This is a genomic window from Marinobacter zhanjiangensis (assembly GCF_014651935.1).
Classification (GTDB): Bacteria; Pseudomonadota; Gammaproteobacteria; order Pseudomonadales; family Oleiphilaceae; genus Marinobacter; species Marinobacter zhanjiangensis.
Map to the genome: position 1 here is coordinate 167,750 of NZ_BMXV01000006.1, position 57,671 is coordinate 225,420.

The 57,671-nt window shown below is 59.1% G+C and carries 50 protein-coding genes (2 of these 50 running past the window's edge); 29 read left to right on the forward strand and 21 right to left on the reverse strand.

The window, feature by feature from the left end; translation table 11 throughout:
* Both IE079_RS13825 and IE079_RS13830 read right to left on the reverse strand, forming a co-directional pair.
* Positions 1 to 76, reverse strand: the beginning of a protein-coding gene (locus IE079_RS13825; RefSeq protein WP_189577370.1) for a TonB-dependent siderophore receptor. It extends 2,039 nt beyond the left edge of the window; the window shows 76 of its 2,115 coding nt (coding positions 1–76); the start codon lies at positions 74 to 76; its stop codon lies beyond the left edge, outside the window.
* Positions 77 to 163: 87 nt separating this feature from the next.
* Complete coding sequence (locus IE079_RS13830) at positions 164 to 1,090, reverse strand: AraC family transcriptional regulator (protein ID WP_189577371.1); 927 nt, start codon at positions 1,088 to 1,090, stop codon at positions 164 to 166.
* Positions 1,091 to 1,167: 77 nt separating this feature from the next.
* Here IE079_RS13830 and IE079_RS13835 point away from each other — a divergent pair, with 77 nt between their 5' ends.
* The 4 genes from IE079_RS13835 (at position 1,168) to IE079_RS13850 (ending at position 5,924) form a co-directional block, all read left to right on the forward strand.
* Positions 1,168 to 1,548, forward strand: coding sequence for a CidA/LrgA family protein (locus IE079_RS13835; RefSeq protein WP_189577372.1), 381 nt, complete (start codon positions 1,168 to 1,170; stop codon positions 1,546 to 1,548).
* Positions 1,541 to 2,266 carry an LrgB family protein gene (locus IE079_RS13840; protein ID WP_189577373.1) on the forward strand — a complete coding sequence of 242 codons (726 nt, stop codon included), beginning with the start codon at positions 1,541 to 1,543 and terminating at the stop codon, positions 2,264 to 2,266. Before IE079_RS13835 ends, IE079_RS13840 begins: the two co-directional genes overlap by 8 nt.
* 272 nt (positions 2,267 to 2,538) lie before the next feature.
* Complete coding sequence (locus tag IE079_RS13845) at positions 2,539 to 4,029, forward strand: sensor domain-containing protein (RefSeq protein ID WP_189577374.1); 1,491 nt, start codon at positions 2,539 to 2,541, stop codon at positions 4,027 to 4,029.
* A gap of 14 nt (positions 4,030 to 4,043) precedes the next feature.
* A complete protein-coding gene (locus tag IE079_RS13850; protein ID WP_189577375.1) occupies positions 4,044 to 5,924 on the forward strand; it encodes a sensor domain-containing protein in 1,881 nt (626 codons plus the stop codon).
* A 44-nt stretch (positions 5,925 to 5,968) separates the two neighbouring features.
* Here the strand turns inward: IE079_RS13850 and IE079_RS13855 are convergent, their stop codons facing one another.
* The 5 genes from IE079_RS13855 to tmpT form a co-directional block, all read right to left on the reverse strand.
* Positions 5,969 to 7,528, reverse strand: coding sequence for a SpoVR family protein (locus IE079_RS13855; protein WP_189577376.1), 1,560 nt, complete (start codon positions 7,526 to 7,528; stop codon positions 5,969 to 5,971).
* Entirely contained in the window at positions 7,525 to 8,820 is a 1,296-nt protein-coding gene (locus IE079_RS13860; RefSeq protein ID WP_189577377.1) for a YeaH/YhbH family protein, read from the reverse strand. Before IE079_RS13860 ends, IE079_RS13855 begins: the two co-directional genes overlap by 4 nt.
* Before the next feature lie 30 nt (positions 8,821 to 8,850).
* Positions 8,851 to 10,773, reverse strand: a complete 1,923-nt coding sequence (locus IE079_RS13865) for a PrkA family serine protein kinase (RefSeq protein ID WP_189577378.1) — start codon at positions 10,771 to 10,773, stop codon at positions 8,851 to 8,853.
* A 686-nt stretch (positions 10,774 to 11,459) separates the two neighbouring features.
* Positions 11,460 to 13,838: a DUF6351 family protein gene (locus IE079_RS13870; RefSeq protein ID WP_189577379.1), complete on the reverse strand. Its 2,379-nt coding sequence runs from the start codon at positions 13,836 to 13,838 to the stop codon at positions 11,460 to 11,462.
* A 173-nt stretch (positions 13,839 to 14,011) separates the two neighbouring features.
* A complete protein-coding gene (gene tmpT, locus IE079_RS13875) occupies positions 14,012 to 14,671 on the reverse strand; it encodes a thiopurine S-methyltransferase (protein WP_189577380.1) in 660 nt (219 codons plus the stop codon).
* A 58-nt stretch (positions 14,672 to 14,729) separates the two neighbouring features.
* Between tmpT and IE079_RS13880 the strand changes: the two genes are divergently transcribed.
* The 8 genes from IE079_RS13880 to IE079_RS13915 all read left to right on the forward strand — a co-directional run bounded on the left by IE079_RS13880 (position 14,730) and on the right by IE079_RS13915 (position 23,057).
* Positions 14,730 to 15,653: a D-2-hydroxyacid dehydrogenase gene (locus IE079_RS13880; protein WP_189577381.1), complete on the forward strand. Its 924-nt coding sequence runs from the start codon at positions 14,730 to 14,732 to the stop codon at positions 15,651 to 15,653.
* Positions 15,654 to 15,955: 302 nt separating this feature from the next.
* Positions 15,956 to 17,530 carry a COG3014 family protein gene (locus IE079_RS13885; RefSeq protein WP_189577382.1) on the forward strand — a complete coding sequence of 525 codons (1,575 nt, stop codon included), beginning with the start codon at positions 15,956 to 15,958 and terminating at the stop codon, positions 17,528 to 17,530.
* Between the two features lie 17 nt (positions 17,531 to 17,547).
* The gene (locus IE079_RS13890) at positions 17,548 to 17,937 is read left to right on the forward strand and encodes a DUF1425 domain-containing protein (RefSeq protein ID WP_189577383.1); all 390 of its coding nucleotides are present in this window, start codon (positions 17,548 to 17,550) and stop codon (positions 17,935 to 17,937) included.
* Between the two features lie 15 nt (positions 17,938 to 17,952).
* Complete coding sequence (gene lpoB, locus IE079_RS13895; protein ID WP_189577384.1) at positions 17,953 to 18,555, forward strand: penicillin-binding protein activator LpoB; 603 nt, start codon at positions 17,953 to 17,955, stop codon at positions 18,553 to 18,555.
* 14 nt (positions 18,556 to 18,569) lie between these two features.
* Positions 18,570 to 19,970 carry a DUF6844 domain-containing protein gene (locus IE079_RS13900; protein ID WP_189577385.1) on the forward strand — a complete coding sequence of 467 codons (1,401 nt, stop codon included), beginning with the start codon at positions 18,570 to 18,572 and terminating at the stop codon, positions 19,968 to 19,970.
* Entirely contained in the window at positions 19,964 to 21,226 is a 1,263-nt protein-coding gene (locus IE079_RS13905; protein ID WP_189577386.1) for a CsgG/HfaB family protein, read from the forward strand. Before IE079_RS13900 ends, IE079_RS13905 begins: the two co-directional genes overlap by 7 nt.
* A 58-nt stretch (positions 21,227 to 21,284) precedes the next feature.
* Complete coding sequence (locus IE079_RS13910) at positions 21,285 to 21,545, forward strand: DUF4282 domain-containing protein (protein WP_189577387.1); 261 nt, start codon at positions 21,285 to 21,287, stop codon at positions 21,543 to 21,545.
* Positions 21,546 to 21,716: 171 nt separating this feature from the next.
* The gene (locus tag IE079_RS13915; RefSeq protein WP_189577388.1) at positions 21,717 to 23,057 is read left to right on the forward strand and encodes a YihY/virulence factor BrkB family protein; all 1,341 of its coding nucleotides are present in this window, start codon (positions 21,717 to 21,719) and stop codon (positions 23,055 to 23,057) included.
* Here the strand turns inward: IE079_RS13915 and IE079_RS13920 are convergent.
* The 10 genes from IE079_RS13920 to IE079_RS13965 form a co-directional block, all read right to left on the reverse strand.
* Positions 23,022 to 24,074 (reverse strand): HDOD domain-containing protein, encoded by a 1,053-nt coding sequence (locus IE079_RS13920; protein ID WP_189577389.1) that lies wholly within the window; start codon positions 24,072 to 24,074, stop codon positions 23,022 to 23,024. The genes IE079_RS13915 and IE079_RS13920 overlap by 36 nt on opposite strands.
* A 123-nt stretch (positions 24,075 to 24,197) precedes the next feature.
* Positions 24,198 to 24,956 (reverse strand): 16S rRNA (uracil(1498)-N(3))-methyltransferase, encoded by a 759-nt coding sequence (locus IE079_RS13925; RefSeq protein ID WP_189577390.1) that lies wholly within the window; start codon positions 24,954 to 24,956, stop codon positions 24,198 to 24,200.
* Between the two features lie 70 nt (positions 24,957 to 25,026).
* Entirely contained in the window at positions 25,027 to 26,376 is a 1,350-nt protein-coding gene (locus IE079_RS13930) for an adenosylmethionine--8-amino-7-oxononanoate transaminase (protein WP_189577391.1), read from the reverse strand.
* Between the two features lie 280 nt (positions 26,377 to 26,656).
* Positions 26,657 to 27,403: an amino acid ABC transporter ATP-binding protein gene (locus tag IE079_RS13935; protein ID WP_189577392.1), complete on the reverse strand. Its 747-nt coding sequence runs from the start codon at positions 27,401 to 27,403 to the stop codon at positions 26,657 to 26,659.
* Between the two features lie 12 nt (positions 27,404 to 27,415).
* The gene (locus tag IE079_RS13940) at positions 27,416 to 28,087 is read right to left on the reverse strand and encodes an amino acid ABC transporter permease (protein WP_189577393.1); all 672 of its coding nucleotides are present in this window, start codon (positions 28,085 to 28,087) and stop codon (positions 27,416 to 27,418) included.
* Between the two features lie 78 nt (positions 28,088 to 28,165).
* Positions 28,166 to 28,924, reverse strand: a complete 759-nt coding sequence (locus IE079_RS13945; protein WP_189577394.1) for a transporter substrate-binding domain-containing protein — start codon at positions 28,922 to 28,924, stop codon at positions 28,166 to 28,168.
* A 146-nt stretch (positions 28,925 to 29,070) separates the two neighbouring features.
* Positions 29,071 to 29,940, reverse strand: coding sequence for a methylenetetrahydrofolate reductase [NAD(P)H] (gene metF / locus IE079_RS13950; protein WP_189577395.1), 870 nt, complete (start codon positions 29,938 to 29,940; stop codon positions 29,071 to 29,073).
* A 13-nt stretch (positions 29,941 to 29,953) separates the two neighbouring features.
* Entirely contained in the window at positions 29,954 to 31,348 is a 1,395-nt protein-coding gene (gene ahcY, locus IE079_RS13955) for an adenosylhomocysteinase (protein ID WP_189577396.1), read from the reverse strand.
* A gap of 246 nt (positions 31,349 to 31,594) precedes the next feature.
* Positions 31,595 to 32,785 (reverse strand): methionine adenosyltransferase, encoded by a 1,191-nt coding sequence (gene metK / locus IE079_RS13960; RefSeq protein ID WP_189577397.1) that lies wholly within the window; start codon positions 32,783 to 32,785, stop codon positions 31,595 to 31,597.
* A 126-nt stretch (positions 32,786 to 32,911) separates the two neighbouring features.
* Entirely contained in the window at positions 32,912 to 33,925 is a 1,014-nt protein-coding gene (locus IE079_RS13965; RefSeq protein WP_189577398.1) for a metalloregulator ArsR/SmtB family transcription factor, read from the reverse strand.
* A 194-nt stretch (positions 33,926 to 34,119) separates the two neighbouring features.
* Between IE079_RS13965 and tkt the strand changes: the two genes are divergently transcribed.
* The 4 genes from tkt to fba all read left to right on the forward strand — a co-directional run bounded on the left by tkt (position 34,120) and on the right by fba (position 39,646).
* Positions 34,120 to 36,120 (forward strand): transketolase, encoded by a 2,001-nt coding sequence (tkt, locus tag IE079_RS13970; protein WP_189577399.1) that lies wholly within the window; start codon positions 34,120 to 34,122, stop codon positions 36,118 to 36,120.
* Positions 36,120 to 37,151 carry a type I glyceraldehyde-3-phosphate dehydrogenase gene (gene gap / locus IE079_RS13975; protein WP_189577400.1) on the forward strand — a complete coding sequence of 344 codons (1,032 nt, stop codon included), beginning with the start codon at positions 36,120 to 36,122 and terminating at the stop codon, positions 37,149 to 37,151. Before tkt ends, gap begins: the two co-directional genes overlap by 1 nt.
* Positions 37,152 to 37,245: 94 nt before the next feature.
* Positions 37,246 to 38,406 carry a phosphoglycerate kinase gene (locus tag IE079_RS13980; protein WP_189577401.1) on the forward strand — a complete coding sequence of 387 codons (1,161 nt, stop codon included), beginning with the start codon at positions 37,246 to 37,248 and terminating at the stop codon, positions 38,404 to 38,406.
* 175 nt (positions 38,407 to 38,581) lie between these two features.
* Positions 38,582 to 39,646, forward strand: a complete 1,065-nt coding sequence (gene fba, locus IE079_RS13985) for a class II fructose-bisphosphate aldolase (protein WP_189577402.1) — start codon at positions 38,582 to 38,584, stop codon at positions 39,644 to 39,646.
* Positions 39,647 to 39,679: 33 nt separating this feature from the next.
* Here fba and IE079_RS13990 read toward each other — a convergent pair whose 3' ends face one another.
* Entirely contained in the window at positions 39,680 to 40,738 is a 1,059-nt protein-coding gene (locus IE079_RS13990) for a glycosyltransferase family 9 protein (RefSeq protein WP_189577502.1), read from the reverse strand.
* 142 nt (positions 40,739 to 40,880) lie between these two features.
* Here IE079_RS13990 and IE079_RS13995 point away from each other — a divergent pair, with 142 nt between their 5' ends.
* The 13 genes from IE079_RS13995 to IE079_RS14055 all read left to right on the forward strand — a co-directional run bounded on the left by IE079_RS13995 (position 40,881) and on the right by IE079_RS14055 (position 55,188).
* Positions 40,881 to 41,573 carry a 3-deoxy-D-manno-octulosonic acid kinase gene (locus IE079_RS13995; RefSeq protein ID WP_189577403.1) on the forward strand — a complete coding sequence of 231 codons (693 nt, stop codon included), beginning with the start codon at positions 40,881 to 40,883 and terminating at the stop codon, positions 41,571 to 41,573.
* A 25-nt stretch (positions 41,574 to 41,598) separates the two neighbouring features.
* Positions 41,599 to 42,903: an O-antigen ligase family protein gene (locus tag IE079_RS14000; RefSeq protein ID WP_189577404.1), complete on the forward strand. Its 1,305-nt coding sequence runs from the start codon at positions 41,599 to 41,601 to the stop codon at positions 42,901 to 42,903.
* A 54-nt stretch (positions 42,904 to 42,957) separates the two neighbouring features.
* On the forward strand, positions 42,958 to 44,574 hold the full coding sequence (locus IE079_RS14005) for an aldolase catalytic domain-containing protein (protein WP_189577405.1): 1,617 nt from the start codon (positions 42,958 to 42,960) through the stop codon (positions 44,572 to 44,574).
* Positions 44,575 to 44,588: 14 nt separating this feature from the next.
* Positions 44,589 to 45,347, forward strand: coding sequence for an HpcH/HpaI aldolase family protein (locus tag IE079_RS14010; RefSeq protein ID WP_227712509.1), 759 nt, complete (start codon positions 44,589 to 44,591; stop codon positions 45,345 to 45,347).
* Positions 45,340 to 46,032: an acylneuraminate cytidylyltransferase family protein gene (locus IE079_RS14015; protein WP_189577406.1), complete on the forward strand. Its 693-nt coding sequence runs from the start codon at positions 45,340 to 45,342 to the stop codon at positions 46,030 to 46,032. The genes IE079_RS14010 and IE079_RS14015 overlap by 8 nt, the downstream gene beginning before the upstream one ends.
* A gap of 414 nt (positions 46,033 to 46,446) precedes the next feature.
* Positions 46,447 to 47,340 carry a hypothetical protein gene (locus tag IE079_RS14020; RefSeq protein ID WP_189577407.1) on the forward strand — a complete coding sequence of 298 codons (894 nt, stop codon included), beginning with the start codon at positions 46,447 to 46,449 and terminating at the stop codon, positions 47,338 to 47,340.
* A gap of 78 nt (positions 47,341 to 47,418) precedes the next feature.
* A complete protein-coding gene (locus IE079_RS14025; RefSeq protein WP_189577408.1) occupies positions 47,419 to 48,144 on the forward strand; it encodes a BUD32 family EKC/KEOPS complex subunit in 726 nt (241 codons plus the stop codon).
* Between the two features lie 30 nt (positions 48,145 to 48,174).
* Complete coding sequence (locus IE079_RS14030; RefSeq protein ID WP_189577409.1) at positions 48,175 to 49,257, forward strand: glycosyltransferase; 1,083 nt, start codon at positions 48,175 to 48,177, stop codon at positions 49,255 to 49,257.
* A gap of 85 nt (positions 49,258 to 49,342) precedes the next feature.
* Complete coding sequence (locus IE079_RS14035) at positions 49,343 to 49,981, forward strand: hypothetical protein (protein WP_189577410.1); 639 nt, start codon at positions 49,343 to 49,345, stop codon at positions 49,979 to 49,981.
* Positions 49,982 to 50,026: 45 nt separating this feature from the next.
* The gene (locus IE079_RS14040; protein WP_189577411.1) at positions 50,027 to 50,683 is read left to right on the forward strand and encodes an HAD family hydrolase; all 657 of its coding nucleotides are present in this window, start codon (positions 50,027 to 50,029) and stop codon (positions 50,681 to 50,683) included.
* A 16-nt stretch (positions 50,684 to 50,699) separates the two neighbouring features.
* Positions 50,700 to 53,771 carry a PEP/pyruvate-binding domain-containing protein gene (locus IE079_RS14045; RefSeq protein ID WP_189577412.1) on the forward strand — a complete coding sequence of 1,024 codons (3,072 nt, stop codon included), beginning with the start codon at positions 50,700 to 50,702 and terminating at the stop codon, positions 53,769 to 53,771.
* Entirely contained in the window at positions 53,771 to 54,415 is a 645-nt protein-coding gene (locus IE079_RS14050; protein WP_189577413.1) for a gamma-glutamyl-gamma-aminobutyrate hydrolase family protein, read from the forward strand. Before IE079_RS14045 ends, IE079_RS14050 begins: the two co-directional genes overlap by 1 nt.
* Positions 54,403 to 55,188: a phosphocholine cytidylyltransferase family protein gene (locus IE079_RS14055; RefSeq protein WP_189577414.1), complete on the forward strand. Its 786-nt coding sequence runs from the start codon at positions 54,403 to 54,405 to the stop codon at positions 55,186 to 55,188. Before IE079_RS14050 ends, IE079_RS14055 begins: the two co-directional genes overlap by 13 nt.
* A 5-nt stretch (positions 55,189 to 55,193) precedes the next feature.
* Here IE079_RS14055 and IE079_RS14060 read toward each other — a convergent pair whose 3' ends face one another.
* The 3 genes in view from IE079_RS14060 to IE079_RS14070 are tightly spaced (each overlapping or abutting the next) and all read right to left on the reverse strand, a layout consistent with a single transcriptional unit that may run on beyond the window.
* Positions 55,194 to 56,123: a sulfotransferase gene (locus IE079_RS14060; RefSeq protein WP_189577415.1), complete on the reverse strand. Its 930-nt coding sequence runs from the start codon at positions 56,121 to 56,123 to the stop codon at positions 55,194 to 55,196.
* On the reverse strand, positions 56,120 to 57,307 hold the full coding sequence (locus IE079_RS14065) for a glycosyltransferase (protein WP_227712510.1): 1,188 nt from the start codon (positions 57,305 to 57,307) through the stop codon (positions 56,120 to 56,122). Before IE079_RS14065 ends, IE079_RS14060 begins: the two co-directional genes overlap by 4 nt.
* Positions 57,300 to 57,671: the end of a glycosyltransferase family 2 protein gene (locus IE079_RS14070; protein WP_189577416.1), read on the reverse strand. 477 nt of this gene lie beyond the right edge of the window; the window shows 372 of its 849 coding nt (coding positions 478–849); its start codon lies off the right edge, out of view — the gene reads right to left on this strand; its stop codon occupies positions 57,300 to 57,302. Before IE079_RS14070 ends, IE079_RS14065 begins: the two co-directional genes overlap by 8 nt.

A 57,671-nucleotide genomic window follows, 5' to 3' on the forward strand; every position in this document is an offset into this window, starting at 1 on the left:
CGGGCGTCGACGCAGCGACACCGCTGGCAATGGCCAGCGAGATGAGGGAGCGATGGAAAAATAGTCTGGATGGCATGAACATGTCCTGCATTGCGATGAAATAGGAGCGCCATTGATGCGCTTTCCTGAGAATCATTCGCATTATAAAGTGATTAACAGGTATTCACTTAACCATTTGGTGCATGGGTACCGTTCGATTTCCGGCGGGGCGAATGGGCACCCAGTACTCCACCGTGATGTGGCCGTCCGGTATATTGCGATGTGGACCGGCCGGGTATATTTCCAGGTCGAAGCCAAAGCAGCCCTGGTAGCCGGATGCTGGTAACCACTCGTCAAGGAACCAGGAAAGGGTTTGTTCGAGGTTCGTTACGGGTCCCTGGAAAGGGACCACAGCGTATTCCTGGGCCGGCACTGTCAGTCGGGGCAGTTGCGGGTGGTTCTGCCAGGCAGAGGCTTCCAGGCAGGCCCAGTATGGAAAGCTGTGATCGCCGGCGTCGCCGGATACGGGCATTACTCCCAGCCTGGCAGCCTTTTCCGGCAGGATATGGCGGGTGCGGAGTTGGCGCCACAGGTCCGGAACCCGCCGGGCAAAATCTGGCGTAGGCGAATAAATACCGTGGATCTGACAGGACAGCCCAATGACATCGAACGCCGGTCGGGATTCCACGCGGATCCGGGTCTGGCAGGGATTGCTGCCCGGTGGCGGTGCTGGCAGTGGCGCTACCGGAATGGGAGCCCGCAGGTGACAGCGGACACCCCGCTTGCGGTACTGGCCGGGGGAGCATCCAAAGTACTGGCGGAAGCTGCGGCTGAAACTGATATCGGACTCGAAACCGCAGCTCAGGGCGATCTCCAGCTGGCGGTCGCGGGTACAGAGCAGCAATTCCGCCGCCTGGCTGAGCCGCAGCTCGCGTATATAATGTGCTACCGAGGAGCCGGTATGGGCGGCGAAAACCCGCTGGAACTGCCATCGGGACCAGCCGCCCAGCGTCGCCAATGAGGCAACGGTCAGTGGCTGGTCAAGATGACTGTGGATAAACCGCAATACCTGTCCGATTCTTGATTGCGCCGTCTGTTGGTCCGGTACCATAGCTTTGCCTGGGAAAAGGGGCTTCGTTTGCGACGGATAATAAAGCAAATACTTCTCATTTGTAACGGGTCGGACCTATGATGTTTCTCAATGGTATAACCTGGCTGCTGGTGTTCCAGCTTATCGGTGAGGTCACGGTCCGCCTGCTGGGCTGGCCGGTACCCGGCCCGGTACTGGGCATGCTTTTGCTGTTCGTGTCGCTGGTGCTTATGAGACGGGTCCCCGCGACCCTGGACACTGCCTCGACCGGGCTTCTTGGCCACCTTTCCCTGCTGTTCGTACCCGCCGGCGTCGGCGTTATGGTCCATGCGGACAGACTACTGGCGGAGTGGCTTCCTGTTGTTGCCGTGCTGCTGGTGACCACCCTGCTGACCATGCTGGTGACCGCCGGCATTATGGTGCTGGCAACCCGCTGGCTGGCGCCGGATTACCACGGAGGGGGCGAGTCCCATGACTGAGCCGGATCTTGCCGATATCTGGGTGTACCTGTCCGCCTCGCCTCTGCTGGGGCTGACCATGACCCTGGTGGCCTACCTGCTGGCTTTTCAACTCTATCAGCGTGGAGGCGGGTCGCCGTTACTGAACCCGGTGCTGACAGCGGTGGTCATGATCATCCTGGTGCTGCTGGCCAGCGGTATTCCTTATCCGGACTACTTTGATGGCGCCCAGTTTGTGCATTTCCTGTTGGGCCCTGCCACCGTGGCACTGGCGGTTCCGCTTTATCAGCAACTGTCACGGCTAAGGCAGCTCTGGTTGCCGGTGTCCATTGCCATTGTGTCCGGGGTGATCTTCGCGGCGGGTAGCTCTGTTGCCCTGGCCTGGGCGCTGGGTGCGACCACCCAGACCCAGTTGTCACTGGCGCCCAAGTCAGCTACCGCGCCGGTGGCCATGGGCATCTCCGAAACCATTGGCGGGTTGCCGTCACTGACGGCGGTGCTGGTGGTGGTGACCGGTATCGTCGGGGCGGTGCTGGGTACCCGTCTGTTCGATCTGTTCCGGATTCGGGATGACAGTGTCCGAGGCATTGCCATGGGGGTGGCCGCTCATGGTATTGGTACCGCCCGTGCGTTTCAGGTCAGCAAGACCATGGGGGCCTTTTCGGGTCTCGCCATGGCGCTGTCAGCGTTCGCTACTGCCCTGATCGTACCCTGGCTGGTGGACCTTATCGGTTTGTGACGGCAGGGAAATGATATCCCCGGGGCGAAATTGCAATCCTGCCCCCGGGTATCCCGGAGAACTGTAAAAGGCTGTGAAAATAGCATCCCAGGATGTCGCTCAGTGTACAAACAGGCTAATCTCGATAACCAAACGGACACTAGTCGTTTCCGAATACAGTCAATAAAGCAGTCGGGGTTCACACTCACAGCTCCCGGGGTAGCTACCCGCCAGAGATCGGGCTAATCTGACTGCACAAAAAAAAGACAGATAGGCGCTGTAGGGAGTCGCAAATGGCAGGGGATCACTTGAACGAGGACTTGCAGAAAAACCTCGCTGCATTCCTCAATTCCTCGCCGGACTGCATTCTGGTCTGCGATGCTCAGTCCCTGCGATATCTCTACGTCAATCAGGCCACCTGCGACATGACCGGGTACAGTCGCGACGAGCTGCTTGCGATGACCGCCCCGGACCTGACCGGTCAGTCGCCCGAGGTTATCCAGGAAAGCTACAGGCAGGCCCGGCTGGCAGGGGAGCGGGGTTACACCGACGAACCACGGCTGATTGTCAACAAGGGCAACTCCCGCCGCGGTTGGTGGGAAGGGCATTTTGGCTATCAGGTGATTGATGGCCGGGATGTGGTTGTTATCGTGTCCAGGGAGGTGACACGCCGTGTTCTTGCCGAACAATCTGCCACCCGTTCCAGGCAGATTTATGCGGCGTTGAGTGCCGCCAATGAAGCCATGATCCGCCTGTCTTCACCCGATGAAGTCTTTCAGGCAGTCTGCGACGCGGCAATAGACAGTGGCGGCATGACAACCGCGGTATTGCTGATGCCGAAACCGGGTTCGGACCTTATGGAGGTCAAGGCCATGGCCGGCTACGGCCGTGATGTCATGGGCAGTACCATTATTTCCATCAACCCGGATCGGGCGGAAGGGACTGGCCTGAACGGCACCGCCTTTCGGACCCAGCGGCCCTGTGTTACGGATGATTTCCTGAAGGATCAGCGGACCGCCCACTGGCATCGCATGGTACGTGACCGCACAAAACTCAGGTCGGCAGCGTCGGTACCCATCATCAGGGAAGGGCGATCCGTGGGTACCATGTATCTCTGCTCCCGTGAGCGCCGGGCGTTCGACGAGGAGATTATCGGGTTGCTGGTGCGCCTGACGGATAATATTGCTTTTGCCCTCAAGGCCTTCGAGCGCGAACAGGTGCGTCGGGAAGCGGAGGAGCGGGCCCATTATCTGGCCACCCACTGTAGCCTGACCGGCCTGCCCAACCGCAACCTGTTGTCGGATCTGCTGGAACAGGCCATCGCCTCGGTCAACCGGACCGGACACAAACCCGCCCTCATGTTCGTCGACCTGGATAACTTCAAGCAGATCAACGATACCTGGGGGCATGATACCGGGGACCGGGTGCTGGAACAGATGGCCGGCCGGCTTCGCTGCGTCCTGCGAGAGCATGATGTGCTGGCGCGGCTCGGAGGCGATGAGTTTGTGGTGCTGGTGCAGAATATCGACCGACACGAGTATGCGCAGCGGGTGGCGGAAAAGCTGCTGGCAGCTGCCCAGGATCCCGTCCAGGTGGACGGTCAGCCATTGGTGGTAACGCTGAGTATCGGCGTGAGCCTTTATCCACACCACGGGGAAAACCACCGTGCGCTGATGAAATCGGCGGACCTTGCCATGTATGAGGCCAAGGAGAAGGGCAAGAACACCTGGGCACTGTCTGGCGATGATAAACAGTGGGATTCAGCTTCTGAGATTATGAGATAACAACAGGAGATCCAATGGGGCTGGAAGAATCTATGGTCACTAACTGCAACGCTCCGGAATGGCAGGTGCTTCAGGCAATGCTGGAGCTCGGGGTTGACTGGATCTGGGAACAGGATGCAGCAAGTTGCCTGGTTCGGCTTGAGGGCCGCTCTCTTGAAGGTGACACCGACGCTACCGTTGAGTCGCTGGTCGGCCTAACTCGTGGCGAGCTGGGGTTTGAGTCGGTCTCCGGAGTTCCTGCAGATTCGTTCGAGCGTATTTCTGGCTCCTTCAGGGACCTGGTCTTCCGGCGCTACCTGGGCGGCGGTGAGCTTCGCTATGTCCAGCTCTCCGGTGCTCCAATCCATGATGCCCATGGTTGCTGTGTTGGATTTCGCGGCACTGGTAAGGACATCACCCGGGATGAGCGACGGCGAATCATGGCGGAGCGGTTTCAGTGCACCATGGATGCGTCGCCTGATCTGATCTTCATCTCCGATTGTGAGACTCACCAGTTTGTCTACGTGAACGATACGGCCTGTGAGGTTACAGGTTACTCCCGGGAAGAATTGTTGAACATGCTGGGTTACGAGTTTACCGGCACCACCCGAGAAGAGGGTGAGGCGATTATTGAAACGGTGCGCCAGGCAGGCCCGGAAGGCATTTCCGAAAAACCCCGCCTGGCCGGCAGCAAAGATGGCCGTCGTGTTGGCTGGTGGCAATCCCATCACAGGGTCGCCGATATTGATGGCCGCTCATTGCTGATTACGTCTTCCCGACAGGTGACGGACCGGGTCCTGGCGGAACAGGCGGCTCATCATGCACAGCGTATGTATGCGGCCCTGAGTGCAACCAATGAAGCGATTATGCATGCCGAAACCCCAGAGGCTCTGTTTAAAGAAGTCTGTCGGGTGGCGGTGGATTCCGGCAAGCTTGCCGCCGCATACATTATGCTGGCTGACGAGGAAACCGACAGCCTGAATGTGGTCGCTATGGCGGGGGCCGGTCAGGACACAACACCGCTGGCTGTTGTTTCCGTCAATCCCGATCGTCCCGAGGGCTTGGGGATTGCAGGAACAGCGTTTCGAAAGTGTCGCCCGGAAGTCACTGACGATTTCATGAACGACCCCCGCACCCGGCCCTGGCATGAACTGGCCAGAAAAAGCCGGCTGAAGGCCGCCGCAGCGGTGCCGCTTCTCAGAGATGGCCGTGCACTGGGCGTGATCTACCTCTGTGCCGGGGAACGTCGCGCCTTTGATGCCGAAGTTATTGCGTTGATTGAGCGAATGGCTGACAACCTGTCTCATGCCCTGCTGACCCTGGAGCATGAGGCGGACCGCAAACGTGCCGAGGAACGGGTGCGCTACCTGGCCACCCACGACAGTCTCACTGGCCTGCCCAACCGGGCCATGTTTGGCGAGCTGCTGGACCAGGCGGTGGTTACCGCCCGCCGTTACGGCAACAAACCGGTGGTCATGTTCATTGATCTGGACCGCTTCAAACTGGTGAACGACAGCCTGGGGCACGCGGCGGGTGACCAGTTGCTGCAGGAGATGGCCCGTCGCCTGAAAGCCGTGTTGCGGGAGTCGGATATTCTTGCCCGCCTGGGTGGGGATGAATTCGTGGTGCTGCTCCACGATGTGTCCGAAGCCAAAGATGCAACGATTGTGGCCCGCAAGCTGCTGGACGCTGCCGTGGAGTTGGTCAGTTTGATGGGGCAGGACTGCCGGGTGACCGCCAGTATCGGCATCAGTGTGTACCCCGACCACGGCGACAATCAGCAAACGCTGATGAAGAATGCCGACACCGCCATGTACCTTTCCAAGGAAAAGGGTAAAAATACCTACGAATTCTACGTGCCAGGCCTGCAGTTCCAGGCCAACGGGCATCTGTTGGTCAGTCCCGGGCAGGACTGATTCACAGCAGGCACCCGTCACCTGAGCGTTACTATGACCACGGATCAGCCGTCGTTCAGGTCCCGCGGCGGGCAGTGATGCTCTGCAACTACAGTGCCTTCATCCACGCTTTCCAGATGTACGTCAAACCCCCACAACCGGTGGACGTGTCTGAGCACCTCGTCGGCGTCCTCCCCGAGAGGCACCCGGTCCACCGGGATATGCCGCAGGGTCAGTGAGCGATCACCCCGCACATCCACGTTCCACACCTGGATATTGGGCTCCCGGTAACTGAGATTGTACTGGCGCGCCAGTTTTTCCCGCAGAGGCCGATAGCCCGGGTCGTCGTGGATGGCGGTTACCCGGAAGACATCTTCCTGGTCGTCATTCTCGATGGAGAAGAACTTCATGTCCCGCATCACCCGGGGCGACAGGAACTGTTGGATAAAGCTCTCATCCTTGAAGTTGCGCATGGCGAAATGAAGGGTCTCGACCCAGTCACTGCCGGCAATGTCCGGAAACCATTCCCGGTCCTCGTCCGTGGGGTTCTCGCACATTCGGCGCAGGTCGGAAAAGATGGAGAAGCCCAGGGTGTAGGGGTTGATGCCGCTGTACCAGGGGCTGTTGAAGGGCGGCTGGTAAATGACGGCGGTGTGGCTCTGCAGGAATTCCAGCATGAAGCCGTCGGTCACCAGGCCCTTCTCGTACATGCGGTGCAGCAGGGTGTAGTGCCAGAAGGAGGCCCAGCCTTCGTTCATGACCTGGGTCTGGCGCTGGGGATAGAAGTACTGCCCCAGTTTGCGCACGATGCGGATGATTTCCCGCTGCCAGGTTTCCAGTAGCGGGGCGTTCTTCTCGATGAAGTAGAGGATGTTCTCCTGGGGCTCCGAAGGGTACCGCTGACGCCGGCGCTCGGGGTCGTCATCCTCGTCGCCCATCTTCGGGATGGTGCGCCACAGGTCGTTGAGCTGGCGTTGGACGTATTCCTCCCGTTCCTTCTGCTGGCGACGCTCCTCGGCGGCGGAAATGGGGGGCGGGCGCTTGTAGCGGTCAACGCCATGATTCATCAGCGCATGGCAGGAATCGAGGATCTCCTCCACCGCTTCGACACCGTGGCGTTCCTCGCATTCCGCCACGTAATTCCGCGCAAACACCAGGTAATCGATGATGGCGCTGGCGTCTGTCCAGGTGCGGAACAGGTAGTTGCCCTTGAAGAAGGAGTTGTGGCCGTAGCAGGCATGGGCGATCACCAGCGCCTGCATGGGCAGGGTATTCTCCTCCATCAGATAGGCAATGCAGGGGTTGGAGTTGATCACGATCTCGTAGGCTAGCCCCATCTGGCCCCGCTGGTAGCCCTTGGAGGTGTTGAGGAACTGCTTGCCAAAGGACCAGTGATGGTAGCCCACGGGCATGCCTACGGAACTGTAGGCGTCCATCATCTGCTCGGCGCTGATCACCTCCACCTGGTTGGGGTAGGTGTCCAGACCGAATTCTTCCGCACATTTGGCGATTTCTTCGTCGTATTTCCGGATCAGGTCGAAGGTCCATTCGGAACCGGTGGAAATCGGGTCTGGCCGGACCTGTTCACGGTTGGGCAGCTTGGGATGCTCGATGGTATCTGTCATGCCGCTTTCCTCTCGAACAGCTGGCGGAATACCGGGTAGATTTCCGCCGGGTCGGCGATCTGTTGCATGGCGAAGCTCTGGGGGAAACTCTCCATGACCTTCTGGTACTCGTACCACAGCATCTGGTGATCCTGGGGCGTAATCTCCACATAGGAGTAGTACTGCACCAGCGGAATGATTCGTTCCGCCAGGATCTTGCCGCAGACCGGGGAGTCATCGTTCCAGTTATCACCGTCTGACGCCTGGGCGGCGTAGATGTTCCACTCGTCCGGGGAATAGCGGGACTCAATGATCTTGTGCATCAGCTTGAGGGCGCTGGAGACGATGGTGCCGCCGGTCTCCCGGCTGTAGAAGAACTCCTCCTCGTCCACTTCCTTGGCGCTGGTATGGTGGCGGATGAAGACCACGTCGATCTTCTTGTAGTTCTTCTTCAGGAACAGGTACAGCAGGATGAAGAAGCGCTTGGCGATGTCCTTGTGGGTCTGGGTCATGGAGCCGGACACATCCATCAGGCAGAACATCACCGCACTGGTGGCCGGCTTCGGTTTCTTGACGTGTTGCCGGTAGCGCAGGTCGATCTCGTCAATAAACGGAATACGCCTGACGTTGGCCTTGAGCCGGGCGATTTCCGACTCCAGCGCTTCGATCTGGTCGGCGTGGCTGAACGCGGGGTCCAGGTCGTCGGGGGCGCTTTTCAGGGCTGCAAGCTGTTCCTGCAACTCACGAATCTTCTTGCGGCGGGCACCGCTCAGGCCCAGCCGCCGGGCGTGGGCCCCCCGTAGTGAGCGCACCACATCCAGTTTGGCGGGCACGCCCTGGGAGGTGAAGCCGGAACGTTGCCAGGTGAAGGCTTCGGTGTCCTTGAGCTTCTTGCGGGCCAGGTTGGGCAGTTCCAGGTCATCGAACAGGAAGTCCAGGAACTCGTCCTGGGTAATCTGGAACGCGAATTCGTCCATGCCCTCGCCGTCGGGGCTGGCCTGGCCGGCACCCGAGCCGCCTCCGCCACCGCCTTCCGGCTTGGCAATTTCATCCCCGGCGACGAACTCCTGATTTCCGGGGTGAACCATCTCCCGTTTGCCCCCCTGGCCGTGGTGGAAGATGGGCTCATGGATATCCCGGGAGGGAATGCTGACGCTTTCACCCCGTTCAATATCGGTGATCGAGCGCTTCTGCACCGCATCCGCCACAGCTTTCTTGATGTGCTGGCGGTAGCGGCGCAGGAACCGTTCCCGGTTCACTGCGCTCTTGTTTTTGCCGTTCAGTCGGCGGTCTACAACGTGGGTCATACCCATAGTGCCACTCCAGTCAGGTCAGACAGTTGGTCAGTGCGACTTTCTGACTCTGAGGTACCACTCGGCCAGCAGCCGGACCTGCTTCTCGGTGTAACCACGGTCGACCATGCGATCCACAAACTGTTTGTGCTTCTTCTGGTCTTCCTGGCTGGCCTTGGGATTGAAGGAAATCACCGGCAGCAGGTCTTCGGTGTTGGAGAACATCTTCTTCTCGATCACGCTACGCAGCTTCTCGTAGCTGAGCCAGGAGGGGTTCTCCCCCTGGTTGTTGGCCCGGGCCCGCAGCACGAAGTTGACCACCTCGTTGCGGAAGTCCTTGGGGTTGCTGATACCCGCGGGTTTCTCGATCTTCTCCAGTTCGTCGTTGATGGCCGGCCGGTCGAGAATCTCGCCGGTGTCCGGGTCCCGGAACTCCTGGTCCTGGATCCACAGGTCGGCATAGGTCACATAGCGGTCGAACAGGTTCTGACCATACTCGCTGTAACTTTCCAGATAGGCGGTCTGGATTTCCTTGCCGATGAACTCCACGTAGTGGGGCGCCAGGTACTCCTTGATAAAGCGCAGGTAACGCTCATGCACCTCGGGCGGGAACTGCTCCTGCTCGATCTGCTTTTCGATAACATAGAGCAGGTGCACCGGGTTGGCGGCCACTTCAGTGCTGTCGAAGTTGAACACCTTGGACAGAATCTTGAAGGCGAAGCGGGTGGACAACCCGTCCATGCCTTCGTTGACGCCGGCGGCATCACGGTATTCCTGGATCGACTTGGCCTTGGGATCGGTGTCCTTGATGTTCTGGCCGTCATACACTTTCATTTTAGAGTAGATGCTGGAGTTTTCCGGCTCCTTGAGCCGTGACAGCACCGAGAACTGGGCCAGCATGTCCAGGGTGTCCGGGGCGCAGGGCGCTCCGGAAAGCGAGCTGTGCTTCAGCAGCTTCCGGTAGATCTCGATTTCTTCCGTGACCCGAAGGCAGTAGGGCACCTTGACGATGTAGACCCGGTCCAGGAAGGCCTCGTTGTGTTTGTTGTTGCGGAAAGTCTGCCACTCGGACTCGTTGGAGTGGGCCAGGATAATGCCATCAAAGGGCACCGAACCCATGCCCTCGGTGGTGTTGTAGTTGCCCTCCTGGGTAGCGGTGAGCAGCGGGTGGAGGACCTTGATGGGGGCCTTGAACATCTCCACGAATTCCATCAGCCCCTGGTTGGCCTTGCTCAGGCCACCGGAGAAGCTGTAGGCGTCCGGGTCGTCCTGGGAGAAGTCTTCCAGCATGCGGATGTTGACCTTGCCCACCAGGGCGGAGATGTCCTGGTTGTTGTCGTCGCCGGGCTCGGTCTTGGAGACGGCCACCTGGTCCAGTACCGACGGGTACTTCTTCACCACCCGGAACTGGCTGATATCACCGCCATATTCATGCAGGCGCTTCACCGCCCAGGGCGACATGATGGGCTTGAGGTAACGCTGGGGAATGCCGTATTCCTCTTCCAGAATCTGGCCATCTTCCAGCGGATCGAACAGTCCCAGGGGGGATTCATTAACCGGCGAGCCCTTGATGGCGTAGAAGGGCACCTTCTGTATCAGGGACTTCAGCTTTTCCGCCAGGGAGGATTTGCCGCCACCGACAGGCCCCAGCAGATACAGGATCTGTTTCTTTTCCTCCAGCCCCTGGGCGGCATGACGGAAGAAGGACACGATATTTTCCACCGCTTCTTCCATGCCATAGAACTCGGAAAACTCCGGGTATCGCTGGATCACCTTGTTGGAGAATATGCGCGACAGGCGCGGGTCCCTGGATGTGTCGATAAATTCCGGTTCGCCGATAGCGAGCAGCATGCGCTCGGCGGCGGTGGCGTAGGCGGATGGATCCTTCTTGCAGATCTCCAGATATTCCTCCAGGGAGTATTCTTCTTCCTGGGTCTGGTCATACCGGTCTTTGAAGTGCTGCAATATGCTCATGGGTAACCCTCGCTTGCTAATGAATCAGCTCGACTACACGCAATATTCCCCGTTGTTGGACGCCGCGGGCGGACGTTCTGGTTATGGTTGGATGGAAAACACGACTGTCTGCCGAAGGCGGTCCGGAGAGCTGATCCCGGTGGTCCGGCAGAACCTCCATTGAATGAGGCTTTAATTTCAGCTTAGTTCAACGCTACGAGCTTGGACAGGGGAACGGTGTACCAGTTCGGCAAAATTGAGTGGTTTTTTGGCAGGGTTTTGTAACCAGCGTCGTATTTCATGACCACTTTGAAGACAGGTTCGACGCAACTCTTGCAACTTGATTGCTCTATATCGGAATGATAATTGTTTGCATATTAGGGCAGTCCTGCTATTTTGAGTGTCGGGCTTTATCTCAAAGGGAGGCAGGCAATGAACCATTCAGCGGTACAACTGGCAGGATCTTCCGATCGGATCTTCAGAGCGTGGCGGGTGCTTCGTCAGGCCCAGATGGGTGACGGAGCCACCAGGAAGCGGGGCTCCAAACCGGAACCGGCGGAACGGTGAATCCTGGTGTGCAGCAAAGGGGCGGTGGTCCGACCGACCATTGAGTCACGGGCCACACCCCCGATCTTTCGTCCTGCGACCGATCCCGACCAAGTCAAGCATGCCAGGACTATGCCGGGATCGGCGCAGGGGTAAGGCGATCAGCCAGCAGGACGTCCCTGATCCGGTTCATTGAAGTTGCAGACGCCGCTGGGGAAAATTTCCTGCAGCCTGTCAACTTCCTCCCCGGTGAAGGTCGTGTTGCCATAGGTGCCGTCGCTCAGAGCAGCTTCCACTGGCTTCAGGGCGCATTTGAAGACACTTCCCTCGATCGGCCCACCGGCCTCCATGCGGGAAGTGGTGTAGGTTTCGAATTGCCGGGTGCAGGCACCTTCGGCATTGCTGTCCAGGATACCGTTCCAGACGTCTTCTCCCGCGTCGATCAGTGAGCCATCGGTGTTGTAACAGGCGTCCACCGCCTCGGCTGGCCGGTTTTCGGCGATGCTGAGGTCGGGGTTGTCCTGAATATTCATGATCCAGTCGTGAAGCACTTCCAGGGCCATCCAGGTCTGGTTGTATTCTTCCCGTGGCTCCGGTTCGTCCGGGTCGGAATAATCGGTTGGCCGGGCATCGGTAAACCAGATCACCTGGTTACCGGCGTCGCCCATGCGGTTGATGATGCGCTGGCGGGCGGAGAAGGACTGGTGGCTGTTGTGCATGTCCAGCACTTCTTCCAGGTAATGCCGCCAGTCGATCACCGGCATTTTGAGCTGGCCGTCGAACACCAGGCCCGAGGTATAGGCGGCGCGGATAGCCTGGAGATCACCCTCGGTCCGTGGCGCCGGGGTGGTGCCGTCGTCCGGACTGAGGTTCATGTTGGCGCTGCTCCAGGGATCGAATCGAATCTCCCCGGCCAGTACCTGCTCCTCAATGCCCAGGAACGGGAACCCTTCCTGAACCATCTCCGAAGGCTGTTTCCAGCCGCCCACCTGAGCGTTCAGCTTCAGGAACTCTGCCTTGGTAATGTTGCCCTCCACCAGGGCATCCAGGCCGTACTGCACGCCTACATTGTCGAACAGGGTGCGGGGTTCACCATTTTCATCCACGCCGTAGATGTTTTTGGCGTCCGAGTAGTGGGTCCAGCGTACCTCGTCCATGATGCCGGCGGGCTGCATCAACTCCTGGTTGTCGGCTCTGCCGTAGAGGGGGTTCATCACCAGCGGCGTCAGGCCGCGCCAGGCCGGAATGCACTCGGTCATGCCCGGGGCCGTGCTGTAACCGAGCATGGTCTTGGCTCTGGCGAACGGGTCGGGGTAATTGTCATTGGCGTTCAGGCCTACCAGCAGGCTGCGGTTGGCGGTGGTTTGCCACTTGGTATTGTCCCGGTCGGTGGCGTCCATGTAGTACTCCAGCAGTTCGCAGTCGCCGACATGGATGGTCTGGGTGACCATGTCCGGGTAGGAATACTGGGGTACGCCGCCGTCCAACAAGTTCGGGTGATTCTGGGAGTAAACGTACTGCTGGATACCCCCGCCAGAACCGCCAATGGCCACGGTATAGTCCGGTACCCCGAAACGCTTGACGAAATGTTCTTTCACCATGAGCGCGGTCTCGCCACCCACCTGAAGGTTGTAGTGGGGGCTGGTACGGGTACCGGTGGAATAGATCACCGCGTAGCCTTTCTTCAGGGTGTCAGGCTGCAGCGCCCGGCTATTGCTGATATCACCCTGGGAGTGGCCGATACCGACGCCACCCTGGAAGTGGAACAGCAGGCGGCCATTCCAGTTGTCGGTAGACGCTTCCCAGGGAGCGTCTACCGCTTCGGCCAGAGTAGCGAAGCTGTAGATAAACCGGTTGATGGTGCCTCTTTCCTGGCGGACGATGAAGTCCACAGTACGACCGTCAGTCAGAGTGGTGCGGACCATGTCATCGGGTCGCACGCCATCCTCGGGTAGCGATTTCCACTCGTCGTCGGTTGTACGGTAGATAAAGCTGACATAGCTTTCGATGGAGCAGTCGCGGCTCAGGCCTATCTGGGCACCACTTTCATCAAGCACCGGGAAACCGGCGTTGCCGTCGGTATCCACCAGTGGCTGTTTGCCAAGTTCTGTGGTGACGGTACACACGAACGGATATTGCTGTGGTCCCGAAAAGATGGGGCCGGTGGTCGGGTGAACTGTCAGTGAAACCGAAGCCAGAGGACCCTGACGGCGGTGATGCAATTCAAGCCGGTTTTCACCTTCCCGCAGGCCGGTTACCAGGACTTCATGACCCTTCCGCCCGGCCCGGATTTCGGGCTTGATGGGCTGGCCATTGAGCCAGAATTCCAGGTGTCTGAGCCGGGAGCGTGTCGCGGGTCGCGATTTTACAGGGCGGTCCTTGAACAGTATCTGTACCAGTACGTCATCCCCGGATACCTGATCCGGCGCACTGGACAGTACCCTGATGTCGTAGTGGGGGTTGGCCGCATGGCTGGCAGCAGCCAGCCCGATCACAGCCAGCAGAATGATTAGGGGGTGAAGCAGCAGTCTGGGCAGCATGGTGAAGTTCCCTCTATGTAAATTTTTGTTACAGGGTTGCATTCACCAGCATGGCCAAACATGTACAAAAAACAAACGAACAGAAATGAAAAAAGCGCCCCTGTAGCGGGGGCGCCCCTGGAATGCGTTACTAATGCTTTGAAAAAAAAGTTAAAACCGCGCTCGCATCCGCGTTAGTTCTTTTTGAGATAAAAAACACTCTCGGTAGCGCCGTTGCGCAGACCTTTGCGTTTCGCAAATGGGCTGTCCCGCCCCATGTCGTTGGTGAGCAGGTGATCAATCTCATAGTCGCCCTCAAAGAGGTCGAACACTTCCTGGTCGCTGACGTTGAACGGCGGGCCTTTCATCTCGCTGCTGTCGTAGTCCAGGGTAATCAGCAATATGCGGGTGCCGTCCGGGATTACGGCGGTCAGGTGTTCCACGTACTCCCGGCGCATTTCCGGAGGCATGGCGATGAGCGCGGCCCGGTCGTAGACCAGTCGTACATGTTGCAGGTCGTCCGGTACCAGTTGGAAGAAATCGCCACACCAGAGTTCGAGTTCATCGTGCCGGAAGATGGTGAACGGCTCACCAGGGTGGACCTTCGCCTTTTCTTCAGCCTCCTCGAAAAAGTCCTTGCAGGCCACCTCGCTCAGTTCCACCCCGATCACCGGGTGCCCCTGGTCGTGCAGCCACCACATGTCATGGGCCTTGCCGCACAGGGGCACGAAAACGGCATCAGTGCTGTCGGCAGCGAAATCAGGCCAGTGATCATGCAGGTACTTGTTCACCGTGCCCTCATGAAAGCCAATCTCGCCCTTGGCCCAGCGGGTGTGCCAGAATTCATGCTCCATAGTGTCATTCCCCATCATTACTGGAAGTTTCCCAGAGCATAAGACAGGAGGCACAACAGTGAAAGCCGTATTCCTTGATGCCCGCACCCTGGGCGAAGACGTTACCCTGGCGCCCATCGAACAGGTGACCGGTGCGCTGACCTGCCATGCCCGCACTGCCCCTGGGGAGGTCATCGACCGTTTGCAGGGCTTCGATACGGTTTTGGTCAACAAGGTGGTGCTGGGGCGTGAGCACTTCGAGGCCTGCCCGGAGCTGAAGACCATCGCCGTGGTGGCCACCGGCCTGAACAACATCGACCTGAAGGCAGCGGAAGACCACGGCATTCGCGTGCTCAATGTCACCCGCTACGGCCGCTCCACCGTGGCCCAGCACACCATGGCCCTGATTCTGGCTCTGGCCACGCGGCTGCTCGATTACAGCCGGGATGTACAGGAAGGGCGCTGGGCAAGGAGCGATATGTTCTGCCTGATGGACCATCCCATCATGGAGCTGGAAGGCAAGATCCTGGGCATTATCGGTTACGGCGACCTGGGGCAGGGCGTCGCCGAACGGGCCCGTGCCTTCGGCATGGACATTGTTCTGGGCTGCCGCCCCGGCCAGGAGCCGGGCGAAGTGGACGGCTATCCGAGAATTCCGCTGGCCGAATTGCTGCCCCAGGTGGATGTGCTTTCACTGCACTGCCTGCTGAGCGAAGACACCCGCCACCTGATAGGAGCCACTGAACTCGAACAGATGAAGGAGTCTGCCCTCCTCATTAACACCTCCCGCGGCGGTCTGGTAGACGAACAGGCCCTGGCCGACGCCCTGCGTGCAGGCACCATCGGCGGCGCCGGGTTCGATGTGCTCACCGAAGAACCACCCCGTAACGGCAACCCCCTGCTGGCGGACGATATCCCCAACCTGATCCTTACCCCGCACTCCGCCTGGGCCAGCCGCGAGGCGCGGCAGCGGATTGTGGAAATTACGGCTGAAAACCTGTAAACGATCTGAATGATATTACCCGACTGGTTCCGGGATTGATCACGGATTGATCAGTTACTCCTTTGAATTGCTTAAAAATACCCACTATGAAACTTTGTGTAACAACAATCTGTTTAGATGTTTCGCTAATGTAAAATAACGCAATAGTTTCCAACCTACTCTATTACTGTGACTCCCTTCTCGCTTAAGGTTACCAGAAGTTAAGGAATCCATTGGATTCCTGACCGTGGTGATAAAGGGAGTTATCGCAGCGCATGGCTCCCTACTGCCCTCCAGGGGAAAACAGATAATAAGGAGTCAGTGTGAGACCTCTCGTTCGTTTTGGCGTTGCCGTCCTGGCAGCGACTGCAATATCCGGTTGTGCATCCTACAAGCACCGTTCACAGATGACGGATTTCAATACCGCTTATGCCACTGGCGACTACACAGCCGCCCTGGAAAGCATGGCCTTCAAGATTGATTCCGAAAAGGAAGTGGACACCGAGGCGCATCTCCTGGAGTTCCTGCACCAGGCTGAACTCTACCGACTCAGCGGCAATTTCAGTAAAGCCGCGGAATACTACGATCTTGCCGAACAGGGCATGAAGTATCTGGATACGGAGAGCCTCGCGGAAGAGACCGGTGAGACCTTCATGGCCGTCATGATCAACGACTCCGCCCGTGATTACGAGGCCCTGATGTCGGAGGCCGTGCTGGTCAACACCTACAAGGCGCTGGCGTTCCTGGCTGAGGGCAACAACGACTACGCCCGTATCGAGTTCAACCGTGCCGACGATCGTACCCGGCGGGCAGTGAATTTTTTTGCTGACGAGATCGAAGCGCAGCAGGAAAAGTTGCAGGAAGAGGCGCGTGAAGCTGCCGAAAACGAGGCTGCCGCTGCCAACGCCGAAGATGACGAAAACCCCGGGGATGGCGAAGCCAACAGCGCGCTTTTTGCGAGCCAGAGTCTGGAGAGCGAGGGCCTGCAGCAGGCCGTGGCGGATAACTATGGTGCGCCATCCCAGTGGGCCGTTTACTCCGAGTTTATTGTGCCTGCCAGTACTTACCTGAACGGGCTCTATTTCCTGGCGAACGGTACCGTCTCTTCGGACTACGACAAGGCGGTGGACTCGCTCAAACGTGTTGCCCAGATGAATGAAGACAGCGCTCAGCTGGCCAGCGACCTGGCACTGGCCGAGGACCTGGCGACAGGTCGGCAGAGTGTGGGAGATCTGGAGCCGCAGGTCTGGGTAGTCTACGAGAATGGTCTCGGGCCGGTGCTCGAAGAAATGCGGTTCGATGTACCGCTGCTGCTGTTCCACGGCAATCAGCAGGCACCCGCCTACACCGGCATAGCCCTGCCGAGATACGCTGAACGGGCGGCGATCCCCGGTAATCTGCTTGCCCTGACCGGCGAGGGTGATACAGCGGAAACGGAAGTGCTGTCGGACATGGAAAAGGTATTCCGCACGGAGATGAAAGCCCGGTTTACCGGGGTGCTGACCCGGGCGGTGGCCTCCGCCGTTATCAAGGCGGTCATCCAGAACGAAGCCTCGGAGCGTTTCGGTCTTGCCGGACAGCTGGGCTCCGCCCTGCTGACAGCCGCCACTACCCAGGCCGACCTGCGCGGATGGCAGGCGCTGCCGCATCACTGGCAGGTCGCCCGGATCAGCCGGCCGCAGGATGGCGAGCTGACTCTCGCCCAGAGTGACGGCACCACCCTGGGCAGCATCACCGTTCCGGATCAGCCGTTCACCCTGGTTTACGTCAAGCGCCCCAGCCTGCAGGCACAGGCGACCGTAATGACTCTGGATCTCGAGGGCGCCGTGCCTGGCTCTCTCGCCCGTCTGCCGGAAATGCCGGCAAAGGCCGAAGTGTCATCGGCTTCCAACCAGTAATTCAGGGGTAACGAATAATGAAGCGTCTGATCACCATGGTCATGCTTGGCCTCTTGCTCGCCGGGTGCGCCATGCAGCCTCCCAGAAGTGAGCTCTACGATCGCGAAGAACTGAAGGTGGACCGCGAGGTGCAGTTCGGACTGGTTGTCACCGAACTGTTCCAGGAGCGCCTTCGCCAGCCTTCCGGTGACTCGCTGCTGCAGGTGGCCTTCGCCGTGGAAGGCCGGTCGGATACCCGCTTCGGCTGGAAGGTGACCTGGTTCAATGCCAGCGGCATGGAAGTGCCCGGTGTAGGCCGGGGCTACCGCGAAGCCCGTGTACTGCCCGAACAGAACCGCTTTTTCAAGGCCACGGCGCCTCACCCGTCTGTGGAATCTTTCCAGCTTCATCTGCGTGAAATGCGATAAACCCGAGGAAACACCATGTTCAAGAATACCTTTCTGATAATACTGGCCGCGGTACTGGTATCCGGCTGTGCCACCGAGACTCGTTACGTGGATCCTGCGGCAGATGACGGCCCCGTGTCCATGTCACTGGACTACCGGGATTTCGATCGGGCCGCCACCGAAGCTGTGGAAGACATGCTGGCCAGCGGTGTTGTCGACAACCCCAACGGGGGGCGCTACATCATGGTGGTGAGCCGCATCACCAATGACACCATGCAGCGGATTGATACGGACCGTCTTGTCAAGAAAATCCGGGTGGCACTGCTGCGCTCCGGCAAGGTGGTGACCACCACTGCTGTGGGACTGAACGGCGCCGAGGACGAAATGAGCATGCGTGCCCGTGAGCTGCGCGACTCCGAGGAATTTGACCAGTCCGGCGTACAGCGCAAGGGCACCCTGCAGGCGCCGGACCTGAGCTTGTCCGGCAAGCTGATGCAGAAGAACCATCAGCTGGGTGGTGAACAGAGAGTGGAATACTCCATCCAGCTCACCCTCACCGATCTGGCTACCGGCCTGGCGTTCTGGGAAGGCGAGACACCCATCATCAAACAGGGCTCCGGCAAGTCTGTCAGCTGGTAAGGAAGGGGTAGATCATGATAATTCGCAAGACAGCTCTTTCTGTGGTTATCGCAGGCCTTCTGGTTTTGGCGGCGCCTACCACACTCCTGGCCCAGGAAGCCGACCTGGCCGAGCAGGCACAGGCTGCTGAACAGGACGCCAGCGAGACACCGCCTTCACCGTTCATGGCGGTTTCGGAAGTGGATCCCGGTGACAAGAAAATCCAGGAATTCCTGGACGCCCGTGGCTGGGTCCGCGGGCAGTCGGAGAAGAACCCGGCTGGCGGCACCCTGGTAGTGACCAGTCAGGCCATTGCCGCGGATCCTTCCACCATCGAGTTCAGCCAGGCCCGTATCATTGCCACCGAAGAGGCTTTCCTCAAGGCCATGGGTGAGCTGGTGTCACAGGACTCCGTGGCCATCGGGGTCTCTTTGGCCGACCGTTTCATGAAGGACGATCTGCCCGAGGACGTCCGCGACACCACCAGTATGGACGCCCTGGGCAAGGCCGTTGCAGGCCGCGCCGCTGAGCTCACCGTGCAGAGCATGAACTCGTTGCTCGAAGAGCTTGGTGTGGATGCTTCAACTTTGCCGGAGATGACCGTTGCCGAGCGCAAGGACCTGATCTACGACGAATTTGTCAGTGAGACCACGTGGCGGGCCATGGGCCGCCTGAGTGGTGTTGGTATCTTCGGTGTGATCGAGGAAGTCGGAGGCGATGGCCCTGTCAATAACGGCCGCATGAGCGTGGTCGTGGTCCGTTCCGACCGGTTCAGTGAGTTTGGTCGCCAGCTTCGTACCAACAACTCCACTGCCGGCAAGGCCATCCCCATTGACGACATCCGCGATCGGCTGGACCCGCAGATCCGTGAGGGCGTCCCGATGCTGGGGTATTTTGGCGTACAACCGGTGGTGGATGACCAGGGTCGTTTCGGGCTGATGGCCTTCGGTACATCCGGGCCACAACTCACCCGGGGCAATATGGAGGAATTCGAGATTGCCGCAGAAATGGAAGCGGCGCGGGATGAAGCCATGCTGATGGCTGACGGCTGGCTGGCCCAGTTCGCATCAATGACGGTACAGGGGCAGAAAGAAGCCACCCGCCGCAAACTGAAGCAGAAGGTTCGTGAAACCCGGGGCGACGGCAGTACCGAAATCAAGACGTCGGAAGGCATCGGGCGAATGGTCAACAACATCCTTAGATCTGAAGCCAATGCCCGTCTGACCGGTATCCAGACCGTAGGGCAGTGGGACGCTGTGGACCCGACCACGGGACATCCCTATCTCGGTTACGTGAAGTACTGGTCGCCTGCCACGTCCGCTCAGGCACAGGGTAAGGACCCGTCAGCGGAGAAGCCCGAAGCGGGAACGTCTGGCAGCAGTCAGCCGGCAACCGAGAAATCCACCCGTAGTACAGGATCCTTCGGCTCATGGTAAGGCGCATTATCGTGGTGCTTGCGCTGTTGCTGGCACCAACGCTGACCCAGGCCGCCACGGAAATCCGTACCGTTCGGGCGGAGGCCACGGGGGTCGACCGGGAACAGGCGATCTTCAACGCTCTGGGCGCTGCCGTTCGCCAGGTTCGGGGTGCCCAGATCAGTGCCAGCAAACAGGTGCAGTCTGCCCTGAGCCGGCTGTCGGTGCGGACCGGGGATGGCCGCGAGGCCAGTGTCGAGATCCAGAAAAGCTCCAGCAGCCAGACCCGTGTGTCCGCGGAAGGACTGATCAGCGGCTATCGGGTGAGTTCGGTGACCAATGCGCCCGGCGGCGGTAAGCTGGCACGGCTTTCGGTGGATGTGCCGGTCTACCACACGCCCGGCAACCCGGACGATGGTCGCTGGCGCATGGCGGTCTACCCGGTGTGGCCGGCCAGGCCTTTCTATGAGGTGGCTGACCAGAGGCTGTCGCGGGTGGAGGTATCAGATCGCATGACCCAGTCCATTACCGAGGCTCTGGTTCAGTCTCGCCGCTTTGCCATGCTTGCCCGTGACAAGGAAAGCGCCATCCGGTCGGAGCGGGACCGCATGAGGGGTGAGGATGTGCCGGTGCAGGAAAAGGCCATGCTGGGCAATGAGCTGGGGGCGGAGTACCTGGTTACAGCCCAGGTAACGGACCTGACGTTCGGGGTTGAGGAGAAAGTGTCCGGGCTCACGGGGGAGCGCAGCCGCAAGCAGACCGGTGCCCTGGTGCTGGAGGTCCGGGTAGTGGTGCCCGCTACGGGCAAGATTGTCTGGACCCGGACGCTGAACCTGTCGCCGGAATACCTGGATCTGGAATTCGACGGCTCTCCTGGCTCGACTCAGGCCTTTTTCGAAAGGGCCGGGCAGGAAGTGGCGTTGTCCGTCATCAATGTAGTCTGGCCGCCGCTGGTGGAAGGCCACCAGGGTAATGAGCTGATCATCAATATGGGTGGCGGACTGATGAAAACCGGCCAGCGCTGGGAAGTCTTTGCCCTTGGCGATTCCGTGCGCAACAGCCATACCGGCAAGGGGCTGGGCCGCTCCGAGAGTCTCGTGGCCACTGTGGAGGTAACCCGCAGCACACCCAACATGGCCTATGCCCGTGTTGTGGACGGCGAAGTACAGGGCAAGGGTCAGGTGCTCCGGCGCCCGGCCTACGCTGAAGCTGAAGATCCCGCCGAAGCGATTCGGGGAACCCGTAAGCGAACGTGTCTGCCTATCGACCCCTGCTAGGGGGCTGCGTGGATGATCCGTCGTTTACCTAATGTGTGCAAATCAAGGAAAAAGTAGAATGTTAAAGTCGTTTCTGAATTTTGATTCCATGGTCACTCCGAAGATCATTACCGTGATCTACTGGCTGTCCATTGTCGCAGTGATCATTGGCGGTTTTATGAGCATGTTTTCAGGTTACCAGGGTTTTACCTTTGCCAACTTCCTCATGGGACTGGGGATCATTGTCGGTGGTGTCCTGATGACGCGGATCTATTGCGAGCTGTTTATCGTGATATTCAAGATCAACCAGAACCTCAGCAAGATTGCCAACCGGGAGTGATCCCCTCAGCGGGTGAGGCTCAGACCCCGCCCGCATTTCTCCCCCGCCGGATTTTCAGCCATACTCTCCCCTGATTGCTTCAGAATCGGTCCTCTGTCACCAGGGTTCCGGGTTTGTCCCGACCTGTAATGGCCGGTCAGTAGTGTCCCCCTAAGCAACAAAGGATGTCGTGTGGCCTCATTCCAGTTCAAAGAACGACTCAACCACGCAGAGCGCTGGATCCTCGCCAACCCCAATCCGCCGCAGCGCTGGCCCTGGACATGGCTTTATCAGGCCGGGCGCACAGCCTATGCGGTAATGCGTGATGTCGCCAGTGGCCAGTTGACCCTGCACGCCATGAGTCTTGTGTACACCACTTTGCTCAGTATTGTGCCGTTGCTGGCACTGAGCTTTTCTGTGCTGAAGGCCCTTGGAGTGCACCAGCGTATCGAGCCGTTCCTGTACCAGTTCATGCAGCCCCTCGGCCCTCAGGGGGCAGAGCTGGCGGACCAGGTGCTAAGTTTTGTCGACAATATGAAGGTGGGGGTGCTCGGCTCGGTGGGGCTGGCGTTGCTGGTCTATACGGTAATTGCCCTGGTGCAGAAGATCGAGCGCTCCTTCAATATGATCTGGCGGGTGCCGGATATGCGCTCGCTGGCCCAGCGCTTCTCCAATTACCTGAGTGTGATCATGATCGGGCCGCTGCTGATGGTGTCGGCCATCGGTATATCGGCCACCATTTTCTCGTCGGCGTTCGTGCAGCGGCTGATCGAGATCGAGCCCTTCGGAACGGCCGTACTGCTCCTCAGCCGGCTGACACCGTTCCTGCTGGTGGTGGGTGCGTTCACCTTCGTCTATGTCTTTATTCCCAATACCCGGGTCAAGGTACGCTACGCTGTCATCGGTGGCGTTATTGCCGGGGTGTCCTGGCAGGCCGGGGGGATGATCTTCGCCTCGTTCGTGGCGGGCTCGACCAAATACGCGGCCATTTATTCCAGTTTTGCCATCGGCATCATCGTGCTGATCTGGACCTACATCAACTGGATGATCCTGCTGATGGGCTCGAGTATCGCCTTCTACCTGCAGAATCCGGGCAACGTCTCCAAGCAGCGTGAGGTAGACGCTTCTCCCCAGTTGCAGGAGCAGATAGCGCTGGTACTGATGTGGAGTGTTGGCCAGCCCTTCGCCACGGGGAGGCCAGCGCCGCAACAGGAGAAGCTGGAGCAGGACATGCGGGTGCCGGGCGAGATTACCCGGCGGATCTCCGACAAGCTGATCCGCAAGGGTTTACTGACACTGGCCGGCCCGTCGGGTGATCACCTGGTGCCAGGGCGGGCTCTGGACCTGATCAGCGTGGGCGATGTGCTCCACGCGGTGCGAGACGACGAGGAAGGTATGCTCCGGCGCCTGCCGGCGGTGCTGCCACCGGGATTGACGCCGGAAGTTCCGGGCGAGGAGAGTCGTTCCATGGCGGACCTCATCGAGTCCGCAAGCACGTCAGCGGCTGGAGAACCCCTCGGCCAGAAGGCGTGACAGCACGTGCCGGACCTTGTCCAGCTGCTCCGGGGTAATGGATAGCAGGCCGAGTAATTCATCATCGCCCAGATTGCGCTGATGGGCGTCGCGCAATGCTTCCCGGGTGCCCAGCACAATGCCGTCGTTGAGGGGCGAGCGCTCCTGCCTGGGAGCCGGACGCTCCGCCGTGAGCAGCAGGGCATGGTACCGGGGGGGGAGGTTCCAGGCGTGGGCAATGTTCTGGGCGGTGGCCCACTGGAAGCGTCGCATGGCTTCGTGAAGGGTTTGCGCTGACGGCTGCTGGTCCGGGAACTTGCGCTTGAATATGGCCTGTACCTCCCGCCTGAGCGTCAGGTAGGAGAGCGCGGGCAGCAGCCCGACCATGAAGTAGCTGGTGCTTTCCTGCTTGTTGACCAAGGCGATGAGCTCGGCCGAGCGGGCGCAGGTGACTCCCCAGCGCCAGGCTCTCTGGGCAAAAGCGGATTCCGTGGAGTTGCGGGCGGCCAGCATGGGTCGCATGACCGACGCCGAAGCCACATTGCGGATACCATCAAGCCCCAGCCGGAATACCGCCTGGTCAACGGTGTTTACCGGCTGGTCGCCCACCTTGAAAAAGGGGCTATTGGCCACCTGCAGGACCTGGTTGGTGAGTGAGGCATCGCTGAGGATGATGCTGGTCACTTCCTGGCGGGTGGTGGCCTCACTGGCCAGCGTCCGCATCAGGGTAGGCAGGGTCAACGGCTGCCGGGGAAGTTCCTTCAGGGCGTTGTGATCAAGCCGGTTCTGGAGTTCGCGTAAAACCTTTCCGGTCAGCGGCGACGGTTCCGCAATCTGTCGCGGGGAGCTGTCCAGCAGCCAGCAGAACAGGTGATCTTCCAGTTTTGCAAGTGGTAGCCGGTGTTCGCCAACATCACCGACACCGGAGCTGAGCAGGGTGCGGCCGTGATTCCTGCTGTCGGAGGCTGCGGAGCGGCCATCATGGCTCTCGGGGGCAGGGAACAGCTTGTGTCTGATCCAGGAAAGGATACCCGGCATCCTGAGAGTCTCCTTGAGGTGTCATGGTGTTACGGGGATGCCGCTGCCCCGAGTTGCTGTCGCAGTATAGTACAGTCTGATCAAGGCGTTGTCAGTGGCACTGGGTGCCGTGAAGCATGGGGGCTATCGCCCGGGCGCCTGGTCGGCCCCGCTGAAGTCGCCCCAGAGCCATTGGCATAAAGTTATGGCGGCAACGGGGGCGGTTTCCGTACGTAACACCCTGGGCCCCATGGCTGCCGGGGAAAAGCCGCTTTCCCTTGCCGCAGCGATTTCCGCTTCCGAGAGGCCACCCTCGGGGCCAACCAGAAGCGCAACGCCTTTTTCGGGTGGTGTCATGGTCGACAACGGCTGATCCGTGCGGTGGTGAAGCACCAGCCGCAGGTCGCAGGCTGCACTGAGGCTGAACCAGTCCGCCAGGGAAGTCAGCGGCGCGATGGTGGGTACCGTGGCCCGTCCGCATTGTTCGGCGGCGCTGATGGCCACCTGTTGCCAGTGACGGATACGCTTGTCCTCGCGGTCGCCTTTCAGGCGCACATCACAGCGTTCGCTGGTCAGGGGGACGATGGTATCCACCCCCAGTTCCGTGCTTTTCTGCACGGCGTAATCCATACGGTCGCCCTTGGATATGACCTGGCCGAGCAGAATTTTCAGGCACGGCTCGCAGGTACTTTCTTCTCTTGACAGGATTCGTGCGCTGACCCGCTTCTTGCCCACCTCGTCCAGTTCCGCCGGGTAGTTGGCACCATCACCATTGAACAGTTCCAGCGGTTGCCCGGTCTGCATGCGCAGAACCTTGCCCACGTGGTGGGCGGAACTGTCATCCAGAAAGACGGTGTGACCTTCCTGGAGTGGAGCGTCGGTATAGATTCGCGGGTTGCGCACGGATGTTTCCTGCCGGGTGACTGCTCATGGGAAGCGACAGGTTACCGAAATCGGCTGCCTCCTTACACCTTTAGTCCCTGACAGCGATATCGATGCCTTCGGTAGCGACCTGGGCGAGGTGGCGGATCTGGTCCTCGGTGATCACGTAGGGCGGCATGAAGTAAACCACATTGCCCAGTGGGCGCAACAGGGCCTCCCGGGTCAGTGAGTGCTGATAAACCCGGATGCCGCGACGCTCCTGCCAGGGGAAGGGCTCTTTGGTTTTCCGGTCCTTGACCATTTCGATAGCCAGGGTCATGCCATGCTGACGGATGTCGCCGACATTGGGATGGTCCGCCAGGTGCGCGACCGAGTCAGCCATGGTGCGGGACAGGGCTTTGTTAGCCTGGATAATGCCGTCGTCCCGGAAAATGTCCAGGGTGGCCAGGGCCACGGCGCAGCCGATGGGGTTGCCGGTGTAGCTGTGGCTGTGCAGGAAGGCGCGCAGGGTTTCGTAGTCGTCGTAGAAGGCGTTATACACGTCGTCGGTGGTCAACACCACGGACAGCGGCAGGTAGCCGGCGGTCAGACCCTTGGACAGACACATGAAGTCGGGGGTAATGCCGGACTGCTCGCAGGCGAACATGGTGCCGGTGCGCCCGAAGCCCACGGCAATCTCGTCGGCGATCAGGTGCACACCGTAGCGGGTGCAGGCTTCCCGCAGTTTGGTGTGGTAAATGGGGTGGTGCATGCGCATGCCACCGGCGCACTGGATCATCGGCTCCACCACCACGGCGCAGATTTCGTCGTGCTTTTCGGCCAGGAGTTGCTCCATGGCTTCGAACTGGCGCAGGGCGTATTCCTCGTCGGTCTCCCCCGGTTCCTTGTTGTAGGCGTCCGGCGACGGGGCGGTGAGCACTTCCATCAGCAGTGGCTGGTAAGTGTTCTTGTACAGGGCGACGTCACCCAGAGCCAGGGCGCCCAGGGTTTCGCCGTGGTAGCTGTTGGACAGGTTAACGAAGTTTTTCTTGGTCGGCTTGCCGTGGTTTTTCCAGTAGTGGTAGCTCATCTTGAGGGCGGCCTCGATGGCCGATGAGCCGTTGTCGGCGTAGAAACACTTGTTCAGGCCTTCCGGGGTGACTTCGATCAGTCGCTCCGACAGCTCCACCACGGGTTCATGGCTGAAGCCGGCGAGAATGACGTGCTCCAGCTTCTCGATCTGGTCGCGAATAGCGCCGTTGATGCGCGGATTGGCATGGCCGAACAGGTTGACCCACCAGGAGCTGACGGCATCGATATAGCGGTTGCCTTCAAAGTCTTCCAGCCACACGCCTTTCCCTTTCTTGATGGGAATCAGTGGCAGGGATTCGTGGTCCTTCATCTGGGTACAGGGGTGCCAGACGGATTTAAGGTCACGGGCGACCAGGTCGGCATTGCGCATGGTTGGCTCCGGTTCGGTTGTTGGATGATTCGCTGTTAACCAAATCGGATAATACAGTTAACCGGAGATTGGGGGAAGGCGCCTTTTTTGCCACGGAATCCATGGAAAACACAAAAAAAAATAAAGACAAAGGCTATTTGCCACGAAATCCTCGAAAGAACACGAAAGTAACAACCAAATAGATCTTGAAGGCAGTTCACCTTTTTCGTGTTATTTCGAGGGTTTAGTGGCTAAAAAATCATTTCATCTTTTCTTTCCGTGTCCTTCCGTGGCAAAAAAGTCAGTGTTTGAGCACCCGGGAAAGGAAAGACTGAGTCCGCTCATTCTGCGGATTGTCGAACACATCCTCGGGCTTGCCTTCCTCCACAATCTGGCCCTCGTGGATGTAGAACACCCGGTCGGCCACCTCGCGGGCGAAGCCCATCTCGTGGGTGACCACCATCATGGTCATACCTTCCTTGGCAAGCTCCCGCATCACATCCAGCACCTCACCGATCATTTCCGGATCAAGAGCAGAAGTGGGCTCATCGAACAGCATCAGCCGGGGCTCCATGGCCAGGGCCCGGGCAATCGCTACCCGCTGTTGCTGACCGCCGGAAAGATGGCTGGGGTACTTGTTGGCCTGGTCGGCAATGCCCACACGCTGTAACAGACGCTCAGCGGTGCCATTGGCCACTACCTGGCTCTCGTCCTTTACTTTCATGGGCGCCAGCATGATGTTCTTCTTCACCGTCAGGTGAGGGAACAGGTTGAACTGCTGGAACACCATGCCCACCTGCTTGCGGATCTCGGCGAGGGATTTCTGGTTGCCACCTTTCGGTATCAGCGGATGGCCATCCACCTCCAGGTGACCCGACTCGAATTCCTCCAGCCCGTTCACACAGCGGATCAGCGTGGACTTGCCGGAGCCGCTGGCGCCAATGATCACCACCACCTCGCCGGCGTCCACGGTCAGGTTGATATCCTTCAGCACATGGAGATCGCCGAAGTACTTGTTCATGTCCTCAATCTTTACAATCTGGCTCATTATGTCCGCTCCTTAAACCGACGTCAGGCCGCGCCGCTCAACCAGGCGCAGAATCAGTGACAACGTCAGGGTGATCATCAGGTAGAGTATCGCCACCACGAAGTACACCTCGAAGGCGGTGAAGGTGTTGGCGATATACACCTGACCCTGACGAACCAGCTCGCCAACGCCGATCACCGAGAACAACGAGGTGTCCTTGATGGAGACGATGGCCTGGTTGCCAAGGGGCGGGATCATCCGGCGGAAAGCCTGGGGCCAGACGATGGACCAGAAGGTCTGGGTGCGTGACAGGCCCAGGGACAGGCCTGCTTCGGTCTGGCCCTTGTCGATGGACTGTACGCCACCACGGACTACCTCCGAGATATAGGCGCCGGAATTCAGGGCGATAGCGGCAATACCCGCTGTCAGTGGATCAATGGGACCGCCGATAAGGTCCGGCAGGCCGTAGAATATAAAGAGTACCTGCACCAGGATTGGCGTGCCCCGGAAAATTTCAATGTAGGCGGTAGCGGGCCAGCGCAGGAACCAGTGTTTGTTGATGCTCAGCAGTCCGAAAAAGATACCCAGCACAAAGCCGATAGCCAGGCCGCCGAAGGAAATCAGCAGGGTATAGGGGACACCCTTGAGCAGAAAGGGAATGGAATCGATCGCAGCTTGCCAGTCGAACTGGAACTGAAACTCCACGTTCTGTTTCTCCGTTCAGTTCAGGTGGGAGGTGCCGAAGCCACGCGGCTTCGGCACCTGGTCGGAAATGCCTGTGGTTTACTCGTCTTCCGGCAGTTCGCCGAACCACTTCTTGTAGATCTCGTCGTAGGTACCGTCTTCTTTCATGGAGGCAAGGGCTTCGTTGACCTCATCCACCCATTCACTGCCATTTTTCAGGGCAATGCCGTACTGCTGGCCTTCATACAGCGGTCCGACGGTCTTTACCCGGCCTTCACCTTTGGTCTGGGCAAAGTAGCCAACGTTGGGTGCATCATAGAATACCGCATCAATGGAGCGGCTCATCAGCGCCATATACATGTCGGAGCTGCCCGGGTAGGGGGTGACGCCGTCGTTGTCGTCCAGTTCCCTGGTCAGGAAGTCATAGCTGGTACTGCCGATCTTGGTGCCGATCTCCAGGCCTTCCAGGTCGTCAATGGTTTCCACTTCCTCGTTGTCGGCGCGAACCATGATGCGCAGGCCGGAGTCGTAGTAAGGGTCTGAAAAATCAACGATTTCCTCACGTTCCTCAGTAATGGTGATGCCAGCGATGGCGATGTCCACGTTGCCGGTCTGTAGTGCGGGGATAATGCCGTTGAAGTCCATGGTCTGCAGGTCATATTCGAAACCGGCCCGCTCGGCCACTTCGGAAATGATATCCATGTCAAAACCGATCATCTCGCCGGTTTCCTGGTCCATCATTTCGAAGGGAACGAAGCTCGGATCGGTGACCACCTTTACGGTCTCCGCAGAGGCTACATTGGCAGTAAAGGACAGCGCAGCGGCAACGCCAAGGGGTTTCAGCCAGTTGGTATTCATGGGATCTCCTTTCAGATTAGGAACATACGATTTTAAGCATAGACCATATACAGACGAATTGCAGGTAGCGGTTTGGCTTAGGGAGATCGAAGGGAAGAGAGTAGTCCCCGGAATCGTAAGCGCTGATCCCGGGGGTTTTGGGGTAATCAGAACGAAATCTTGTCCCGGTTGGCCAGGCCAAGGTTGTTCCAGATTTTCAGGCTGGCATCCGCCTGGTTCAGCGTATAGAAATGCAGACCCGGGGCGCCGGCTGTCAGCAGGCGCTCACACATGTCGGTGACCACTTCCTCGCCAAACTTCTTGATGCTCTCTGAATCATCGCCATAGGCTTCCAGCTGCTTGCGGATCCAGCGGGGGATTTCCGCGCCGCACATGTCGGAAAAGCGCACCAGGCTGGAGAAGTTGACGATGGGCATGATGCCCGGCACCACCGGAATGGTGATGCCCAACTTTTCCAGCCGGTCGATGAAGTAGAAGTAGCTGTCCGCGTTGAAGAAGTACTGGGTAATGGCGCTGTTGGCGCCGGCCTTCACCTTGCGCTCGAAGTTCTGCAGGTCTTCCTCGGCGTTGCGGGCCTGGGGGTGGAACTCCGGGTAGGCGGCCACTTCCAGGTTGAAGGTGTCGCCACTGTACTCCCGGATAAACTCCACCAGCTCATTGGCGTAGCGGAGTTCTCCCGCCGCGCCCATGCCCGAGGGCATATCGCCCCGCAGGGCGACGATGCGGTTGACGCCACTTTCCCTGTAGATGTCGAGCAATTCCGCGATGGTCTCCCGGGTGCCGCCCACACACGACAGGTGAGGGGCTGTCGAGATACCTTGGCCGTGCAGGTTCAGCACGGTTTCGATGGTACGATCCCGGGTGGAGCCGCCGGCGCCGAAGGTGACCGAGAAGAAATCCGGGTCCACCTCGGCCAGCCGGTCGCGAACGCCCTGCAGTTTTTCCCTGCCCTGGTCGGTCTTGGGGGGGAAGAACTCGAAGCTGAAGCGGCGCTTGAACTGTTTTTGCGATTCCATCTTGCTGGTCCGATCAGTACTTGTAGCTTTCCGGCTTGTACGGGCCTTCGACCGGTACGCCGATGTATTTCGCCTGTTCCGGGGTCATTCTGGTAATGACGCCGCCGAAGCCTTCTACCATCGCCATGGCCACTTCCTCGTCCAGCTTCTTCGGCAGCACCTTCACGTAGACACCATTGGTCTTGTCCGCAGTGGGCAGCTCGGCGAAACGGCGCTCGAACAGATACATCTGCGCCAGAACCTGGTTGGCGAAGGAGCCGTCCATGATGCGTGACGGGTGACCGGTGGCGTTGCCCAGGTTTACCAGGCGGCCTTCGGACAGCAGGATCAGGTGGTCGTTGCTGGCCTTGTCGCGATAGACCACGTGGACCTGCGGTTTGACCTCGTCCCACTCCCAGTTCTTGCGCATATAGGCGGTGTCGATCTCGTTGTCGAAGTGGCCGATGTTGCACACCACGGCGCCGCTCTTGAGGGCCTTGAGCATGTTGGCATCACACACGTTCATGTTGCCGGTCGTGGTGACCAGCAGATCTGTGTGGGCCAGCAGGTCCTTGTTGATGCTGTCTTCGGAGCCGGTGTTCTCGCCATTGATGTACGGGGAGACCACCTCGAAGCCGTCCATGCAGGCCTGCATGGCACAGATGGGGTCGGCTTCGGTGATCTTGACGATCATGCCTTCCTGGCGCAGGGAGGCGGCCGAGCCCTTGCCCACGTCGCCGTAACCGATCACCAGGGCCTTCTTGCCGGCCATCAGGTGGTCGGTGGCGCGCTTGATGGCGTCGTTCAGGCTGTGGCGACAACCGTACTTGTTGTCGTTCTTGGACTTGGTGACGGCGTCGTTGACGTTGATGGCCGGTACCTTGAGGGTTTCCTCACGCAGCATTTCCTGCAGGCGGTGCACACCGGTGGTGGTTTCCTCGGTAACGCCGTGGCACTTGGCGAGGATGTCCGGGTGCTTGTCGTGGAGCAGGGCGGTGAGGTCGCCGCCGTCGTCCAGGATCAGGTTGGGCTCCCAGCCTTCCACGTCGGCACCCACGGTGCGCTCGAGGCACCAGTCGTACTCTTCATCAGTTTCGCCTTTCCAGGCAAACACCGGCACACCAGCGGCGGCCATGGCAGCGGCGGCCTGGTCCTGGGTGGAGAAGATGTTGCAGGAGGACCAGCGTACGTTGGCGCCCAGCTCGATCAGGGTTTCGATGAGCACGGCGGTCTGGATGGTCATGTGGATGCAGCCCATGATGTTGGCGCCTTTCAGCGGCTGCTCACCTTTGTACTTCTCGCGCAGGGCCATCAGGGCGGGCATTTCGCCCTCGGCGATGTTGATTTCCTTGCGGCCCCAGTCAGCGAGGGTGATGTCGCGGACTTTGTAGTCGTTGAAGCTGTTCAGTTGTTCTGCCGGAGTGCTCATGGTGTTCTCCTGTATGTGTCTTTTTCGACGACGGTTTTGAGGTTCCGTCGTCGTTGGAATTGAGTTGGGTGGCCCGAGGCTACCGGCGAACATTCCCTCTCCCCAACGTGGGAGAGGGCCAGGGTGAGGGGGAGCGACCGCAGGGCGCCGTATTTTAAACTACGGAGTTGGAGTCTCCACCCTCACCCCAACCCTCTCCCCTCAAGGGAGAGGGGGCTGGCGTTCACCTCTACCTTTCGCGAGGCCTCAAATACCTGCTGCGTCTTTCAGGACTGCGGCCCGATCCGTCTTTTCCCACGGGAACGCGGTAAAGGTCTTGCCACCCACCGTCATCTCGAATGGCTCGCGGCCGAAGTGGCCGTAGGCTGCGGTCTGCTGGTACATGGGGTGCAGCAGGTCGAGCATGTTGGTGATGGCGTAGGGGCGCAGGTCGAAGTGCTCCCGTACCAGCTGGATAATCTTGTCGTCGCTGATCTTGCCGGTGCCGAAGGTGTCCAGGGAGATGGAGGTGGGTTGCGCCACGCCGATGGCGTAGGACACCTGGATCTCACACTTGTCGGCCAGGCCGGCGGCGACGATGTTCTTGGCCACGTAACGGCTGGCGTAGGCTGCGGACCGGTCCACCTTGGACGGGTCCTTGCCGGAGAAAGCGCCGCCGCCGTGGCGGGCCATGCCCCCGTAGGTGTCAACGATGATCTTGCGACCGGTAAGGCCACAGTCACCTACCGGGCCGCCAATCACGAACTTGCCGGTGGGGTTGATGTGGAACTGGGTGCCGCTGTGCAGCAGTTCCGCCGGCAGCACGTTCTTGACGATCAGCTCCATTACTGCGTCTTTGAGGTCGGCCTGGGTGACGTCTTCGTCGTGCTGGGTGGACAGTACCACCGCATCGATACCGGTGACGCGGCCGTTTTCGTAGCGGCAGGTAACCTGGCTCTTGGCGTCCGGGCGTAGCCAGGGCAGCAGTCCGCTCCTGCGGGCCTCGGCCTGGCGCTCCATCAGACGGTGGGCGAAAGTGATCGGTGCCGGCATCAGTACATCGGTTTCGTTACTGGCGTAGCCGAACATCAGGCCCTGGTCACCGGCGCCCTGATCTTCCGGTTTCTTGCGGTCGACGCCCTGTGCAATATCCACCGACTGCTTGCCGATGATGTTGATGATGCCGCAGGTGTCGCCGTCGTAGCCCACATCGGAGGAGGTGTAGCCGATGTCCTTGATCACGCCCCGAACCAGGTCTTCCAGGTCTACCCAGGCGCTGGTGGTGATCTCGCCACCGACAATGGCGACACCGGTCTTGACCATGGTTTCACAGGCAACACGGGCGTGAGGGTCATCGGTCAGGATGGTGTCCAGTACCGCATCGGAGATCTGGTCGGCCAGTTTGTCCGGATGGCCTTCGGAGACCGACTCGGATGTGAAGATGCTGTAGTCAGACATAGCACAGGCTCCTCTTGAGCTTGGTGGGCAGGTCCTGCCACTTTTATTGATAACGATGGTTGAGTTCGGCTGTTAACCGATACGTTTCATATTGATAATGGATTCTATATCAAAAGTTTTTGATATTCATTGACTGCGGTGGTCGATTTCAGGCTTGAGGTACTCTCGCACCTGAACCTGGAATCCGTTGCGCAGGCCGATAAACATGGCTTCGCCGGTTTCAAGGCCGGCGTCACTGGCCCAGACATTCAGCTCTTCTGGCTGGAAACCCAGCCACAGGTCTCCGCAGTTCTCCCTGGCCCAGTCCTGGTCATGGCTGCGCAGGTCGCTGATCACCAAATAACCACCACTGTTCATAAGTTCGCTGGCTTCCAGAAAGATGTCGGCCGGGCTCGGAACGTGGTGCAGGACCATATTGGCCACCACCAGATCAAAACGTTGTTGGCCACCGAGGAGCGTGGCGGTCGTGCCCAACACCAACTCCACATTCTCAAGCTTCTGGTCGGTACAGGTCTGGCGAGCCTTGCGAAGCATGTCGGCGGAGTTGTCCACTGCCACCACGTGCTGGCAGATATCGGCGATGACCGGCAGGAAGGCACCCTCGCCGGGGCCGATTTCCAGCGCCGTCCGCCACTGGTGTCGGGCGGCCCGGGCACGGATCAGTTCGGCAGTGGGTTCGGCATAAAGGTCGAAGGCGGCGATCAGCTCCTGCTGCTCCCGGAACTGCTCCGCGTGACGGGCGAAAAAGGCCTGGGACTGGTCGGCCCGCTGGTTCCGGATGGCTTCGATTTTTTCCTGCAGGTGGCTGGCCACCGGAACCTGATCGATGGTCCGGAAGATCTGGCGCACCGCGTCGCCGGTCAGGCTGGTGTTTTCAGCGTTAAGATTCAGTGGACGACGGTAAAAGATGGCGTTGCCTTCCCGTTGTGGTTCCAGCAAGCCCGCCTTGTGCAGCACTTTCAGGTGATGGCTCATGCCTGACTGGCGGACGTCGAACAGTTGACTCAGTTCAAGCACCCCGAAAGTGTCCCTCCGCAGTACACGCAGTATTTCCAGGCGCAGCGGATCGCCGCAGGCCTTGTACAGCGGGGCAAGGGCGTCAAGGCCCGGGTCAGATTTTGGGGTGCTGAGGCTGTTCATGGCGAGCAGTTTAGGGGCTGCTCAGGGTTTGATCAAGATGTATATCAAAAAAGTTTGATATAGGTTTTGGGGTGTTGGATAGCAGTATCCGCAAAAGTGCGACGCTGATTTGCTCCCATGGCCACTAATCGGCGAAAATACGCGCCTTCTTTTTTCGATCTCATGTTTCCTGACTAATGACTGGAGAAACGTCAATGCCCTCTCGTAAAGATCTCGCCAACGCCATTCGCGCGCTGAGCATGGATGCGGTTCAGAAAGCCAAGTCCGGCCACCCGGGGGCGCCCATGGGCATGGCGGATATCGCCGAGGTGTTGTGGAATGACTATCTCAGCCACAACCCGGCTGACCCGCAGTGGGCCAACCGTGACCGCTTCGTGCTGTCTAACGGTCATGGCTCAATGCTGCAGTATTCGCTGCTGCACCTGAGCGGGTATGACGTCTCCATCGATGACATCAAGAATTTCCGTCAGTTGCATTCCAAAACCCCGGGCCACCCCGAGTACGGCTATACCCCGGGTGTGGAAACCACCACCGGCCCGCTGGGACAGGGCATTGCCAATGCGGTTGGTTTCGCGCTGGCGGAAAAGGCACTGGCGGCGCAGTTCAACCGCCCCGGTCATGAAATCGTGGACCATTACACCTACGCTTTCCTGGGCGATGGCTGCCTGATGGAAGGCATCTCCCACGAAGTATCCTCCCTGGCCGGCACCCTGGGTCTGGGCAAACTGATCCTTTTCTATGACGACAACGGCATCTCCATCGATGGCGAAGTGGACGGCTGGTTTACCGACGATACCCCGAAGCGTTTCGAGTCCTACGGCTGGCAGGTCATTCCGGCGGTGGACGGCCACGATGCTGATGCCGTCCGCGCTGCCATCGAAAGTGCCCGCGCCAATACCGACCAGCCCACGATGATCTGCTGCAAGACCGTCATCGGCTATGGTTCACCCAACAAGCAGGGCACCGAGGCGTGTCATGGTGCCGCCCTGGGTGAGGACGAGATCCAGCTGACCCGGGAGAAGCTGGGCTGGAACCACGGTGCCTTCGAAGTTCCCGAGGACATCTACGCCGAGTGGAACGCCAAAGAAAAGGGCGCAGCTGCCCAGAAAGCCTGGGATGACAAGTTCGCCGCCTATGAAAAGGCCGAGCCGGAGCTGGCGGCTGAATTCAAACGCCGCATGAACGGTGACCTGCCAGCGGACTTTTCCGAAAAGGCTGACGCCTATATCCGCGAATGCCAGGAAAAGGGCGAGACCGTCGCCAGCCGCAAGGCCTCCCAGAATACTCTCAATGCCTACGGCCCACTGCTGCCGGAACTGTTGGGCGGATCCGCCGACCTGGCCGGTTCCAACCTGACCATCTGGAACGACAGCAAACCGCTGACCAAAGACGATGCCAGTGGTAACTACGTCTATTATGGCGTGCGCGAGTTCGGCATGGCCGCCATCATGAACGGTATCGCCCTGCACGGCGGTTTCGTGCCCTATGGCGCCACCTTCCTGATCTTCATGGAATACTGCCGCAATGCCGTGCGCATGGCGGCGCTGATGAAGCAGCGGTCCATTCTGGTGTTCACCCATGACTCCATCGGATTGGGTGAAGACGGACCGACCCACCAGCCCGTCGAGCAGCTGGCAAGCCTGCGTACCACGCCCAACATGAGCACCTGGCGCCCGGCTGATGCCGTCGAGTCTGCGGTGGCCTGGAAGGCTGCCCTGGAGCGCACGGACGGACCCACCGCGATGGTGTTCTCCCGGCAGGGGCTGCCCCATCAGGACCGCGATGACAAGCAGCTGGCGAATATTGCCAGAGGCGGCTACATCCTGTCTGACGACAAGGGCACCCCGGACCTGATCCTGATCGCCACCGGTTCCGAAGTAGGCCTGGCCCAGGACGCTGCCGAGAAAGTGCGGGAGCAGGGTCGCAAGGTGCGGGTGGTTTCCATGCCCTCCACCGATGTATTTGACGCACAGAGTGCCCAGTACAAGCAGAGGGTGCTGCCGCTGGATGTGACCAACCGTATTGCCATCGAGGCGGCTATCGAGGACTACTGGTACAAGTATGTAGGCCTGGACGGCCGGGTGATCGGCATGAGCACCTTCGGCGAGTCGGCTCCGGCAGGCGAGTTGTTCCGTGAGTTCGGCTTTACTGTCGACAACGTTGTGGATACCGCACTGGATCTGCTGGATAACTGATGAGCAACGAAGCCCCGGCACGCATCGCCATCAATGGCTATGGCCGTATCGGCCAGTGCGTGCTGCGTGCATTATATGAAAATGGCTACCGGGACCAGCTCAGAGTTGTCGCCATCAACGAGCTGGCTGACCTGGACACGATCGCCCACCTGACACGCTACGACTCCACCCATGGGCGGTTCCGTGGCGAGGTCCAGGCCGACGGTGATCATCTGGTGGTGAACGGCGACCCGATCCGGGTGCTGCGCAGCGCCGATCCGGGCGGCCAGCCCTGGGGCGAGCTCGGTGTGGACCTGGTGCTGGAGTGTTCCGGCTCCTTTACCGACCGCACCACCGCAGAGCAGCATCTGACGGCCGGCGCGAAGCGGCTTCTGTTTTCCCAGCCGGCGGAACCTGATGTGGACCGCACGGTGGTCTATGGCGTCAACGACGACAGCCTGGACGCCGGGGACCGGATTGTCTCGGCCGCTTCCTGCACCACCAATTGTCTTGTACCTGTGATAAAGGTGCTGGACGAAGCCCTGGGAGTCGAGCAGGGCAGCACCACCACCATCCACGCCGCCATGAACGACCAGCCGGTGATTGATGCCTATCACCATCAGGACCTGCGCCGGACCCGCAGTGCTTTGCACAATATTGTACCGGTGGATACCGGCCTGGCACGGGGTATCGAGCGACTGCTGCCAGCCATGAAGGGCCGCTTTAGTTCCGTCGCCATGCGGGTGCCCACGCTGAACGTGTCCGCCATCGACATGGTCGTGAACGTTCGCCGGGACACGTCTGTTGAGGAGGTCAATCGCTTGCTGGCGGACGCCTCGGGTAATGGCCTGAAGGGCGTGCTTGGCTACACTGATGAATTGCTGGCCAGTGCCGACTTCAACCACGATGCCCATTCCGGCATCGTCGACGGAGGCCAGACACGGGTTACCGGTGGGCGCATGGTGAAGGTGCTTTGCTGGTTCGACAATGAATGGGGCTTTGCCAACCGGATGCTGGACGTGAGCCGGCGCTGGTTAGAGAAAACTGATTGATTTGCCACGGAATCCACGGAAGAACACGGAAAAAAGAAGAAGGGCTCCGTGGCCAGAAAAGCATTTGAACTCTCAGAAAATGGAACTGTTGATTATGGCCATCAAGAAAATGACCGATCTGGATCTTGCCGGCAAGCGTGTGCTGATCCGGGAAGACCTGAACGTACCCGTCAAGGACGGCAAAGTAGGTAGTGACGCGCGTATCCGTGCCTCACTGCCCACCATCAAGGCGGCACGGGATGCCGGCGCGAAAGTCATGCTGATGTCCCATCTGGGTCGCCCGGAAGAGGGCGTCTATGACGAGGCCTCCTCCATGAAGCCGGTGGCGGACCACCTTTCCGGCGTGCTGGGCCAGGACGTGCGGCTGATCAAGGACTATCTCGAAGGCGTCAAGGTTGCTGACGGCGAGGTGGTGTTGTTCGAGAATGTCCGCTTCAACAAGGGTGAGAAGAAAGACAACGAGGATCTGTCGAAGCAGTACGCTGCGCTGTGTGATGTTTATGTCATGGACGCCTTTGGTACCGCCCACCGGGCCCAGGCCTCCACCCACGGTGTCGCGAAGTTTGCCCCCGAGGCTTGTGCCGGCCCACTGCTGGCGGCAGAGCTGGAGGCCCTGGGGAAGGCGCTGGATAATCCTGCCAAGCCGGTGGTTGCCATTGTGGGTGGGTCCAAGGTGTCCAGCAAGCTGGAGGTTCTCAATGCCCTGGAAAAGGTATGTGACCAGATCATCGTGGGCGGCGGCATTGCCAACACCTTCCTGGCAGCGGCCGGTCACCCGGTAGGCAAGTCCCTGTGTGAGCACGACCTGATCGATACCGCGAAGGAAATCGCTTCCCGCGTGGAAATCCCTCTGCCGGTGGATGTGGTGGTCGCCCCCGAATTTGACGAGAAGGCCACAGCAACCGTGAAGAACATCTCCGATGTGTCCGATGACGACATGATTCTGGATGTTGGCCCGGAAACTGCTGGAGAATTTGCCCAGTTGCTGAAGAATGCCAGGACCATTCTGTGGAATGGCCCGGTCGGTGTCTTTGAATTTGACCAGTTCGGCAACGGCACCCGCGCCCTGGCGGAAGCCATCGCCGAGAGCGACGGATTTTCCCTGGCGGGCGGCGGTGATACCGTGGCGGCGATCGACAAGTATGGCGTGGCCGACAAGATCTCTTACATTTCCACCGGCGGCGGCGCCTTCCTGGAGTTCGTGGAAGGCAAGACCCTGCCTGCAGTAGCTGTATTGGAAGAACGGGGCGCCTGATTTGGTGCCTGCCGCCAGGGAGCGGTGAGGCTTTCCGGGACACGCCGTGGATCCGTCCATGGAGGCTCTTCAAAAACGTCCCTGTTTTTGAAGGTCCCGGAAAGCCTCCCCCCACCCTGGCTTCGAAACTACGCGACCGGCTTCGAAGAACATATATCTATCAAGGAGAAAACCCATGGCCCTGATTTCGATGCGGCAACTGCTGGATCATGCCGCCGAGCATGGTTACGGTGTGCCCGCCTTTAATGTGAACAACCTGGAACAGATGCGCGCCATTATGGAAGCGGCCGACAAGACCGATTCCCCGGTGATCGTCCAGGCTTCTGCTGGCGCCCGCAAGTACGCCGGTGCGCCCTTCCTGCGCCACCTGATCCTGGCGGCAGTGGAAGAGTTTCCCCATATCCCGGTGGTGATGCACCAGGACCACGGCACCAGCCCGGGCGTATGCCAGCGTTCCATTCAGCTGGGCTTCAGCTCGGTGATGATGGATGGCTCCCTGGGTGAGGACGGCAAGACGCCGACCGACTACGAATACAATGTGGACGTGACTCGCCGTACCGTCGACATGGCCCACGCCTGCGGCGTGTCCGTGGAGGGTGAGCTGGGTTGCCTGGGCTCCCTGGAAACCGGGCAGGCCGGTGAAGAGGACGGCATCGGCGCCGAGGGCACCCTGGATCACAGCCAGATGCTCACCGATCCGGAAGAAGCGGCAGACTTCGTGAAGAAGACCCACGTGGACGCCCTGGCCATCGCCATCGGCACCAGCCACGGCGCCTACAAGTTTACCCGTCCACCGACCGGTGACATCCTCGCCATCGAGCAGATCAAGGCGATCCACGCCCGTATCCCGGACACCCACCTGGTGATGCACGGTTCCAGCTCTGTGCCCCAGGACTGGCTGGACATCATCAACCAGTACGGCGGCGAGATTCCGGAAACCTACGGTGTACCGGTCGAGGAAATCGTCGAGGGCATCAGGCACGGCGTGCGCAAGGTCAATGTTGATACCGACCTGCGCCTGGCCAGCACCGGTGCTGTGCGTCGTTTCCTGGCGCAGAACCCGGCCGAGTTCGACCCGCGGAAGTTCCTCAAGGAAACCATGAAGGCCATGACCGAAATCTGCGTGGCCCGTTACGAAGCCTTCGGCACCGCCGGCAACGCCAGCAAGATCAAGCCCATCAATCTCGAGCAGATGTATCTCCGCTACGAGGCCGGCGAGCTGGACCCCAAGGTCAAGTAAGCCTGCCCGAAGATGGGTTGAAAAGCCTCTTCGTCACTCCTGTGGCGAGGGGGCTTTTTTGCTGCTGGACTCGACCCACTGGTCCAGTGTCCTGGTGACGTCTGCCACTGTAATCAGCTCCATCGCCCCCTCGAATTCGGCCTTGGCGCCCCAGCGGGCCTCGTCCAAGGTTTTGCCCGTAAACCTTTCCAGAGCTTGCGGGTAGCGATTGACGCACCATTGCAGCGAATTGTACGGACCTGATCGGTCGGGATTGCTGGCAGCATACAACCCCAGGACATCGGTACCCATGGCACTGGCAATATGGGCCGGCCCGGTGTCCGGCGCGACCAACAGGTCAGCCCCGGCGAGCAGGGCGGTCAGCTGCTTGAGGGTGTCCTTGCCACAGATGTTGTGGGCTGTTTCTGCCATGATCTGTTCAATGGTGGCGCAGGCCTCCGCCTCAAATGGCGCCGGGCTGCCTACCAGGATGACCTTCATGCCGTGTTCCCGAATGGCGTGGTCGGCCAGCTGGGCATACCGCTCGGCAGGCCAGTTGCGCAGGGTGTGACTGGCACAGGGGCTGATGACCAGATTGCGGCGATCGTCGGCCAGGTGGCTGCGGGCGAACTCATGATCCTCGTCGCTCAGCGGTATATTCCAACGGGGGGGAGCCGCTGACAGGCCGAGCGGCTCCAGATAGCTGGCAAGGCAGTCGCGCACATGTTGTTTGGGCGCCGGAGGAATGCGGCGATTGATGAACAGGCTGTGCAGGTCCTTGCTGCGGGCTCTGTCGTAACCGATTTTCAGCTTTGCGGGTATGACCGCTGCGGCCAGGTTGGCGCGAAAGGCCACCTGCATGTGCAGCAGAGCGTCGAAGTGTCGTCCTTGCAGTTTCTGACGCAGCTCCCGGTAGCCCTTCCAGCCGGCTTTCTTGTCAAAGATGATGAATTCCACGCCTGGCAGGTCTCCCACCAACTTTGCCTCGATCTTGCCAATCACCCAGGTGATCTTCACACCCGGGATCTGCTCCTGAAGGCTGAGGACAACCGGGATAACGTGGGTGACATCGCCGATAGCGGACAGGCGGAGTATGCAGATGGAGTTGGTCAAACGGGGCGCTCGCAACGGTTCGGTATTCAACAAGTAGAGCCTGCGGGGTGGCTCCTGCTAAACTGCGCCCCATTCTAGCCCAATCCGGGGTGCGACGTCTTTGGCGGCGCCCCTTTGGTGGGCCTACCGAAAGAGTTCATTGATGCTGGTTGTAAACCCCGCCTACAAGGCCATCACCGAAGCCTGGTTTGATCCCGCCCGTTGGGGTGACCGAGCACAACCGGTATCCGCCGGAGGGCGTGGTAGTGCCTGGTTTGTGGGGACGGATCAAGGTGACATGGTGCTTCGGCATTATCGGCGGGGGGGGCTGGTGGCACGGGTATCGGAGCGCAACTATGTGTACACGGGCTGGCGGAATACCCGCTCGTACCGGGAGTTTCAGCTCCTGAGAGAGCTTCATGACCAGGGGCTGCCGGTACCGGAGCCTGTGGCGGCTTGTGCGAACAGGCGTTGGATGTGGTATCACGCTGCCATCCTGATCCGTCGTATTCCCGGGGCAGTGCCGTTTCCCGAGGTGGGCAACCTGCACGACGAGGCCCTGTGGGCTAAGGTTGGAAAAACCATACGCCGGTTCCATAACGCGGGGCTGGATCATGTGGACCTGAATTGCGACAACATTTTACTAAAGGGTGGAGACGTGTATCTCATCGATCTGGATCGGTGCCGGCTCAGGGGTGAGAGCGGAGGCTCCCGGTGGGAGAAGGGCAACCTTGACCGTTTGTGGCGCTCAGTTGAAAAACGGATCCGTCCGGTTACAGAAAGACAAACACCAATCCTATGGGATTGCCTGTTGGCAGGCTACTATAGGCCGCTTGAATCGATTGGAGCCAGTTGATTTTCTGGTACTAGGTCTGTGATCTTTGGGAAGTAAATCTGTGTCTAAGCTGTCCTTCCGTTCGCTGCTGGAGTGGATAATTGCACTGTCAGTGCTTCTGTATCTTGGTTCGATGGTCCTGGTGCCTGACCTCTATAATGTGGTCCCTGCGCTTCTGCTGCTGATGTCTCTGGTGGGGTTTCGGTACCGTAAGGTCGTCGATGCAATGGAGTATAAGGACTGGAGGTTATTTTCTGTATTCGCGGGTTACTTCGCTTGTTTCGTGGTGCTCGTCCTTTTGCATGGTGATGATGCTTCAAGCCTCGACCGCCCCAGCAGGTTCCTTGCTGCAGCCATCATTCTGACCCTGCTTTTGCGGATAAGACTGGCGCCTGTCGCCATGTTTGCAGGGGCCGCTATCGGAGGTATTGGTGCGGGAGTTTTTGCGGGGTATCAGGCGTTGGTTGACGGGGCCAGCCGTGTCACCAGTTTTGACAATTCCATCTATTTTGGCAATGGGGCACTGGTTCTGGCTCTGGTGGCATTCTGTGGCGTTGTCTGTGGGGTTCACCAACGGAGCTGGAAGCCTGCCTGGACATTGTTGTACTCCGCCGGATTTGCCGGTGCGATGTTGGCGTTGTTGCTCTCAGGTACCCGTGGCGGCTGGCTCGCCGTTCCCGTTGCATCCATGGTCTTCGTATGGGCCTACCGCCGCTACATCCTGGGACACCCGGGTGTGCTTGCGGCTTCCCTGGGGGTGCTGGTGGTCTTTGGCGGGACGGCGCTGAGCCTGGATGCTGTTTCGCAAAGGGTTGATGTGGCGGTAGAGCAAGCCAGTGACTACTTTGAAGGAGGAGAGGTCAAGGGGTCGTCCGTAGGGCTCAGGCTGGAGATGTGGCATGCCGGTTGGTTGATGTACTCTGGGCATCCGGTACTTGGTGTTGGTGATGACAACTTCGACCGTGAGCTACAGGCGCTGGTGGATGAGGGGCAGGTCGATGAAAGCATTCTCACTTTCCGGCACCTTCACAATCAGTTCGTCGATCATGCCGCAAAGGGTGGTTCTGTTGCTCTGTTGGCCCTGCTGGTTGTATTCCTCGGACCGCTGGTACTGTTCTGGTGCTATATGTCTTCGGATAACCCCCTGATCAAGGCACATGCCGTTCTGGGTGTTACCTTTGTGCTCACCTTCATGGTGTTCTGTCTCACCCAGGGTATGTTCAGCCGGAATATCGGGGTCATGATGTATGTTATCGTTCCTCTGCTGGCGTGGACTGTTATTCGTCAGGCCGAGGCCGAAAGTCAGCAAGTTTACCGTGAGTCGGAGGCAAAAATGGTTGCCCGGACATGAGTTCATGGGAAGATATTTGAAAGAGTTTTCGGGCTTTCTCCCGTGGAGGTTAAGATGAATCATCCCATTTTTCTTGACTGCACCCTGCGGGATGGGGGCTATTACAACCAATGGGACTTCCCTGTTGACCTGATCAATAACTACCTGGAAGCCATGTCCGCCCTGCGGGTGGATTTCGTTGAGCTGGGAATGCGCTCCCTGAAGAACGAAGGTTTCAAGGGTGGTTGCGCCTATACGACCGACCGGTTTATCCGCACTTTACAGGTGCCGGATGACCTCAATTTGGGCGTTATGGTCAACGCCTCGGAGTTGATTGGTGGCGGTCCCGATGCGCTGGCATCGCGGCTTGAACGACTGTTTGCCTCCGCTTCTGAGTCCAGTGTGACCCTGGTGCGGGTCGCCTGCCATGTTCATGAATTCGAGGAAGCCCTTGAGGCTGCTCGCTGGCTGAAAGACAAGGGATATTCCGTTGGCTTTAACCTGATGCAGGTAGCGGACAGGGGCGATGACGAGATTCGGCGCCTTAGCGCAAAAGCAGCCGAGTATCCACTGGATGTTCTCTATTTTGCGGACTCCATGGGTAGCATGTTGCCGGAAGACGTCCGGCGCCTGGTTTCGGTATTCCGCGAGAACTGGCACGGGGCCATGGGCATTCATACCCATGACAACATGGGTAACGCGCTGGCCAACTCACTGGCAGCCTTTGATTCCGGAGTAACCTGGCTGGATTCCACTGTCACCGGCATGGGGCGCGGTCCGGGCAATACCCGGACAGAGTACTTGGCGCTGGCAATGGACGAAAGACGACCACGAAGTGCCAACATCACACCTTTGCTGACGCTTATCCGTGAGTATTTCGAGCCCCTCAAACAGCTGCATCAGTGGGGCAGTAATCCCTACTACTATCTTGCTGGCAAGCACGGCATTCATCCCACCTATATACAGGAAATGCTGAGCGATCAGCGCTACAGCGAGGAAGACATCCTGGCTGCCATTGATCACCTCAAGGTTGAAGGCGGCAAGCGCTTCAGTCTCTCCAACCTGGAGTCGGCCCGACACTTCTATCAGGGCGAGCTCACCGGAAGCTGGGCACCGGCATCCCGCCTGCGCGACCGCGAGGTATTGGTCCTGGGGTCAGGCCCGGGTAGCCGGCGTCATCGGGACATGCTCGAGGCCTACATTCAGCAACACCAGCCGTTTGTGATCGCGCTGAATGCCCAGAAAGGTGTGTCTGAAGAGCTGATTGACATCCGGGCCGCCTGTCACCCTGTTCGCCTGCTGGCAGACTGTGATGCGCACCTGTTGTTACCTCAGCCCCTGGTCACGCCATTCTCCATGCTGCCGGACGATGTCCGCCAGTCGTTAGCGACCAAGGAAACCCTGGATTTCGGGCTGACCGTGGCCAGGGAAGGGTTCCGCTTTCATGAAAAGTGTGCCCAGTTGCCGAATTCCCTGGTTGTCGCCTATGTGCTTGCTATCGCAACCAGTGGTGGTGCCAAGGAAGTGCTTCTGGCGGGATTTGACGGTTATTCTGCCGATGACCCACGCAATGGCGAAATGGAAGAGCTGCTGGCGGCGTACCTGGAGCATCCAGGGCATCTCCCGATACGAAGTATTACACCCACCCGCTACCATGTCCCGGTGACAAGCCTTTACGGGCTGGTTGACTGACGAGGTATCTGTTCGTGACCCAACAATCCCTGAAGCAAAAACTCAAGTCCGGCCCCTGCATGGGGTTGTTCAGCAAGACAACCGACAGCGCCATGGTGGAAGCGGCGGGTCTTGGTGGCATGGACTTTATTATTCTCGATATGGAGCACGGTCCCGCCACCCTGGAAACCATGCATCACCATGTCCGGGCGGCCAGGCTGGGTGGCGTGGCCCCGGTAATCCGGGCGCGGGGGATAGATGCCCACGCCATTGGCAGCGCACTGGACACCGGGGCAGAGGGCGTTCAGGTGCCGAACATCAATACCGCCGATCAGGCCCGGGAGGCGGTCGCTGCGGCCCGCTTCCATCCCTATGGGCAGCGTGGCGTTTGCCGGTTCGTGCGAGCGGCACGGTTTGGAACCCAGCCCAAGGACGATTATTTTGCCGAGGCCAACGAAGCGACGCTGATCCTGCAGGTTGAGGGTACGGAGGGTGTCCGCAATCTGGACGAGATCCTGGAGGTCGAGGGGTTCGATGTACTTTTTGTGGGCCCATACGATCTTTCCCAGTCCGTCGGTAAGCCCGGGCAGGTAGAGGCCCCTGAGGTGATTGAGTTAATAGACGAAATTGCGCGCAAGGCAGAGGCCCGGGGTATTCTGCTTGGCGCATTCAGTGACCAGTTGGCCCGCTCACGGGATCTGATCAAGGGCGGCTTTAACTACCTGGCCCACTCCGTGGACGTCAATGTGTTTGCAGAGGCCTGCCAAAGACTCAAGGGGCAGATAAATGGCTGACTTGTCGAATATTTCAGTTATCGTCCCGGTCAGGGAGGGCAGCAGCCGTGTTCGGGAGAAGATCTTTCTGCCGTTTGGAGAGGAAACCACACTCCTTGAGTGGAAAATCGAACAGCTAAAGCAGGTTCAGAGACCGGGCCGGATTTTCCTGAGCTCAAACTCCGAAAAGGTGGCAGAGGTTGCCCGGAAACGAGGCGTGGAATTTCTGCCCCGAAATGATTACCTGAGTGTCGGTCATCAGGCCTCCTTCAGTGAAGTCATTACCGGCGTGGTTAAGGATATCCCTACGGACCACTTCGCCTGGGTAACCGTGGTCGTGCCATTGATGAGCCCCGACGAATACCGCGAAGGATTCGAGCTCTACCTGCGTGATGTGGTTCAGAACGGAACCCATGACAGTCTGGTGTCGGTGAACCTGCTCAAGGAATATTTCTGGGACGACAACGGGCCATTGAACTATCGCGCTGACCGGAACCATACCATCAGTCAGGACTTGCCCAATATCTACCGGGTCACCAACGGCCTGTATATGAGAAGCAGGGAAGCAACCCTGGACGAGGGGTACTTCCTGGGGCCTAATCCGCTTATGCATAAGGTCAGCAAGATGGCCGGAGTGGATATCGATGAATACGAGGACTACCAGATCGCCCTTGCCATGAAGCAGTTTTACGATGAGAGCCAGTGATCTGGAGGGCGCGGTTCCATCAATGATGACAGGATTCAGGCCAGTATGATCGCCAGGCTTATTTATGGCAGAAAGCGTAGGGACCGCTGGTGGCGATATCATGTTCTCAGAGCGGCGTTCATTCAGGCTCAGGTCGGCGGCAGGGAAGAACAGTCCCTGTCCCGGGCCTTCCGGCGCTTGGGGCATGGTCGGATCCCCACCGAACTGGTGTCGTTCTGGTGTAATCTGGTGGGGCTTGGCGCTTCTCGCAAGTCATCGCTTCAGCCTGACGACCTATCGCTCTTGGAGAAAAGTGCTGGTGAGCTGTCTCCATCTCTGGCTTCTGGCATATGCTGGCTGGATTTGTTCCGCCTTTGTATCGGAATCGGTTTCTTTCAGTTGGCCAGGATCTTGCGGAGCAAGGGGCTTGACAGAATGCAGGCGGATGGGGATGCCGGAAATGCGACCCTGGAGCAGGTGACGGCCGCCTGCTATGCGGACATCGAGGCGGAAGACTATACCGGCGCCCGAACACGGCTGCGCAGGATGGAAGCCATGGGGCGTACCGGAAAGAGGCTCGCACATGCGGACTGGTTTATCACCCTGATGGCTGCGGAGAGCGACTGCGACAGTCGCGGTATAGAGCAACTCCTGTCGGATAATGACCGCGAATTCGGTGCCCTGATTCGTGGCCAGCGCGTTGCGCTGGTGGGTCCGGTGCCCAGCAAGATTGCCCAGGGTGCAGAGATCGACGAACATGATGTGGTCGTCAAGTTTGGCTATCGAGGCGGTGACAAGGGGCGGGATCCTGAGACCCAGGGAGCCCGCCTGGACGTCTCCTATTACAATAACTCCCAGGCGAAGTTGCTGGCGGAGTCGAACTACGACGAGGTGTTTGCCTCAATCCGGTGGGCTGTGTGCAATAACCGCAAGGGGCTTTCGCACTTCCCCGAGGACTACCCGGGTTTGCGTCTGGTGGCTTCTTTGCAATGGTTGCTGCCGGACACCCATCTGAATGCTGGCCCCAATGCGCTTCTGGATCTGCTCAGGTTCGAGCCTTCGGGAATCAAAGTCTTCAATACCGACATGATGCTGTCTTCCGGCAGGTTTGCAGGCTATTTCCCGGACGGGGCCAAATCTATTGACCACACCCGCTCGTTTATCAAAACCCACGATCCCATACTGCAATACCAGCTAATGCATCGGCTATGGGTGTGTGGCCACATTGAGGGCGATGAACGGTTTGAGGAAGTGATGGAAATGGGTCTTGTGGGTTACCTCAATGAACTCCAGAAAGCCTATGGCGCAAACACCCGGGCGTTGGTGTAAGGGGAGGGGAGTGAATCGAGTATTTTGGCAGCACTGTCCCCGGATCTTGCACTTCCTTCCCCCAGGCAGGTCCTGACCATGTCGTTTTCCATCAATGACGGATCCTGGTATCTGGTGTCGAATCTGGACGAAGCCACCAGCTACGAATTGTTCGATGCTGTTGTTCGTGGTCAGATCCGACGCGAGCAGGTGTTCCGGGACAACTGGCGAACCCTGAGTGCCCAGGTCAGGTTCCGGGATGATGCCCTGCAGCTGAAGGTTTCCAGGGCCCGCAACAACCGTCGGTGGGAGCGATTGCTGACGCGATTCAGGGGTAGTGATGCGGTGCGTTCCTTCCGACATCTCGAGCGTATGTCCTCCATGGGTTTTTCTGCACCGGAACCTGTATTGGCGGGAGAGCAGCGGCGCGCGGGATTCGTGACCGACTCATTCGTCTGCTATCACTATGTGGACGGACGCCCCGCCGGACCGGAGGATGTTCCTGCAGTGCTGGAGGCTTTGAGAAAGCTTCACCGGCAGGGATACCTTCGCACAGATGCGCAAATCGCCAACTTCCTGATAGCTGGTGATTCCGTCGTGTTTATTGACTTCCGGCTAAAGAAACCCTGGTTTCTGCCGGCACTGCAGAAGGCTCGGGAGCTGGACCGGTTTCTCCGGAGTTGCCCGGACGCGAGGGATGCACTGACCGAAAAGGAAGTGTCGTCCAGATGGTTGCGTGTGGCCAGGTGGCTGGAGGATCTAAGCTTTGGAATCCGGCGCCTGAAGAGGCGATTCAGAGAACCGCGTAAGACAAGGAATTCCTGATGACCCCGGATATTTTCAAGTGAGCGACTTATGAAAAAAGCCGTGCTGTTCTGCCCCTCGAAGGTGTGGGGCGGGATCGAAAAGAACGTGCTGCTCAGGGCCCGTTTTCTGGGAGAAAGCGGGGTCCGAGTCTACGTTATCCTCCTGCAGGGATTCTTTGCTGAACGTTTTGAGGAGTTGGATAATGTGTCAGTGATTGAAGTGAAATCCCGGGGTGGGGATTTCAACCTCGCCGTCGTTGCCAACTATGTGAGAATTCTCCGTCGTCTTCAACCTGATGTCGTATTTGCCGCGCTCAAGAAAGACTGGTGGCTGGTTTCACTGTCTTCGAAGCTGGCCGGAGTGAAACGTGTCATCCTGTATCTCGGGATCGCACGAAGGGTAAAAAGCCCGGTCAAATTTTTCGCTATCTTCCGCTTGATGAAGTCCATCCTGATGGTTAACAGCGGCTCCCTGAAACAGGAAATGCTCAAACACCCCCGTTTTTTCGATGAAAACAATGTAGTCCGGGTGTACAACGGTTTCAGTCAGTCGGAGACCGAAGTGCCGGGGCTGGATTTTCGGGCCATGTTTGACCTGCCGGACGATGCAGTGATTGTGGGATGTGCCGGGCGCTTCAGCCCCATGAAGGGGTTCGACCTTTTGCCGGACGTGCTCTCTCGTTTGCCGGCCAATGTGCATGTAATCCATGCCGGTGAGGGGGAGTTCGAACAGCAGATCAAGGCGGAGATACAGGCGCGGCCGGAGTCCGAACGGATTCATTTCCTCGGTTATCGGAAGGATATGGACCGGTTCTTCAACAGCATCGACCTGTTCCTGCTGTGTTCAAGGAACGAGGGTATGGCAAACGTGCTCAACGAGGCCATGAGCTACGGCAAGCCGGTCATCTCAACCCGTGTTCCCGGCAGTGAGGAACTGCTGGGCGACGGCAGGTACGGCATTCTTGTTGACATCGACGATGTCGATGCCATGGCAGAAGCGGTCCTTGCTGTAGTGAATCGGGAAAGGCAATTCGATCCGTCAGAGCTCAGGCAGTGGATTGAAGGGGAGTTCGGTATGCACAGGATGGTTGCCGAGACCAACCGGTTGTTCTTCGAAACACCACTCCCCTAGAGCCCCGGACTGGAAGCCTGTATCGCGTATCAGACAAAACGCCACGATCTGATGGATGCCTGAATGTATAAAAAAGGTTGTTGAATTGGCACTAAAATATAAACTCAGGGCATTCTGGATCGATACCTTCAACCGTCTGAAATATGGTGCAGAGGCGCCTCGTTACGCGGAACGTATCTGGGTCCGTCCCTCTGAATGCAAACGATACATAGAGGCCCGGGATCTGGCCGATCGCCTGGGCTCGAAGGTGCGGCAGATGTCCGGGCGGGTCGTCTCCGAGTGGCCCGGGGACCTGGAGCAACCTTTCGAAAACCATCCCAAGCTGACCTATTGCTGGGCCCACTGGAAGGAAGGCAAAGACTGGCAGGACGCCGGTGCGATTGACTTTCTGCTGGGGAAAATCGCCATCTCTCCGACGGGAATCACGGACCAGTGCAGTACTCCTGAGGATGTCTGGAACCGTTATCGCACCCTTGATCTGATTTGGGATGGGGTAAAGGCGCAGGGCCATTTCCCCTCCCGTCAGGAACTGGACCCCGGCAACTACCGGGAGGTGGGCGGTATTCTGATTCATATCGGGCCGGGCGGCGAGCCGGTTTTTTCTGGCGCCGGCTGTCACCGGTTCGCTATGGCCCTGTTGCTGGATGCTCCATTCCCCGCTCAGCTGGGCTGCGTCCACGTGTCTGCATTGGAGCACCTGCCAAGGTTTCGGTCACCTGATTAAATAAAGGGCGCAGGGCGCCATAAATCTGCTTTACAGGGGGAGTTGATGGTCGATCTGGCCAGTTACAGAACATGGGTATTCGACTGCGACGGTGTGCTGCTGAACTCCAACAAGGTCAAGACGGATGCCTTCTTCCGCGCGGCAGAGCCATACGGCCGTGACAAGGCCTATGCGCTGGTGGACTATCATATCCGCCACGGCGGTATTTCCCGCTACGTGAAGTTCCATCTTTTCCTTTCTGATATCGTTGGCCATGAAAAGATTGATGAGGGTGAGCTCGGGGAGCTGCTCGATCATTACGCCAGCCATGTTCGGCAGGGGTTGCTGGACTGCGATGTAGCCTCCGGATTGACCCGTTTGCGTGAACTTACCTCTTCGGCTGGTTGGCTGGTTGTCTCCGGCGGTGACCAGGCGGAGCTTCGATCCGTTTTTGGCGAGCGTGGGCTGGCGGATTTGTTCGATGGCGGCATCTACGGCAGCCCCGATACCAAGGATGAGATTCTCACGCGGACCCTGAACGAGGGTATCCTCCGCCGGCCGGGGGTGTTTGTGGGCGACAGTCAGTACGATATTGAAGCTGCAACCCGCGCCGGTCTGGACTTTATTTTCTTACGGCGTTGGAGTGAGTCGGGTTTTGACTTCGCGGACGCAACCGTAAAGCTTGAGGGTATCGATTCTATCGTTGCCCGGCTCCAGCAGTAACGACAACGAGGTTGATTTGGAAACCACTACGGAATCTGCCGATAGCCGATTGATCATCCTGGGCGCAGGCAAACCTTACCGCGGCGAGCAGCACAGTGTCTTGCGGGGGACCAATGGTCATCGTCGGGTACTGGACTGGCTGCTTCACGCCATGAGTGACGTCTCGCCGGAGGTGCATTTCGTCGGCGGTTATCAGCTGAATGAAGTGGCGGAGCAGTATCCCCATCTTCATTATGTGGTGAATCCGAACTGGGAAACAACTGGCGCTGCCGCGTCGTTACTCGAGGCCTCTTTGAATGTGCGGGCGCCTAATTATGTTTCGTTCGCAGATATCCTGTTTCGCCGCTCCTCCGTACAGGCACTTTCAGAAAGTTCCGCCGATATCGCACTGTTGGTGGATAGCCGTTGGAGGCATCGCGTCGAACGTGCCGATGAAGATCTCGCCCGATGTGAGAAGGCGAATTTCCATGGGGAAATGGTCACCAGGCTGGGGCGGGATATCCCGACGGAGCTGGCGGACGCCGAGTTTGTCGGGCTGGTGAAGCTGTCTCAGACAGTTGCGGATTACATTGAAAACCGGCGTCACGATATTCCTGAGATTATTCGCTCAGAGAGTCTGTCGGGGTTCATCGAGCATCTCAGGGTGCGCGGCTTCACGGTAGAAGCCGTGGATGTGGCTGGTGACTGGGCCGAACTGAATGATCCCAGTGACCTGACACGCTTCATCCTGGGCACCAAGGCCCAGACTCTGCACCGGTTGCAGGGCATGGTGACCCATAGCCGGATCGAAGACCAGGTCAGTTTTACCGTTGCCGCCTGGTCCGATGAACCGTCGTCGATTTTGTCTGACATTGACCGGCGCCTGAGTCGTTCGAGTCGTCTGGTAGTGCGCAGTAGTGCCTTGTCGGAGGACGGTTTCGGAGTATCCAACGCGGGAGCCTACACCAGTCTTCTGAACGTGGAGCGTGCTTCCAGAGAAACACTGATGGGGGCTATTGATGAAGTTATCGCGTCCTATCCGGATGGCCATCCAGAAAATCAGGTCCTGGTGCAGCCAATGCTGCAGAATGTTGTCGCCAGCGGTGTTGCCTTTACCCGCGTGCTGGCGACCGGCGCACCCTACTATGTCGTCAACTACGACGATACGACCCGGAGTACTGAATCCATCACCAGTGGCTCGAGCCGCGAGCACAAAACCCTGTATTTGCACCGGGATGCCGCTGCTGACCACTATTGCATCCCCGACAATCTTAAAGGGCTGATACCGGCACTGAAGGAGGTGGAGTCCCTGCTGGATTTCGACTCGCTGGATATCGAGTTTGCGATATCCGAGGGCGCGGTTCTTCACATACTGCAGGTGCGCCCTATTGCCGTGCAGCATGAACTGGACAGTGCTGATGCGGCAAAAGAAGCGCTTGATCAGGCGTCAGCAAGGTTCGGGCAGTTGCAGTCGCCCGGGCCTTTTGTGGTTGGCAGCAAGGCATTGTTCGGGGTCATGCCGGACTGGAACCCGGCTGAGATTATTGGCACCCGCCCCGGCCGGCTTGCTGCAAGCCTCTACCGGTACCTGATTCTGGATGATGTATGGGCGCGTCAGCGGGCCGAATACGGATACCGGGATGTGCGCCCGCAACCGTTGCTGACCCAGTTTGCGGGCCACCCCTATATCGATATCCGGGCCAGTTTCAATTCGTTCATTCCAGCCACTCTTGATGACGATCTCGCTGGGCGATTGGTGGACTTTTATCTGTCCTGGCTACAACGACACCCGCATCTTCACGATAAAGTCGAGTTCGAAGTGGTGCCTACGTGTTTCAGCCTGGACTTTGATCAGTGGCGTGATCGCCTGGAGAACGGAGGAGGTTTCACGGCCAGCGAAGTGACTCAGCTGTCGGATGGACTCCGATCCATCACCGCCGGTGCTTTTCAGCGAACGCCATCGGATCTGCAGGCGCTGACCAAACTGCGGCAGCGCTTCGGAGTGATCCGCGAACAACGGATGGCACCGCTGGATAAGGCGATGGTTTTGCTGGAGGAATGTCGGCGCTATGGAACCTGTACATTCTCTCATCTGGCTCGCAGCGCCTTTGTCGCCGTTACTCTGCTGCGCTCGGCCGTTTCCCGGGGTGTGTTGTCCCAGCAGGCAGTTGATGCATTCCTGCAGACAATCCGGACTGTATCCCACCGTTTCACGGACGATGCCCTGCTGGTTCGTCAGGGTGAAAAATCGTTCCCGTCATTCGTGGAAGAGTACGGGCACTTGCGACCGGGCACTTATGATATTACGTCTCCCAGCTATGCCGAGGAGCCGGAGCGATACCTTCGTCCCGTTGTCGACAGCGCCCATCAGCCTGAGGAGTCTTCCGGAATTGAGCAATGGTTGGCGGATCGGGGGGCGTTTCAGGCCGCGCTGGCGGATGCCGGTCTGCCGGATCAGCCGGAGCCGGTTGAGGCCTTTCTGCGAGGTGCCATTGAGGGACGTGAGCTGGCAAAGTTCGAGTTCACCCGCCACCTCTCCCTGGCACTGGATTGCCTGGCGGAAGTGGGGATGGCCCATGGTATTGATCGGGACCAGATGGCCCGGATTCCGCTGGAAGGTCTGGAGGCGCTTCGGGCCGGAAACCTGGGCGTATCGGATGTGGGGCAGTGGCTGCGGCAACAGGCTGAAGAAGGCCACGAAGCGGAACGGGTTGCATCGCTGGTGGAGCTGCCCCCGCTGCTGGTCTGCCCGGACGACTTCCAGGGCTTCCTGTATGCCGATAGTCACGCCAACTACATCGGCAATGCCCGCGTTCAGGCTGATTGTGTAGACCTCGGTCAGGCAGGGTCGTTAGAGGGCGAGCAATCTCTGGCTGGACGTATTGTACTGATTCCCCAGGCAGATCCGGGATATGACTGGCTGTTCGGTCACGGTATCGCCGGGTTGGTCACAATGTACGGTGGCGCCAACTCGCACATGGCCATCCGTGCTGCAGAATTTGGCTTGCCGGCGGCTATCGGGGTTGGTGAAGCGACGTATGCGCGTCTCTCGGGGGCGTCGGTACTGGAGCTGGATCCTGCCAACAAGCGACTGGAGATTATTCGCTGATGCGACTTGCAATCACCCAACGGGTTGAAGTGGTAGCTTCTCACGGTGAACGACGGGATTGCCTTGATCAGCAATGGGCGACATTTCTGGAGAGTCTCGGTTTCTCGATGCTGCCAGTGCCCAATAACCTTGATTCCCCGGTTGACTGGCTGGAAGCGCTCGAGGTGGACGGACTGCTGCTGACCGGAGGCAATGATATTGCCGGGTTACCGGGGGCCAGCAACGTGGCACCGGAAAGGGATCAGACAGAAACGGCGTTGCTGACCGCGGCGAGCGAGAGGCAGATGCCTGTCCTTGGCGTCTGCCGTGGGATGCAGATGATGAACCACTGGCTGGGTGGCGCGCTGGAACCAGTCACCGGCCATACCGCCGTGCGACACCAGCTCAATGGACGTCCGACCGAACCGGGACTCGAGGCCTTCCGCGACGTGAACAGCTTTCATGACTGGGGCATCCCGTCTGCCGGACTGGCGGAATCGCTGGTGGCCCAGTTACACAGCGACGACGGCTATGTGGAAGCATTTATACACAAGTCACTGCCCTGGGCCGGGATCATGTGGCACCCGGAGCGGGAAGCACCGTTCTGCGAGCCGGACCGGACAATTGTTCACCGAGTATTCAGAGAGAGATTATGCAAACACTGATTCTGGCAGCAGGGCAGGGTACCCGGCTTCGCCCGTATACCAATGACCGCCCGAAGTGCATGGTTGCACTGGCAGGTAGGCCATTGCTCCACCACCAGCTGGCCACCATGGCTCGTTGCGGCGTGGAAGAGAACATCACGGTTATCGGTGGTTACCGCGCAGCTGACCTGGACCCACAGCACGGTGCTCTGGCGATAAATCCGCGGTTCGACCAGACCAATATGGTGCTGACCCTGTTCGCTGCCCGAGACAAAATGGTGGATGGCGAAGACCTGTTGATCAGTTATGGCGATATTGTCTACGAGGCGCGGGTGCTGCAGGCTGTGGTCGACTGTGATGCCCCGGTCTGCCTGGCCGCCGATCGTGAATGGAAGCGGCTCTGGCAGCTGCGTATGGATGAGCCACTGGACGATGCGGAAACCTTCCGTATGGACGGTCAGGGCTACGTCACGGAACTGGGGCGCAAGCCCAGCAGTTATGATGATGTCGAGGCGCAGTATATGGGGCTGATCAAGATCCGGGGCGACCAGGTTTCGCGGTTCAAGGCGTTTTTTGACGGCCTGGACCGGTCTGCCACCTATGACGGCAAGGATTTTGACAACATGTATATGACCAGCCTGATCCAGGGCATGATCGACGCCGGCTGGCCGGTAAAGGCTTGCCTGGTGGATAACGGCTGGCTGGAAGTGGACACGGCGGACGAACTGGAAGCCTATGAAGCCATGGCGGCCTCGGGCGACCTGGATGCCTACTGCCGGCTGGAAACATCCTGAGCCAGCTATTCTGGCAGGTTAGCCCGTAGCTGCCGCAGGCGGTCCACCAAGGGGCGGTAGCCTTTGAGGGTCTGCTGGATGGCCTCCGTCTGGCCGATGCCGATATTCCGGGCGGACTCCTGGGGCTTGAAGGGGGCCCCTGCCATCTGTTCCGGCTCCATGCCCAGGAACCGGCATAGCCGGTCGGCCTGGCTGTCGTGATCTTCCACGAAAGCCTCGAAGCTGACGTTCAGAAGGCGTCCTTGTGGCAGTATCCGGTGTAGCTCCAGCAGGGCTTCTAACTTGTTGGCAATGCCGTTGAGGACATAGGCCACGTCATCGGTTTCGGTGTCGTCAAAGGCCGGGTCGGATTTGCGCTTGCCGATCTTGCCTTGTCGAACCACCTCCGCAAACTGGTCTTCCGGGTCCCGGTGGACCACAATCAGCCGGTAAGGCTCGAAAACACCTGGCCAGGTGTGCTCATGCTTGCCTATCCAGATGGGCTGGTTCCAGACAACGGCTTTTCGGTTTCCGGTGATATGCTGACCCACGGCCTGTAGCCATTCATTCCAGGCTGTCACGTCACTTGGCTGACCTGAGCGTGCCAGTTGTTGGCGGTACTGTTCCAGGTATTTCAGCTTCAGTTGTTGATGGAATACCTGGTCCTTCAGGGACAGGCTGGCGGGATCGGGGGTGCCACGCTGTTTCCACCAGGCCGCCGGCAACTTGCCGAGGGCCGTCTCCAGCCAGGTCCGGCGGGCCAGTTTCACGGCCTGGGCTGCGGTGTCTGATTCCAGCATGGTGCCAAGCCGGCCCTGACGCTTGAAATCGGTAAACTCGCCCTTGGGCACCCGACACTCGGGGTGCCCCTTCAGGTAGTCCACCACGGCACCGGAGCCGGACCAGTAGATGCCTGCAACCAGGACGTTCAGGGGAGTGGGCGCGTGTTGGTTCATGGGGTTTCAACTTCAGGTTCTGACAGGAATGCTGCGGTCACTACATCACTGCGGAATGGCGCCAGCCATTCCTCCTGCACCGTGATCGGTAGCCGCGCTACCGTGGATTCCAGACCAGCTGCCAGTCCATCCACGCTAGCAGGCGTCAGGAACTGCTCCAGTTCGCCACGGAATACAAACCGGACGCCGCCCCGGCTGTCGGTGGACAGGATCGGCGTGCCACAGGCCAGCGCCTCGGTCAGCACAATCCCCAGTCCCTCATACTCAGACGCCAGCACAAACAGGTCGGCCCGCTGCATCCAGGGATAGGGGTTGCGCCGCTTGCCGGCGAACATCACCCGCTCGGCAATACCCAGCTCTTTGGTTTTTCTTTCAAGTTCCTGGCGTAAGGGTCCTTCGCCGACAATCACCAGCTGGTGCGATATGTCGGCCTTTGCGAAGGCCTCCAGCAGCAGGGCGTGCCCCTTCTGGGGCACCAGCCGGGCGACGTTGACGATATAGGGCGATGCCGGGATATCCGGATCATTCTCTTGTGCCATAGCCTGGATCTGCTCCATGGGGCAGGGGTTGGTGATAACCCGCAGGCTCCTGGGTGTGATGTTTCCGAGCGCAAACGCCTCTTCGGCGGATTCCTGAACGCCGGACGAAACACAGGCCAGGTGGCGACCTTCAAATACCAGTTTCCACTCCCGGCGCTTCTGCCACAGGGGGCGGTCGTAATGGATGACATTTTCCAAAACATAGATGCAGCGGTCATCCCGGAACGACCAGAAATACTTGAAGGTACCCAGGCCCCGAAAGATGATGCGGTCGAAGCGACCATGCTGACGCTCGAGCTTGCGGATGTGACGCTTGAGTAACCAGCCCTGCAGCCAGCCCACCCAGATGAAGTGGGACCGGGGCAGGATTACGCCCAGAACAAGCCGCGACAGCAGGAACACGGGAATGCCCACTACCGACTTCATCAACTGCTGGAGCTGGTCCCAGTGATGCAGGGTAACCCGGCTGTCCGCCGGTTGCAGGTCGTTAGGCTGGTTCCGGCAACTGAGCAGGTGGCTGTCGTGGCCCTGTTCGGCGAAGGCATCCGCCAGATTAACAGCTACTCGCTCCATGCCGCCCATCTTCAGGCTATGGATGACGACGAGGGTTCTCATGGGCTGATTGGCAGAGCGGTTTTCAGGCATCGGAACGGGACTTCTCGATGCCGTTCTCCGCCCGGAAGGTACGGTTCGCCTTCACGGCCTTGCGGATAGCCCGGTTCTTCTCCCAGATTTCCGGCTTCGAGTAACCCCGGGCGTGATCCAGGTGCAGGCAAACGGTGCTGTAGCGGATCTGTTTGGACTTGAGGCCGTAGTTCCACAGGCGTTCGCCCAGTTCCCGGTCCAGGCCGCCGTACTGCATGTCCTCGTTGAAGCCGTTGACGGCGATCAGGTCGCGGGTCCAGGTGGAGCTGTTCATGCCATTCCAGCTGGCTGCAGCCGGGGTCACGGCGTTGAGCAGTTTGCGAAAGTTGTTTGACGGCGACAGTTTCCAGAGCTTGTGATTCTT

Coding starts and splice junctions, on each gene's coding strand:
- IE079_RS14020 (WP_189577407.1), top strand. CDS start 46,447: ATGCAGGCGGATGGGGATGCCGGAAATGCGACCCTGGAGCAGGTGACG.
- IE079_RS13865 (WP_189577378.1), bottom strand. CDS start 10,773: ATGAGCATATTGCAGCACTTCAAAGACCGGTATGACCAGACCCAGGAA.
- fba (WP_189577402.1), top strand. CDS start 38,582: ATGGCCCTGATTTCGATGCGGCAACTGCTGGATCATGCCGCCGAGCAT.
- IE079_RS14015 (WP_189577406.1), top strand. CDS start 45,340: ATGGCTGACTTGTCGAATATTTCAGTTATCGTCCCGGTCAGGGAGGGC.
- IE079_RS14025 (WP_189577408.1), top strand. CDS start 47,419: ATGTCGTTTTCCATCAATGACGGATCCTGGTATCTGGTGTCGAATCTG.
- IE079_RS13965 (WP_189577398.1), bottom strand. CDS start 33,925: ATGAACAGCCTCAGCACCCCAAAATCTGACCCGGGCCTTGACGCCCTT.
- IE079_RS13860 (WP_189577377.1), bottom strand. CDS start 8,820: ATGGGTATGACCCACGTTGTAGACCGCCGACTGAACGGCAAAAACAAG.
- IE079_RS14055 (WP_189577414.1), top strand. CDS start 54,403: ATGCAAACACTGATTCTGGCAGCAGGGCAGGGTACCCGGCTTCGCCCG.
- IE079_RS13905 (WP_189577386.1), top strand. CDS start 19,964: ATGGTAAGGCGCATTATCGTGGTGCTTGCGCTGTTGCTGGCACCAACG.
- IE079_RS13890 (WP_189577383.1), top strand. CDS start 17,548: ATGAAGCGTCTGATCACCATGGTCATGCTTGGCCTCTTGCTCGCCGGG.
- IE079_RS13870 (WP_189577379.1), bottom strand. CDS start 13,838: ATGCTGCCCAGACTGCTGCTTCACCCCCTAATCATTCTGCTGGCTGTG.
- tmpT (WP_189577380.1), bottom strand. CDS start 14,671: ATGGAGCATGAATTCTGGCACACCCGCTGGGCCAAGGGCGAGATTGGC.
- tkt (WP_189577399.1), top strand. CDS start 34,120: ATGCCCTCTCGTAAAGATCTCGCCAACGCCATTCGCGCGCTGAGCATG.
- IE079_RS14005 (WP_189577405.1), top strand. CDS start 42,958: ATGAATCATCCCATTTTTCTTGACTGCACCCTGCGGGATGGGGGCTAT.
- metK (WP_189577397.1), bottom strand. CDS start 32,785: ATGTCTGACTACAGCATCTTCACATCCGAGTCGGTCTCCGAAGGCCAT.
- gap (WP_189577400.1), top strand. CDS start 36,120: ATGAGCAACGAAGCCCCGGCACGCATCGCCATCAATGGCTATGGCCGT.
- lpoB (WP_189577384.1), top strand. CDS start 17,953: ATGTTCAAGAATACCTTTCTGATAATACTGGCCGCGGTACTGGTATCC.
- ahcY (WP_189577396.1), bottom strand. CDS start 31,348: ATGAGCACTCCGGCAGAACAACTGAACAGCTTCAACGACTACAAAGTC.
- IE079_RS13910 (WP_189577387.1), top strand. CDS start 21,285: ATGTTAAAGTCGTTTCTGAATTTTGATTCCATGGTCACTCCGAAGATC.
- IE079_RS14060 (WP_189577415.1), bottom strand. CDS start 56,123: ATGAACCAACACGCGCCCACTCCCCTGAACGTCCTGGTTGCAGGCATC.
- IE079_RS13900 (WP_189577385.1), top strand. CDS start 18,570: ATGATAATTCGCAAGACAGCTCTTTCTGTGGTTATCGCAGGCCTTCTG.
- IE079_RS13830 (WP_189577371.1), bottom strand. CDS start 1,090: ATGGTACCGGACCAACAGACGGCGCAATCAAGAATCGGACAGGTATTG.
- metF (WP_189577395.1), bottom strand. CDS start 29,940: ATGGAATCGCAAAAACAGTTCAAGCGCCGCTTCAGCTTCGAGTTCTTC.
- IE079_RS14065 (WP_227712510.1), bottom strand. CDS start 57,307: ATGCCTGAAAACCGCTCTGCCAATCAGCCCATGAGAACCCTCGTCGTC.
- IE079_RS13995 (WP_189577403.1), top strand. CDS start 40,881: ATGCTGGTTGTAAACCCCGCCTACAAGGCCATCACCGAAGCCTGGTTT.
- IE079_RS13980 (WP_189577401.1), top strand. CDS start 37,246: ATGGCCATCAAGAAAATGACCGATCTGGATCTTGCCGGCAAGCGTGTG.
- IE079_RS13850 (WP_189577375.1), top strand. CDS start 4,044: ATGGGGCTGGAAGAATCTATGGTCACTAACTGCAACGCTCCGGAATGG.
- IE079_RS13930 (WP_189577391.1), bottom strand. CDS start 26,376: ATGCGCAATGCCGACCTGGTCGCCCGTGACCTTAAATCCGTCTGGCAC.
- IE079_RS13855 (WP_189577376.1), bottom strand. CDS start 7,528: ATGACAGATACCATCGAGCATCCCAAGCTGCCCAACCGTGAACAGGTC.
- IE079_RS14040 (WP_189577411.1), top strand. CDS start 50,027: ATGGTCGATCTGGCCAGTTACAGAACATGGGTATTCGACTGCGACGGT.
- IE079_RS13945 (WP_189577394.1), bottom strand. CDS start 28,924: ATGAATACCAACTGGCTGAAACCCCTTGGCGTTGCCGCTGCGCTGTCC.
- IE079_RS13920 (WP_189577389.1), bottom strand. CDS start 24,074: ATGCCGGGTATCCTTTCCTGGATCAGACACAAGCTGTTCCCTGCCCCC.
- IE079_RS13845 (WP_189577374.1), top strand. CDS start 2,539: ATGGCAGGGGATCACTTGAACGAGGACTTGCAGAAAAACCTCGCTGCA.
- IE079_RS14030 (WP_189577409.1), top strand. CDS start 48,175: ATGAAAAAAGCCGTGCTGTTCTGCCCCTCGAAGGTGTGGGGCGGGATC.
- IE079_RS14050 (WP_189577413.1), top strand. CDS start 53,771: ATGCGACTTGCAATCACCCAACGGGTTGAAGTGGTAGCTTCTCACGGT.
- IE079_RS13835 (WP_189577372.1), top strand. CDS start 1,168: ATGATGTTTCTCAATGGTATAACCTGGCTGCTGGTGTTCCAGCTTATC.
- IE079_RS13935 (WP_189577392.1), bottom strand. CDS start 27,403: ATGAGCCAGATTGTAAAGATTGAGGACATGAACAAGTACTTCGGCGAT.
- IE079_RS13840 (WP_189577373.1), top strand. CDS start 1,541: ATGACTGAGCCGGATCTTGCCGATATCTGGGTGTACCTGTCCGCCTCG.